The following is a 57,123-nucleotide window of genomic DNA, read 5'->3' as shown; positions in this document are numbered from 1 at the left end:
GCATCGACCGGCCGCTGGTGCGCAAATCGGATTTCTCGACCTGGACCGGTCATCTGGTGAAGATGGAAACATCGGTCGTTGTCGCGGATCGCAAGCGCTTCAAGGGCAAGATCGCCGAAGCCGGTGAGAACGATGTGCTGATCGAGCGCGACAAGGCGGCCTACGGTGAGGAGCCGACAGTGCGCGTGCCCTACGACGCCATTGCCGAAGCCCGGCTGATCCTGACCGACGACCTCATCCGTGATGCATTGTCGAAGGACAATAGGGCGCGCAAGGAAGCCAAGAAACGCCGCGGCGAACCGGACGACGACGTACCGGAGGGTACGGAACCGGGCGCTACGGAAGAACACGAACAGGAAAGTTGATTGAGCTGCCAGGCCCCAGGGGCCGGCAAACAGGCTCGGGAGAAAAAACATGGTTGTAAGCGCCAACAGACTTGAACTGCTGCAGATTGCCGACGCGGTCGCGCGTGAAAAGTCGATCGACAAGTCGATCGTCATCGCCGCCATGGCTGATGCGATCCAGAAGGCGGCACGCTCGCGTTATGGCCAGGAGACCAACATCCGCGCCGACATCAACCCCAACACCGGTGAGATGAAGCTGCAGCGGCTGATGGAAGTGGTCGAGAAGGTCGACGACTACGCCACGCAGATCGCCATTTCCTCGGCGCGCGAGCGCAATCCCGATGCCCAGCTCGGCGACTTCATCGCCGAACAGCTGCCGCCGATGGATTTCGGCCGCATCGCCGCCCAGTCGGCCAAGCAGGTCATCGTGCAGAAGGTGCGCGAGGCCGAGCGCGACCGCCAGTATGACGAATACAAGGACCGCATCGGCGAGATCGTCAACGGAACCGTCAAGCGCGTCGAATACGGCAATGTCATCGTCGATCTCGGTCGTGGCGAAGCAATCATCCGCCGCGACGAGCTGATCCCGCGCGAAAACTACAAATATGGCGATCGCGTCCGCGCCTATGTCTACGACGTGCGCCGTGAGCAGCGCGGCCCGCAGATCTTCCTGTCGCGCACCCATCCGCAGTTCATGGCCAAGCTCTTCACCATGGAAGTGCCGGAGATCTATGATGGCATCATCGAGATCAAGTCGGTCGCCCGCGACCCCGGTTCGCGCGCCAAGATCGCCGTCATCTCGCGCGACAGCTCGATCGATCCGGTCGGCGCCTGCGTCGGCATGCGCGGCAGCCGCGTCCAGGCGGTCGTCGCCGAATTGCAGGGCGAGAAGATCGACATCATTCCGTGGTCGCCCTCGGCCGCATCCTTCATCGTCAATGCGCTGCAGCCGGCGGAAGTCGCCAAGGTCGTGCTCGACGAGGACGCCGAGCGCATCGAAGTGGTGGTGCCGGACGACCAGCTCTCGCTGGCCATCGGCCGCCGCGGCCAGAATGTGCGCCTCGCTTCGCAGCTCACCGGCTGGGATATCGACATCCTGACCGAGGCCGAGGAATCCGAGCGCCGCCAGAAGGAATTCGTCGAGCGCTCGGCGCTGTTCATGGAAGCTCTCGACGTCGACGAGATGGTCGGCCAGGTGCTCGCCTCCGAAGGCTTCACCAGCGTCGAGGAAGTCGCCTACGTCGATGCCGGCGAAATCGCCTCGATCGACGGCTTCGATGAGGATACCGCCTCGGAGATCCAGACCCGGGCCCGCGAATATCTGGAGAAGATCGAAGCCGAGCACGACGAAAAGCGCAAGGCGCTGGGCGTCAAGGACGAGCTGCGCGAAATCCCCGGCATCACCACCGCCATGATGGTGACGCTCGGCGAGGACGGCGTGAAGACGATCGAGGATTTCGCCGGCTATGCCGCCGACGACCTCACCGGCTGGAAGGAACGCAAGGACGGCGAGACCAAGGTGTATCCGGGCGTGCTGGCCGATCATGGCGTTTCGCGCGCCGATGCCGAGCAGATGGTGCTCGCGGCCCGTCTCAAGGCCGGCTGGATTTCCGAAGACGAGCTTGCAGCCGAAGAAGCGCCGGCTGACGAAGCCGTTGGTGCGTGAGGTGAAACCGCATCGCACAGAAACCGCCCTTGGACGAGATGAACGATCGCACCTGCATCGTCACCCGCAAGCAGGCCGAACCGGATGAACTGATCCGGTTCGTCGTCGGCCCGGATTCGGCCGTCGTTCCGGATCTCAAGAGAAATCTGCCCGGCCGTGGTTGCTGGGTGAGCGCCGACCGCCTACATATCGACAAGGCGGCGGCCAAGAACCTTTTTAGCCGCGCCTTTAAGGCACAGGTGGTCGTGCCGCCCGATCTCGGCGGCATGGTCGATGGGCTGCTTTCCAGATCCGCCCTTGGCATGCTGGGTCTCGCTCGCAAGGCAGGGGCGATCGCGCTGGGCGCCACCAAGGTGGAGAGCGCGGTGCGCGGCGGATTGGCGCTTTTCGTGCTCCACGCGACCGAAGCCTCGGACGATGGCGTGCGCAAGATCAGCCAGGCGCGGCGGGCGACCGTCCATATTGGCGGCCCCTCCATCCTTGCCTACAAACTTTTCTCCGAGGCCGAGTTGAGCTTGGCATTGGGGGGTACAAATGTGATACATGCTGCCGTCCTCGCGGGAGACGCGGGTAAGGCGGTCCAGAAGCGCATGGTTGCGCTCGACCGATATCGGGGCGGTACCCCGGACGATCTGGCAATGCTTGCGGCCGTTGCTGACGAAGATGAGGCCGCAGAGGATATGGAATGAGCGATACGAAATCGGGCGACGACAAGACGTTGAGTGTTACGCCGAAGAAGACCTTGACGCTGAAGCGCCCCGGCATGGAACAGGGCACCGTGCGCCAGAACTTCTCGCACGGCCGCACCAAGTCGGTCGTGGTCGAGACCAAGAAGCGCAAATTCTCGCTGCCCGGCGACAAGCCGGAGCCGGCGGTGGCGGCACCCGTGTTCACCCCGAAGCCGGCGGTCGCGGCGGCTCCCGTCGTGCAGGAGGCACCCAAGGCGCCGCCTCCACCTCCGCCGGCACCGGTCGAGCGCAGCGGCATGGTGTTGAACGAACTGTCGCGCAGCGAAATGGAAGCGCGCCGCAGGGCGCTCGAAGGCTCCAAAGCGCGCGAGGTCGAGGACCGCCAGCGCGCCGTCGAGGAAGCCAAGCGCCGCGCCGAGGATGAGGAGCGCCGCAAGCGCGAGCGCGAGGAATCCGCACGCCGCCAGGCCGAGGAAGAAGCGCGGTTGCAGGCCGAGGCCGAATCCCGCCGCCGCGCCGAGGAAGAGGCGCGTCGCCGCGCGCCGCAGGCCGCCGAACTGGCGACCGCCGACGAGGAAGAAGAGGTCAAGCCGAAGCGGACTGGCGCCGGTGCGCCGGTGCGCCGTCTGGTGACGCCCGAAGTGGCGCGTCCGGCCAAGCCGACCAAGGGCGAGGAAGACCGCCGTCGCGGCAAGCTGACTTTGAACTCCGCGCTTTCCGACGAGGATGCGCGGGCCCGTTCGCTGTCGTCGATGCGCCGCCGCCAGGAAAAGTTCAAGCGCGCGATGCACAATGAGCCGCGCGAGAAGGTTATGCGCGAAGTGATCCTGCCCGAAACCATCACTATCCAGGAACTGGCGCAGCGCATGTCCGAGCGCGCCGTCGATGTGGTCAAGTTCTTCATGAAGCAGGGCCAGATCCTGAAGCCGGGCGACGTCATCGACGCCGACACGGCGGAACTGGTCGCCACCGAATTCGGCCACACGGTCCGCCGCGTCGCCGAGTCCGACATCGAGGAAGGCCTGTTCAACATCGCCGACCGTCCGGAAGACCTGGTGTCGCGGCCGCCTGTCGTGACCATCATGGGGCATGTCGACCACGGCAAGACCTCGCTGCTCGACGCGATCCGCAACGCCAATGTCGTCTCCGGCGAGGCCGGCGGCATCACCCAGCATATCGGCGCCTATCAGGTCGAGAAGAACGGTCAGAAGATCACCTTCATCGACACGCCCGGCCACGCCGCCTTCACGGCCATGCGCGCCCGCGGCGCCCAGGCCACCGACATTGCCATCCTGGTGGTGGCGGCCGACGACAGCGTGATGCCGCAGACGATCGAATCGATCAGCCATGCCAAGGCGGCCGGCGTTCCGATCATCGTGGCGATCAACAAGATCGACAAGCATGACGCCGATCCGCAGAAAGTGCGCTCCGAGCTGTTGCGCCACGAAGTGTTCGTGGAATCGATGGGCGGCGAGGTGCTGGACGTCGAAGTGTCGGCGACCAAGGGCACCAATCTCGACAAGCTGCTCGAAGCGATCCTGCTGCAGGCCGAAATCCTCGACCTCAAGGCCAATCCGGACCGCACCGCCGAGGGCGTCGTCATCGAGGCGCAGCTCGACAAGGGCCGTGGCCCCGTCGCCACCGTGCTGGTGCAGACCGGCACGCTGATGCCGGGCGACATCCTTGTCGCCGGCAATGAATGGGGCCGGGTGCGCGCGCTGGTCGACGATCGTGGCGAACACGTCAAGGAAGCGCCGCCGGCGATGCCGGTCGAGGTGCTCGGCCTCCAGGGCACGCCGCAGGCCGGCGACCGCTTCGCCGTGGTCAACAACGAGGCCCGCGCCCGCGAGATCACCGAGTACCGCCAGCGTCTGGCCCGCGAGAAGGCGGTTGCCCGTCATGCCGGCCAGCGCGGTTCGCTCGAACAGATGATGTCGCAGCTGCAGACGAGCGGACTGAAGGAGTTCCCGCTGGTCATCAAGGGTGACGTGCAGGGTTCGATCGAGGCGATCAACGCAGCGCTCGACAAGCTCGGCACCGACGAGGTGCGTGCGCGCATCGTCCATGCCGGCGCCGGCGCCATCACCGAAAGCGACGTGTCACTGGCGGAGACGTCGGGCGCGGCGATCATCGGCTTCAACGTCCGCGCCAATGTGCAGGCACGCGCCGCTGCCGCGGCCGCTGGCATAGAGATCCGCTACTACTCGATCATCTACAACCTCGTGGATGACGTGAAGGCGGCTCTGTCGGGTATGCTCTCGCCGGAGCGTCGCGAGACCTTCATCGGCAATGCGCAGATACTCGAGATATTCGACATCACCAAGGTCGGCAAGATCGCCGGCTGCCGTGTCACCGAAGGCAAGGTCGAGCGTGGCGCGGGCGTGCGCCTGATCCGCGACAACGTCGTCATCCACGAAGGCACGCTGAAGACGCTGAAGCGCTTCAAGGACGAGGTTTCGGAAGTCCCGGGCGGCCAGGAATGCGGCATGGCCTTCCAGAACTACGAGGACATGCGCGTCGGCGACATCATCGAGTGCTTCCGCGTCGAGATGGTAACCCGCACGCTCTGAGTTCGTGTGACGTCCGTCATGCCAGGCGGTGGCCGAGAGGCCGCCGCCTGGCAAACATTTGAGACATGAGGCACGGTCCTATCCCGCGCCCCACGCTTTCAGGATCGAGAAAAAATGCCCCGTTCGACCACATCAGGCCCATCCCAGCGCATGCTGCGCGTCGGCGAGCAGGTGCGCCATGCGCTGTCCGAAACCTTGCAGCGCGGCGAGATCATCGATCCGCTGGTCGAGAATGCCGTGGTTTCGGTGTCGGAAGTGCGCATGTCGCCCGACCTCAAGATCGCAACCGCCTTCATCTCGCCGCTCGGCGCCACGGACGCCGGCGCCGTGGTCGAGGCACTCAACAAGCATGCCAAGTTCGTCCGCGGCCGCGTCTCCGGCGCGCTGCGGCAGATGAAGTACATGCCCGAGTTTCGCTTCCGGCTCGACACCTCCTTCGACAATTTCGCCAGGATCAACGATCTCCTGAAATCGCCGGAAGTGGCGCGCGATCTGGATGCGGACGACGACAAGGACAGTGAATAATGGCGCGCCGCGGCAAGAAGAAGGGCCGGCCGATCTCGGGCTGGGTGGTGCTGGACAAGCCGGTCGGCATGGGCTCGACCGAGGCCGTCTCCAAGATCAAGTGGCTGTTTCAGGCGGAGAAGGCCGGCCACGCCGGCACGCTCGATCCGCTCGCTTCCGGCATGCTGCCGATCGCGCTCGGTGAAGCCACCAAGACCGTGCCCTACGTCCAGGACGGCGCCAAGATCTACCGCTTCACCGTCGCCTGGGGGCAGGAGCGCTCGACCGACGACCTCGAAGGTCCGGTGACGCGGGACTCCGATCGGCGCCCCGTGGAGGCCGAAGTGCAGGCGCTGCTGTCGAAATACACCGGCGTCATCATGCAGACGCCGCCGCAATTCTCGGCCATCAAGATCGCGGGCGAACGCGCCTATGATCTCGCCCGCGACGGCGAGACGGTCGACATTCCCGCGCGCGAGATCGAAATCGGCCGCCTCGACATCGTCGAGCACGGGGCCGATCACACGGTTTTCGAGGTCGAATGCGGCAAGGGTACCTATGTGCGCTCGCTGGCCCGCGACATGGGCCGCGATCTCGGCTGCTTCGGCCATATTTCTGAACTGCGCCGGATCGAGGTCGAGCCGTTCACCGCCGAGGATTTCGTCACCGTCGCCGAACTGGAGGCGGCGCGCTTCGGCGAGCAGGGTCATGGCACGCAGCAACCGTCCCCCGATTCGATAGAAGCGCCGATCGATTTTGCCGCGATCGACGCGCTGCTTGTCGACACCTCGGCGGCACTCGACTGCCTGCCGCAGATAGCCATCAGCGACGATGCGGCGACGAAGATCCGCCTCGGCAATCCCGTCATCATCCGCGGCCGCGACGCGCCGGTGGAGGCCGAGGAAGCCTGCGCGACCGCGCGCGGCAAGCTGGTGGCCATCGGCGCCATCGAGCAGGGCATGTTCAAGCCCAAACGGGTCTTTGCCGGGTGAGGGCCCTCGTCTAATCTCTATGCGATATCTATCCGAGGGGCCGCATGGCAAAGGTTGAGGCGATCAAGACGCGGGCGCCGCTCAGGGCCAGGCGGCCGCCGGTCGGTGCATCGCCCGGAACGCTGATCGCCGATCCCGCGGCGCGACGCTCGGAACTGCGGCTCACCCTGATCTCGCCGCAAAAGTCCAAAACGATCGACAATGCCAGCATCGACGACGTCAATGCCAATTGCGAAAAGTGGCCGGTCATCTGGCTGGACTGCACCGGCCTGGCCAATATCGAGCTGATCAAGGAGATCGGCCGCATCTTCAGCCTGCATCCGCTGGCGCTGGAGGACGTCGTCAACACGGGCCAGCGGCCGAAGGTGGATTTCTACGAAGACCATGCTTTCGTGGTCGTGCGGATGATCGACGACGTCGCCTCGCACCGCTACGAGCAGATCGCCGTTTTCCTTGGCAAGAATTTCGTCGTCACCTTCCAGGAGCGCGAAGGCGATCCGTTCGATCCGGTGCGCAAGCGCATCGAAAGCTCGGCGCCGAACCGGCTGCGCGCCCGTGGCGCCGACTATCTCGCCTATGCGCTGATCGACGCCATCGTCGATAGCTACTTTCCGCCGATCGAGGCGGCCGGCGAACTCGTCGACAGCATCGAGGACCAGATGCTGCACGCACCGCACAAGCATCAGATGCAGCAGCTTCATGGATTGCGGCACGACGCCAATGTGCTGAAGGGGGTGCTGTGGCCGGTGCGCGATGCGCTGGCGACGCTGATCCGCAACGACGTGTCCTATGTGAAGGCCGAAACCAAGGTCTTCCTGAACGATACGCTCGACCACGCGCTGCGGCTGATCGAGCTGGTCGAGAACCAGCGCGACATGCTGACCGGCCTGATCGAGATGCATCTGTCGCTGAGCCAGGCACGCACCAACGACGTCATTTCCTATCTGACGATCGTCTCGGTCATCTTCATGCCGCTCACGTTTCTGGTCGGCGTCTGGGGCATGAATTTCGATCCGGAGACGTCGCCTTGGAACATGCCTGAGCTGAAGGCCTATTACGGCTATCCCTTGTCGCTGCTGTTCATGGCCGTGGTCGCGGTTGGGCTGATTGCCTTCTTCAAATGGAAAAAATGGCTTTGACAGGGATAACTTGCCGTTTTGGCGTGAAAAGCCGGCTTCGTGAATTGGGCTGGTGTTTTCTTGGGAATTGCACTATATGCGCCGCAGCTTAGCGCTATGACGCTCTGCTTGCACCGGCCCCTGCTGGACGACATCCCGGCTGAGGGCGACCCGTTTCCTCGAACAGATAAGGAAAAACACGATGTCGATTACTGCCGAGCGCAAACAGGAATTGATGACTGAATTCGCAACCGCCAAGGGCGACACCGGGTCTCCGGAAGTTCAGGTAGCCATCCTTTCCGAGCGCATCAAGAACCTGACCGACCATTTCAAGGACCACAAGAAGGATAACCATTCCCGCCGTGGTCTGCTCGCTCTCGTCTCCCAGCGCCGAAGCCTGCTTGATTATCTCAAGCGCAAGGACGACACGCGCTACCAGACGCTGATCGAGAAGCTCGGCCTGCGCCGTTGACGAATTGACCGGCGGGCCTCACAAGGGCCCGCCGGTCGCGCATTTGAGCACCGGACCAATCCGATCTCGAATGCAGGTATTGGAGCGCCGCGCACCCATCCGGATGCCGGACGGACGCTCCAACAAGTTGAGTTTGCGCGTGACGCATTCCACAAGCCGCTGCTTGTGGGGTCATGCGCAGGGCCAGTCGGATCGATTGGCCAAATCCGGTTTCGAGCGTGCAGAGGGCCCCCTCGAAGCCACCCCATGGACGGTCATGGGGCAGGATTGCAGGACGCTCGCGCGGCCATCCGGCCGACATGGATCGAGCTTCCCGTTGTCTTGCCCGTGGCTGCCCGAGAAAGGAAGCCAGGGGAAAGGGCACCCGCGCACGCTGAAACGGCGCGGCCCTTTCCTCATATGAAGGACAAGACATGTTCAATCACCACAAAGTGGAAATCGAATGGGGCGGTCGCCCGCTCATCCTCGAAACCGGCAAGATCGCGCGCCAGGCCGACGGCGCCGTGCTCGCCACCTACGGCGAGACCAAGGTTCTCGCCACGGTCGTTTCGATGAAGGAGCCCAAGCCGGGCCTCGACTTCTTTCCGCTGACCGTCAACTACCAGGAAAAGACCTACGCCGCCGGCAAGATCCCGGGCGGCTATTTCAAGCGTGAAGGCCGTCCGAGCGAAAAGGAAACGCTGGTTTCGCGCCTCATCGACCGCCCAATCCGCCCACTCTTTGCCGACGGCTACAAGAACGACACGCAGATCGTAGTCACCGTCGTCCAGCATGATCTCGAGAACGATCCGGACATCCTGTCGATCGTCGCCACCTCGGCGGCCCTGACCCTGTCGGGCGTGCCCTTCATGGGCCCGATCGGCGGCGCCCGCGTCGGCTACATCAACGGCGAATACGTGCTCAACCCGCATGTCGACGAGATGCAGGAATCCAAGCTCGACCTGATCGTCGCCGGCACCGCCGACGCCGTGCTGATGGTCGAGTCCGAAGCCAAGGAGCTCGGCGAAGACCTGATGCTCGGCGCGGTCATGTTCGGCCATCGCGGTTTCCAGCCGGTGATCGACGCGATCATCAAGCTGGCCGAGGTCGCCGCCAAGGACCCGCGCGACTTCACCGCGCCGGACTATTCCGCTCTCGAAGCCGAGATGCTGAAGATCGTCGGCGACGAGCTTCGCGACGCGTACAAGATCACCGACAAGCAGAAGCGCTATGCCGCCGTGGACGCCGTCAAGGCCAAGGTCAAGGCGGCCTTCGCTCCGGCCGAAGGCGAAGAGCCGAAATATTCCTCCGAGCAGATCGGCAGTGTGTTCAAGGAGCTCCAAGCCAAGGTCGTGCGCTGGAACATTCTCGACACTGGTTCGCGCATTGACGGCCGTGACCTGAAGACCGTGCGCAAGATCGTATCCGAGGTCGGCGTCCTGCCTCGCACCCACGGTTCGGCGCTGTTCACCCGCGGCGAGACCCAGGCGCTGGTCGTCGCCACGCTGGGCACCGGCGAGGACGAGCAGTATGTCGATTCGCTGACCGGCATGTACAAGGAGAAGTTCCTCCTCCACTACAACTTCCCTCCCTATTCCGTCGGCGAGACCGGCCGCATGGGCTCGCCCGGCCGCCGAGAGATCGGCCACGGCAAGCTCGCCTGGCGCGCCATCCGCCCGATGCTGCCGACATCAGACCAGTTCCCCTACACGCTGCGCGTGGTCTCGGAGATCACCGAGTCCAACGGCTCGTCGTCGATGGCAACCGTCTGCGGCACCTCGCTGGCGCTGATGGACGCCGGCGTGCCGCTGGCCAAGCCGGTCGCCGGTATCGCCATGGGCCTGATCAAGGAAGGTGAGCGCTTCGCCGTGCTCTCCGACATCCTGGGCGACGAGGATCACCTCGGCGACATGGATTTCAAGGTCGCCGGCACCGCCAACGGCATCACCTCCTTGCAGATGGACATCAAGATCGAGGGCATCACCGAGGAGATCATGAAGATCGCTCTCGACCAGGCCAAGGACGGTCGCCAGCATATTCTCGGCGAAATGGGCCACGCGCTGTCCGGCGCGCGCGCCGAGCTCGGCGAGTTCGCACCGCGCATCGAGGTCATGCACATCCCGACCGACAAGATCCGCGACGTGATCGGTTCCGGTGGCAAGGTCATCCGCGAGATCGTCGAGAAGACCGGCGCCAAGATCAACATCGAGGATGACGGCACGGTCAAGATCGCTTCGGCGAACGCCAAGGAGATCGAGGCGGCGAAGAAGTGGATCCACACCATCGTCGCCGAGCCGGAAGTCGGCGAAATCTACGAAGGCACGGTCGTCAAGACCGCCGACTTCGGCGCTTTCGTCAACTTCTTCGGCCCGCGTGACGGCCTCGTCCACATCTCGCAGCTTGCCAACGACCGGGTCGCCAAGACTTCGGACGTCGTCAAGGAAGGCGACAAGGTGTGGGTCAAGCTGATGGGCTTCGATGAGCGCGGCAAGGTCCGCCTGTCGATGAAGGTCGTCGACCAGACCACCGGCAAGGAAATCGTTCGCGACAAGAAGGCTGAGAGCGAAGAAAACGCCGCCTGAACGGCCTGACCGAAAAATCAAAGCGGGCGCGGCTCATGTCGCGCCCGCTTTCGTTTATGGAGCAAAGGCATGTCTGCCGAACCGCTGAAGACACTTTTCCATCCATTCGAGGCCGAGGCGGTCGCTTTACCAGGCAAGGGCGAACGGGTGCTTTTTCTAGGGGCCGAATCCGGCTTGCGGACACCGCAGGACTTCGACGCCGAGCTGCACGTGGTGCAAGGCTTTCGGCCGCATTTTCGCGCGCTGCAAGCCGCGGGCTTCACTGTCACCCCGCAAACGCAAGGCGATGGCTTTGACGCCGCGCTGGTGCTCGCGGGCCGCCATCGCGGCCAGAACGAGCTGCGCATCGCGGATGCGCTGGAGCGCGTCACCGAGGGCGGATTGATCGTCATTGCCGGCGGCAAGGATGATGGCATCGCCAGCCTGCGCAAGCGCATGGACGAGCTTGTGCCGCTCGAAGGCCATCTGCCCAAATATCACGGCATCGCCTTCTGGCTTCGCCGGCCGGCCGGGACGGAGACGGCAGCAGCGCTGCGTGCCGCCAATCCCGCCGGGCTGGTCGACGGCCGCTTCAGCACGGCGCCCGGCATGTTTTCCTTCGATCGTGCCGATGCCGGTTCGAAGTTGCTGGCGGACCATCTTCCGGCCGACCTGCGCGGCCATGTCGCCGATTTCTGCGCCGGCTGGGGCTATCTGGCGGCGGAGATGGAAGCGCGTTCGCCCGGCATCTCGGCACTTGATCTCTATGAGGCGGATTTCGCTTCTCTCGAAGCCGCCAAAGCCAATCTTGCCACGGCCAGCCAGTCGGTTGCGAAAGGTTTCTTCTGGACGGACCTGCAGGGGGAGCCGGTCGAGCGTCGCTACGACGCGGTCATCATGAACCCGCCTTTTCATCGCAGCCGCGCGGCCGAACCGGAGATCGGCGCCGGCCTGATCCGGGCAGCGGCAAAGGCGCTGAAGCCGGGAGCACGACTGTACATGGTGGCGAACCGCCAGCTGCCCTACGAGCCGGTACTGGCCGCCGCCTTCTCCAGCCATGCCGAGCTCGCCCGTGACGGCATGTTCAAGGTTCTTTCCGCGCGTCGCTGACACGCAACGGCGTGACACTCAGTGCAGATTGGCGACGCGCCTCGAATCCTCGATGACATGTCCCTCGCCGGCCATGACCGCAAGCGGCGCCGGCCGACCGAACAGATAACCTTGCACCACCTCGCAACCGGCTGCCCTGAGCAGTGTCGCCTGGTCCTCTGTCTCGACACCCTCGGCAATGATACTGACGCCGAGTGCTCGCGAGAGGCCGACAATGGTCGATACGACGGCGCCGGAGCTCGAATCCGTATCGATGCGGCTGACGAAGGAGCGGTCGATCTTCAGCTTGCCGAATGAAAAATCGATCAGGTAGCTGAGATTGGAATAGCCGGTGCCGAAATCGTCGACGGCAACCGAGATGCCCATATCGGCAAGCTCTTTCAGGATGGCGGCGGCGCGGTCGCGGTCCTGCATCATGGCCGTCTCGGTGACTTCCAGCTCCAGCCGCGAGGGCTTGATGCCGGTGGTCCGCATCGTGTCGCGCACGAGGCCGATGAAGTCCTTGGTCATGAACTGGACCGGCGAGATGTTGACAGCGACGAAGCAGTCGTCGGGTAAATGGCGGGCGTCGCTGCATGCCTTGCGCAGAACCCATTCGCCGATCGGATTGATCATGCCGGTTTCCTCGGCGATCTGGATGAACTCCAGAGGTGGGATCATGCCGCGTTCTGGATGGTTCCAGCGGATCAGCGCTTCATAGCCGACGATGCGGCCGCTCGGCAGGTCCAGCTGCGGCTGATAGTGAAGGTCGAAATCACCGCGCTCGAATGCGATGTGCAGCTCGGATTCGACCCATTGGCGATGATCGGCGACCCGACCCATCTCGGTATCGAAGACCGACCAGTTGCCGACTCCCCTGGCGCGCGCATTTTGCAGCGCCAGGTTGGAGCGGCGCAGGATGAGGACCGGGTCGACGCCGTCCTTGGGCATCGCCACGATGCCCACCGACAGGCTCACCGATTGCTGGTGGCTGCTGAGCTCATAGGGCTCCATCATCTCGTCGATGAGCCTCTCCACCATAGCTTCCATCGTTCCCTGAATCTGATGATCGGGAAGCAGCACCGCGAACTCGCCGGCGCCGATGCGCCCGATCTGCACGCGCTCGGGCACGCAGGCCTGCAGCCGCTTGGTGAAGGCGCGGATCAGTTCGTCGCCCTGGCTGTAGCCGATCGCGTCGTTGATCTGCTTGAACCGGTCGATGTCGATGTCGATGAGGAACATCGGGGCCCCGGTGCGGCTCGTCGCGCAGGCTGCCTCGGCGATCTTGCCGACCATCGCCGGACGCGCCAGCAATCCGGTCAGCTTGTCGAACTGGGTTTCGTTGAAGACGAAATCGGCCGATTCATCGACGCCGGCGAAGAAAGACATCGCGGCTCCCGCCGCCGCCAATGCGCAAAGGGCAGCCATGATCGCCACCATCACGTCCGCCGGCATGCCGGCAAAGCCGTCGCCAAGCGCGTGCTTCAGCCCCCAGATGCCGAGAATGAAACTGCCAATGCCCGAACTGGCTATGGTGATCAGCCGGAACACCGGTGTGCGGTTCGGGTTGCTGACGGCAGGCATTGAAAGTCCCCAAATTGCGGGACTCTATAGCCGATAGGCCCTTAAAATGAGTTTCCGCGAATGCATCCAATTTTATTGGAAGGGAATTATTTCTTCGCAGGAGAAAAGACTATTTCGCGTAATGGCCTATTCGCTCGCGCGATCCGTCTGCTTCAGCTCCTCGAGCGTCGGCATGGAAACGATATGATAGCCGGAATCGACATAGTGGATTTCGCCGGTGACGCCGGAAGCGAGGTCGGACAGGAGATAGAGTGCCGAGCCGCCGACCTCGTCGATGGTCACGGTGCGGCGCAGCGGAGAATTGCGCTGCTGGTAAGAGAACATGTGGCGCGCATCGGAAATCCCGGCGCCGGCAAGCGTTCGCACCGGTCCGGCCGATATGCCGTTCACCCTGATGCCGCGCGGGCCGTAATCGTTGGCGAGATAGCGCACGCTGGCCTCGAGGCCGGCCTTGGCGACGCCCATGACGTTATAGTTCGGCATGACGCGCACCGAACCGGCATAGGTCAGGGTGATCATCGATCCGCCATCCTGCATCAGGGCCGCGGCGTGGCGCGCGACCTCGGTGAAGGAATAGCAGGAGATGACCATGGTGCGGATGAAATTGTCGCGGCTGGTGTCGGCGTAGAGGCCCTTGAGCTCATTCTTGTCCGAAAAGCCGATGGCATGGACCACGAAGTCGAGCCCGCCCCAGGCCTTGCCCAAGGTCTCGAAGGTGGCGCGGACCGAGGCGCTGTCCTCGACATCGCAGGGAACCACCAGCGCCGCGCCGAGCTTGTCGGCGAGCGGCTTGACCCGGCGGCCGAAGGCGTCACCCTGGTAGGTGAAGGCAAGTTCGGCCCCATGTTCGGACAGTTTCCGGGCGATGCCCCAGGCGATCGAATGATCGTTGGCGACGCCCATGACAAGCCCGCGCTTGCCCTTCATCAATCCGTCCATGATCGCCAATCCTCGTGGAAAAAACGTGGCCTTATGCGGAATAGCGCTGGAAAACCAGCGTTGCGTTGGTGCCACCAAAGCCGAAGGAATTGGACAAAACGGTGTCGATCCTGGCGTTGTCGATGCGCTTTCGCACCACCGGCATACCCTCGAATTCGGGGTCGAGAGTCTCGATATGGGCGCTTTCGCCGATGAAACCGCCTTGCATCATCAGGATCGAATAGATGGATTCCTGCACGCCGGCCGCGCCCAGCGAATGGCCCGTCAGCGATTTGGTCGAGGTGATGAAGGGCATCTTCTCCCCGAACACCTCGCGGATCGCGCCCATTTCGCGGGAATCCCCCACCGGCGTCGAGGTGCCATGGGTGTTGATGTAGTCGACCGGGGTGGTGACGGTCGCCAGCGCCTGCCGCATGCAGCGGACCGCGCCTTCGCCCGAGGGCGCAACCATGTCGAAGCCGTCCGAGGTGGCGCCGTAGCCGACGATCTCTGCATAGATCTTGGCGCCGCGCGCCTTGGCATGCTCCAGTTCCTCGAGCACCAGCACGCCGGCGCCGCCGGCGATGACGAAGCCGTCGCGATCGACGTCATAGGCGCGGGACGCGGCAGATGCCCTGTCATTGTACTTCGACGACATGGCGCCCATGGCGTCGAACAGGTCCGACATCGTCCAGTCGAGATCTTCGTGGCCGCCGGCGAACACCATGTCCTGCTTGCCCCACTGGATCAGTTCGTAGCCATTGCCGATGCAATGCGCCGAGGTCGAACAGGCCGACGAGATCGAATAGTTGACTCCGTGGATCTTGAACCAGGTGGCCAGCGTCGCCGACGCGGTCGACGACATCGCCTTCGGCACCGCGAATGGGCCGATGCGCTTGGGGCTGCCGTTCTTGAGCGTGGTTTCGGCCGCCTCGACGATGGTGCGGGTGGAAGGCCCGCCCGAGCCCATGACGATGCCGGTGCGCTCATTGGTGATGTCGCTCTCGCCAAGGCCGGCATCGGCGATCGCCTGGTCCATGGCGACATGGTTCCAGGCCGCTCCCTGGCTCAGGAAGCGCATTGCGCGGCGATCGATCATGGCGCTGGGATCGAGCGTCGGTGCGCCCCAGACCTGACAGCGGAAGCCGTGCTCGGCGAAGGAGTCGGAGAAGCTGATGCCGGATTTGGCGTCATGCAGCGAGGCTTGCACCTCGTTGGCATTGTTGCCGATCGACGACACGATGCCGAGGCCTGTGACTACGACACGTCTCATTCGCAACTCCTTCCAGGAATGCTGGCCACGAAGTCGGCCAGGGCGACGGTCAAGCGACCGCCGACTGCTTGGACAGACCGACTTTCAGGTCCGTTGCCGCGTATATGGGTTCGCCGTCCGCCTTTAGCCAACCATCGGCGATGCCCAGCACCAGCCGGCCACGCATCACACGTTTGAATTCCACGCCATACTCGACCTTTTTAACCGAGGGCGTGACCATTCCCTTGAACTTGACCTCGCCGGTCGACAGCGCCATGCCTTTGCCGGGTTCGCCCAGCCAGCCGAGATAGAAACCCGTCAGCTGCCACAGGGCATCGAGGCCCAGGCATCCAGGCATGATGGGATTGCCGATGAAATGGCAGGCAAAGAACCACAGGTCCGGCTTGATGTCGAATTCGGCGCGGATGAAGCCCTTGTCGAAAGCCCCGCCCGTTTCGCTGATCTCGGTGATGCGGTCAAACATCAGCATCGGCGGGTAAGGCAACTGGGCATTGCCCGGTCCGAACAGCTCGCCGCGGGCGCAGGCCAGCAATTCTTCGTAGTCGTAGCTGGATTTCGAACCCGCCATCAATCTCGTTCCCATATGTCCCGGGCGCTGGCGCGCCCTTGTCGTTGGTGTCCTAACACAATCTGTTTCAGGCCGGAAACCGGCGTTTGCGCTTAACCCGCCAGTCTTGCCGGGTCAATGCGCGCTATTGATCGCATCCGGACGACAGAATATATGTCGAAAGGGGTCCGGTTTCGGCAGACATCCATTTTTTTGCCATTCTGGACGTGTCTTGAGGCGGAACTGTGAGCTTGGACGACCAGATGGACCGGGGCTGCCGGAAGGAAAATGTCGCTGTGGACAAGCGGGTTCGTGAAGCCGGCCTGAGGCCGACACGGCAGCGCATTGCGCTTGCCGACCTGCTTTTCGCCAAGGGCGACCGCCATCTGTCGGCCGAGGAACTGCACGAGGAGGCCGTCGCCGCCGGCGTGCCGGTATCGCTGGCCACCGTCTACAACGCCCTTCACCAATTCACCCAGGCGGGACTCCTGCGCATTCTGGCTGTCGAGGGCGCCAAAACCTATTTCGACACCAACACCTCCGATCATCACCATTTCTATATCGAAGGCGAAAACCGGATTTTCGACATCGCCAATGGTCCGGTCACCGTCACCAACCTACCGGAACCACCCGAGGGGATGGAGATCGCCAATGTCGACATCGTGGTGAGACTGCGCCCCAAACGCGCCGAATGACCGACGGTCAGGCACGTATGCACGGCCGGGAATGAAACCCCTCGATCTGGCTGTCCGGCTGGAATGGGCCGCTGTCGCGGTGTCCGCTATCGTCTTTTATGCACTCGCCGGTGCGTCCTGGCGGTTGTTCGCCTTGTTGATCCTGGCGCCTGATCTGTCCATGTTCGGCTATCTCGCCGGGCCGCGCGTCGGCGCCGCCTGCTACAATGCTTTCCACATCTTGGTCCCACCGGTGTTTTTGGTGCTTGCCGGCAGCCTGTTCGGCAATGCAGCCGCTCTAGCGGTTGCATTGATCTGGATCGCCCACATCGCTATCGATCGCGCGCTGGGTTACGGCTTGAAGCTGTCGAGCAGCTTTCAGGATACCCATCTCGGCCGCATCGGCCGCTAAACGGTCCGGCCTGCGGTTCAAACGAGTCGCGGCAAGGCCAAAAATCAGTCCTTGACCCGTTCGCCGGGATAGGCGCCCCAGACGACGGATTGGGCGAGCCAGCCGGTGTGGCCATCGAGCGTCATTTCGCACCACTGGCCGTCGCAGGATTTGATCGTGCCCATGACGCCCGGCTCGACGATCGCCACCACGCTGGCGTCCTTTTCGGGGCTCCTGAGGAGATTGATCTGGGCGCCCTTGCCGCGCTGCCACGGCGCCACGATCGCCGTGCGCCGGCCCGAAAGCAGCGACTGGTTGATCCAACCTTCCGAACCGTCGGCGTCGCGCACGCGGCGCCATGTGTCGAACTCCTGGATGATCTCCATCGGCAGGCCGGCCTTCAGATACATCCAGTCGACCGAGTAGTTGGCGCCCGGCCCGACACGCGAATTGACGCGGCCGGATTTCAGGCTGACGAATCGTGGCAGCGGCAGGCCGCTCGGCCCGAGCGTGACGACGCTCTGGGCGGGAGCCGCTGCACCTTGCGCGCACAGTTGGGGTGAATAGAGCAGAGCGCCGAGAAATGCTGCGCTGAGGGTCAGGCGAAGCGACGCGAAACCAGACACTTTCGTTCCTTTCGGCGCTGGCCTGCCGGCCCCGGCGCCCCTTTTTCTTTGTCTTCGGCGGCACCGCTTGGTACATGGGTAAATCGGCTACCGCGACCGGCTTCCAGTTTCGCCGGTCTTGGTTAAAGAGGTCTCAACGAGGGAAGCAATGGCAGGCAAAAAGAAGCCTCTCGTGGTCATCACGCGAAAACTGCCCGACCCTGTCGAGACCCGCATGCGCGAGCTGTTCGACGCAAGGCTGAATGTCGAGGACAGGCCGATGACGCAGCCGGAACTGGTCGCGGCGGTCAAGGAGGCCGACGTGCTGGTGCCGACGGTGACCGACCGCATCGACGCGGCATTGATCGCCCAGGCCGGCGAAAACCTCAAGCTGATCGCCAATTTCGGCAATGGCGTCGACAAGATCGACGTGGCGGCCGCGGCCAAGAAAGGCATCACCGTAACCAACACGCCCAACGTGCTGACCGAGGATACGGCCGACATGACGATGGCGCTGATGCTGGCGGTGCCGCGCCGGCTGGCGGAGGGCGCCAATGTACTCACCGGCGACAAGAAATGGGCCGGCTGGTCGCCGACATGGATGCTTGGCCGGCGCATCTGGGGCAAACGGCTCGGCATTGTCGGCATGGGGCGTATCGGCACCGCCGTTGCCAGGCGTGCCAAGGCTTTCGGCCTCTCCATCCACTATCACAACCGCCATCGCGTGCTGCAGGCGGTCGAGGACGGGCTGGAGGCGACCTATTGGGAAAGCCTCGATCAGATGCTGGCCCGCATGGACATCATCTCGGTCAACTGCCCCTCGACGCCGGCGACCTTCCATCTGCTTTCGGCGCGGCGGCTGGCGCTGCTCCAGCCCACCGCCTATATCGTCAACACCGCGCGCGGTGACATCATCGACGAGGAGGCGCTGGTCAAGCTGATTCAGGATGGCAGGATCGCCGGCGCCGGACTCGACGTCTACGAGCACGAGCCCGCATTGAACGGAAAACTGCTCAAGCTCGCGACCAAGGGCAAGGTCGTGCTTTTGCCGCATATGGGGTCGGCGACGCTCGAGGGCCGCATCGACATGGGCGAGAAGGTGATCATCAACATCCGCGCCTTCGTCGACGGCCACCGCCCGCCGGATCGCGTGCTGCCGCTCAGGACCTGAGCGGCTTCGCAACATAATGTAAGTGGAAACTTACGAAACGGTCTTGCGCATGGTGACCGAAGTCGGTCGCGCATAACCTTCATGCGCCGTTCTCACGGTCTCGCGAAAACCGAGCCGGGCAAAGGCTGCCTGGTTCCCAGCCAGCTCGATTCGCGTCTGCAGCTCGATTGCGGCCTTGCCGCGGCTGCGGGCAAAATCCTGGACGGCTTGCATCAACAACCTGCCGATGCCCTGGCCCTGACAGTCCGGCGTGACGGCGAGCTTGCCGACATAGAGGTGGTCGGTTCGTTCCAGGGCGAAGATGCAGCCGACGATCCTGTTGCCGCTGAGCGCCAGCATGCCGGTCTCGCGGCGGGCTTTGTCGCGCAAGGTTTCCGCGGTGAGCAGGTGCGCCGAGGACGGCGGGTCGATGATGCCGTCCATGAAGGCGAAAGCGCGCAGGATCAGGGCGAGCACTTCGTTCCAGCGGTCGAAATCGGACGGAACCCGGGTGATGACGATATCGGCAGTGCGCTTCAACGTCAGTTTCGTCTCTTGTAGCGGATGGTCTCGAAACGCGCGGCCAGCGCGTCGTAGAGCAGCAGTCGTCCGATCAGCGGCTCGCCAATGCCGGTGATCAGCTTGATGGCTTCCATCGCCTGCAACGTGCCAATCACCCCAGTCAGCACGCCAAGCACCCCGGCCTCGGCACAGGACGGCACCAGACCCGGCGGTGGGGCCTCCGGGAAGAGGTCGCGGTAGCCGGGGTTGGAGGTGCCGTCCCTATCGGCTTGGAACGGCATCAGCACGGTCACGGAGCCATCGAAACGGCCCACGGCGGCGTGCACCAGCGGCTTTCCCTCCGCCGCGCAGGCATCGGCCACGACATAGCGCGTCTCGAAATTGTCGGACCCGTCGACGACCACGTCGTAACGGGCGACGAGGGCTTGGGCATTGTCCGCGGTCAGGCGCAATGTGTGGATTTCGACAGCGGTGTTGGGATTGATGCGGGCGATTGCCGCCTTGGCGCTGTGGGTTTTCAGCATGCCGACAGTGTCCGTGCCGTGAATCACCTGCCGCTGCAGGTTGGAGAGCGAAACCGTGTCGTCGTCGATCACGCCGAGCGTGCCGACGCCGGCTGCGGCAAGATATTCAAGCACTGGTGCGCCCAATCCGCCGGCGCCGATGACCAGCACCCGCGCGCGCTTCAGGCGCTGCTGGCCGGCGCCGCCAATTTCGGGCAGCACGATGTGGCGGGCATAGCGTTCGAGTTCTTCGTCGGTGAGGGCGGTGGCGATCATGGCTCGACCATATAGCGGGAGAAAAACCTTGTCAGGTGCTCACACAGCCATCGGCGCGACCGTGCCGTGATCCACGATCAGGAACTGCGCCCGGCCCGCCAGGCTGGAAAACAGCGCAGCATCGGTTCCCGTCATGAAAGCCTGGCAGTTCAATTCCTCCAGGATCGAGAACAGCGCCGCACGCCGGCCACCATCGAGATGTGCCGCGATCTCGTCGAGCAGCAGGATTGGCGTCAAGCCGGACATCTCGCCGGTCAATCTGGCATGCGACAGGACAATGCCGACAAGCAAGGCTTTCTGTTCGCCGGTCGAACACAGCGCCGCCGGCATCGCCTTGGGTCGGTGCCGGACCACGAGATCGGAGCGGTGCGGGCCCTCGAGCGTGCGCCCGGCGGCGAGGTCGCGGTCGCGGCCCCCGGCGAGCGTGCGGCGGAACCGCTCCTCGACGTCGACAGCCGGCATGGTGGCGATCTCGGCTTCCAGATCGCCCGACAGGCCGATATCGGCCTGCGGAAACGGGCCGCTGTCGGGCAGCCTGTCGATCATGGCGGCCAGAAGGCGCACCATTTCGGCGCGCGCCGCGGCGATCGCCACGCCCGTCTCGGCCATCTGCATCTCGATCGCCTCGAACCAGCTCAAATCCCGCGAACCTTCCGTCAGCAACCGGTTCCGGCCGCGCATCGCCTTTTCATAGTCGAGGGCGCGCTGTCCGTGGCCTGGATCGATCGCCAGCACCAGCCGGTCGAGAAAGCGCCGGCGGTCCGCGGCCGGTCCGGTGAACAGAGCATCCATGGCCGGCGTCAGCCACACGACGCGCAGCCATTCCAGCATGTCCTCGGCGGATCGCGCCGTGGCGCCGTTGATGCGCACCCGTCTGCCGCCCTCGCCAAGACTGTCGCCACCCGAAATGCCCGTCCCTATCTCGACTTGGCCGTCAGGTCCGTCGAGCCGTGCGTGCAGCGCAAAGCCGCCGTCACCGCCCTCACGCGCGACGTCCGCGTAAGGCGCGCGGCGCAGGCCGCGGCCCGGCGTCAACAGGGAAATCGCTTCCAGCAGATTGGTTTTGCCAGCGCCATTGTCACCGGAAAACACCACCGCGCCCGGCTCAAGCTCGACCGACAGCGCCGCATAGTTGCGGAAATTGGTAAGTGTAAGCTTACTTATATGGGTTTGTGCCGGCAACCGCTACTGCTCTACACCCGCATCGGCATCAGCACATAAAGCGCGGTTTCATCGGCCATGTCGTGGATCAGCGTTGGCGAACCGGCGTCGGCCAACATGAACCGGGCCTCTGAACCGGTCAATTGTGCGGCAACGTCGAGCAGGTACTTGGCGTTGAAGCCGATCTCGATCGGGTCGGCTGAATAGTCGGCGGCCAACTCCTCGGTGGCGCTGCCCGAATCCGGATTGTTGACCGCAAGCGTCACCTGGCCCTCACTGATCGAAAGCTTCACCGCGCGCCCGCGTTCGGAGGAGATGGTCGAGACGCGGTCGACGGCGGCCGCGAAGCTCTGGCGGTCGATGATCAGCTTCTTGTCGTTGCCGGTGGGAATGACCCGCTGATAATCGGGGAAGGTGCCGTCGATCAGCTTGGAAGTCAGGATGACGCTGCCGATGGTGAAGCGGATCTTGGTGTCCGACAGTTCGGTGGTGACCGCCACGTCGGGATCATCGACCAGCTTCTGCAATTCGCTGACCGTCTTGCGCGGTATGATGATGCCCGGCATGCCTTCGGAACCCGCCGGCGCATCGATCTCGGCGCGCGCCAGGCGATGGCCGTCGGTCGCCACCGAGCGCAGCTTCAGCTTGCCGCCGACCTCATGTGTGTGAAGATAGATGCCGTTGAGATAATAGCGCGTCTCCTCGGTGGAGATGGCGAACTGGGTCTTCTCGATCAGCCCCTTGAGCGCGACCGAGTCGAGCCGGAAGATATGCGAGAAGGATCCGGCCGAAAGCTCGGGGAAGTCCGATTGCGGCAGGCATTGCAGGCGGAAGCTCGAGCGGCCGGAGGTCACCGTCATGGCGTTGCCGTCCTCGTCCGTCTTCAGCATCACCTCGGCACCGTCGGAAAGCTTGCGCACGATGTCGTAGAGCAGATGCGCCGGAACCGTCGTCGCGCCACCCCGCTCGACCTTGGCCGGCGTCGCTTCCGTCACCTCCAGGTCGAGGTCGGTGGCCTTCATTTCCAGGCTGGCGCCTTCGGCGCTGAGCAGCACGTTGGACAGGATCGGTATGGTGTTGCGCCGTTCGACCACGCGGTGGACGTGGTTGAGCGACTTCAGGAGATTTGACCGTTCCAGGATAACACGCATGACGAACCAGGCTCGCTTGAATGAATGAGCGGGTCTCCGGCTGGCGGCGTCCCGCGAAAGGTCTGAACAGGCTTCAGAATCTGCGTAAACTGACAGGAAAAAACCAGCAAACGCAAGCCCGCGCGACCGGTTCGGGCCGGCTACGCGGGCTTTCTGGGGATAAAGGCGGCGAAGCACGCCGCCAGGCGTTTTCGAACGGCTCAGGCCTGGTCGTTGATCAACCGTCTCAACAGTTCCAGTTCCTGCGCCAGCGTGTTGTCGCCGCCGGAAAGATCCTCGATCTTGCGCACTGCGTGCAGCACCGTTGTGTGGTCGCGGCCGCCGAAGCGCCGCCCGATCTCGGGCAGCGAGCGCGGCGTCATCACCTTGGACAGATACATGGCGACCTGCCTCGGCTTGACGATGGTGCGCGTGCGCCTGTTGGACAGCAACTCGGTCTTCGACACATTGTAGTGCCGCGCGACGATGCGCTGAATATCCTCGATACGGACCCGCTTCGGCTCGCCGGTGCGGTAGATATGGCCGAGGATCTCGTCGATGCGATCGATGGTGATCTGCGGCTCGAACGACTGGCGGAACAGGAGTTGATTGAAGGCGCCTTCCAGTTCGCGGCCGCTGCCGGTCACCGTGCGGGCGACGTGATTGAGGATCTCGTCGGAGATGTCGAGGGAAGCGTCGTCGTGCCTGGCGGTGGCGAGGCGCAGCTTGAGCATGCCCAGGCGCATGGCGAAATCGGGGGCCGACATTTCGAGCGCGACGCCGCCATTGAGGCGCGAGCGGACCCGCGGTTCGAGGGATTCCAGTTCCGACGGGGGCCGGTCGGCGGCGACGACGACCTGCTTGGCGCTGTCGAGCAGCATGTTGATCAGATGGCAGAATTCGTGCTGGATCGACTTGCCCTGCAGGAATTGCATGTCGTCGATGATGAGCAGGTCGATATCGCGAAGCTGTTCCTTGAGCGTCAAGGCATTGTTGTCGCGGATCGCGGTGGCGAAGCGCCACATGAAATATTCCGCCGTCAGGTAGACGACGCGCGATTTCGGGTTCTGCTTCAGCGATTCCGCGGCGATAGCCTGCAACAAATGGGTCTTGCCGAGGCCGACCGTCGCATGAAGGAAGAGCGGGTTGAAGCGCACCGCGCTCGACTGCGATTCCGCCACGGCCTTGGCCGCGGCGAAGGCCACCCGGTTCGACGGCCCTTCGATGAAAGAGGCGAACGTGTAACGCGGATCGAGCGGCGATCCTAGCACATTGTGGCGGAACTCGCTCTCGGCCGGCATGCCCGGGCGCGGCGCCGGAGCCCGCTCCAGCCTGCCGGGGCTTACGGTGCCGGCGGCCAGCGCCGTCTGCGTTTGTCGCGTCATCTTGCGCGCCGGCGCCAATTCCGGTTCGGCATGGCTGCGCCCCTGGCGGGTGGCTGTGCGCACGATGATCTCGATCTTGAGGATCTCGGGATCCTCGTGCTTCCAAAGCTCGCAGATAAGGTCGAGATAATGGCCGTTGATCCACGAGCGCAGGAAGGCAGTGGGCACCGAAATGCGAACGATGCCCTTTGAAGCCTCCGCGACCTTCATGCGCCCGAACCAGCTCGAATAGACTTCGGTTCCCAACCGCGCCTTCAACTGGGCCTTGACCCGGTCGAACTTCTGTTCCGCGTCGCTGGAAGCCGCCATCTCATCAGCTCCGATCAGATTTCCTGAAAATGGGATGTCATTGGTAAGCTCCCTTTCGACGCCGCTCTGCATGATCGAGTTCCTTGTCTCTGTACCTGTTTTTCCGCCGGGGATGCGCCTCCTGCATCCGTGTTCCAGCGACTGCGCTTTGCTGCGACGCCCGCTGCCGCCGCCGGCAGATGAACGTCGCCCATTATCCAGGGAACCGGTGCCGGCCCATGGAAGCCAGTCCGTGTTGGGTATGTCAGAACAATGCAACACCGTCCGGCGAAAATCGCCGGCGCTGTCGACCTGCCATGTATAGTTACGCCAGTCCCCTACCGTATCGAAAAAGAGCAAACCAAACCTGTCCGCGGACTTGATCCGCGCCACAAACCCCGCCAATTTAAGCTGGCCCATTCAGGCTGGGTCAGGGCCACCCGGCCCATCCCTTTCGATGGACCGACATTACCGAAATCGCTGTGGATAGGGCAAGGCCACGTCTAACGGATTTTTAAGGAATCTGGTTAGGTCCGGCGCGCCGAAGCGCCATGCGGCAGCACTATAGTTTGACAAAGCCATTGTGATTCAAACCCTTTTCCGGCGAATATGAAAAAGCCGGGCTGGCGCGAAATTTTGTGAAATAAATCGCTTGACAGCCAGTTGTTCTCCTGGCGCTTCGCCGCGCTGTGGACAACGTGTGGATGACTATCTGTAACTAGCTGGGAAATATTGATTATTTCTGCGGAGGGAGAATTTTTTAGCCGACACTTTTCAAGTATCTGGACCATCAGCCGACACGCATATGCCGGCAAAGCATTTCGGACCGCAAACTCCGCTTTCGACGCCGTTTCCGAGTATTCTTTTTAAGTGCTTGCCGGCAAACGAAAAAACCCGGCACTATCGGCCGGGTTCTCAGAAGATCAGTCCGGAAAGGGACGTCAGGCCGACAGCACCTTGAGGCGCTGGGCCAGCCGCGAAACCTTGCGGGCCGCGGTGTTCTTGTGGATCACGCCCTTTGTCGCGGCGCGCATCAATTCCGGCTCAGCGGCCTTGAAAGCCGCCTGCGCGGCGGCCTTGTCGCCGGAGGCGAGCGCCTCCTCGACCTGGCGCACATAAGTGCGGACGCGCGAGCGGCGGTTTTTGTTGATCGCCGCGCGGCGGACGATCTTGCGCGTTGCCTTTTTGGCCGAGGATGTATTGGCCATGATGCCTCTCTTCTGATCTGGTCGGCGCATGCGGCATGCCGCAGGGCACAAAAAACAAACGGGCAGCCACAGGGCCGCCTCGGTTGGTGCGGCTTATAGTTCAGCTTTCCCGGCGCGTCAACGCTGGCTGGCGTTCTTTTTGGCTGTCGTCGCGCCGGAGCATTTTTTTAGCCACGCCGAAGCACTTGGCCCCCGGAGGTGCGCTGTCAGCGATTGGTGAAATTCGGCTTGCGCTTCTCGGCGAAGGCCGCCATGCCTTCCTTCTGGTCGTCGAGCGCAAACAGCGAATGGAACAGTCGACGTTCGAACCGCAGCCCCTCAGCGAGCGTCGTTTCATAGGTTCGGTTGACGGCTTCCTTTGCCATCATCACCGACGGCAGCGAAAAATCGGCGATCTTGGCCGCCGCCTTGACGGCCTCCTCGACAAGCTCGCCGGCAGGCACGACGCGCGAGACCAGGCCGGAACGCTCGGCCTCCGCGGCATCCATCATCCGCCCGGTCAGGCACATGTCCATCGCCTTCGACTTGCCGACGAACCGGGTCAGGCGTTGTGAGCCGCCCATGCCGGGAATGACGCCGAGCGTGATTTCGGGCTGGCCGAATTTTGCCGTGTCGGCGGCGATGATGAAGTCGCACATCATCGCCAGTTCGCAGCCGCCGCCCAGCGCATAGCCGGCCACCGCCGCGATGATCGGCTTGCGCGCCCGGGTCAACTCTTCCCAGCCGACGAAAAAGTCCTTGATGTAGGCATCGACGTAGGAAATCGACTGCATTTCCTTGATGTCGGCGCCTGCGGCGAAGGCCTTCTCGGAACCGGTGACGACCATCGCGCCGATGCCGTCATCTGCCCCGAACACGTTTACCGCGGCCACCAATTCCGCCATGACCTGGGAATTCAGCGCATTGAGCGCCTTCGGCCGGTTCAAGGTGATCAGCCCGACCTTGCCCCTGGTTTCAACGACGATCGTTTCATAGGCCATGGCTTCGGCTCCTCTTCCAGGCAATTGAAGATCGATCTAGCTCACCGCTGACAGGTCCGGCAATAGAAGGTCGAGCGGCCGCTCTGCGTGATGCGCTCGATATGGCCGCCGCAGCCAGGCTTGGAGCAGGATTCGCCCTCCCGGTCATACACCGCGAAGGAGTGCTGGAAATAGCCCAGCGAACCGTCGGTCTGCATGTAGTCGCGCAGCGACGATCCGCCGGCCGCAATGGCATCTGCGATGACCGAGCGGACCGCCACGGCAAGCCCCCGGCTTTGCTCACCCGCTTTCTTGCCGGCTTTGGCTATCGTGCCCGCCTCGCGCAGCGGCGACAGCCCGGCGCGCCATAGCGCCTCCGAGACATAGATGTTGCCGAGCCCGGCTATCAATCTCTGGTCGAGAAGAGCGGCCTTCAGCGGCGATTTCCGGCCCTTCAGCAGTGAGGCCAGCAGCACTCCGTCAAGCGCATTGCCGGTGGGTTCGACGCCGAGCCCCGCCAGCATCGGATGGGTGTCCGGCGGCCCTTCGCAAAACAGCATGAAGCCGAAGCGACGCGGATCGTTGAAAACCACGCGCGAGCGGGTGCCGTCCCGAGAGGCGACGTCGAAGATGACATGGTCGTGCGTCGAACTCTTCGACCGCTCGTGATGGAACACGCCGGGCATTTCGGCAGCGTCGGCCGTCTCGATGCGAAACGAGCCCGACATGCCGAGATGGCAGATCAGGGCGGGACCGCCTTCGAGATCCATCGTCAGATATTTGGCTCGGCGTCCGAGCGCCGTGATCGTCTTGCCGGTCAGCCGCTCGGCGAATTTTTCGGGGAATGGAAAACGCAGGTCCGGCCGGCGTGCCTCGGCGCGGATGATGCGGGCACCCTCCAGAACCGGCTCCAGCCCGCGCCGGACCGTCTCGACCTCGGGCAATTCAGGCATGGCCGCCCATATCCGGGTAAAAGGAAGTGCCGTAGCGGCCGTGCGCCAACCCGAGATGTTCGGCCACGGTTTCACCAATGTCGCAGAATGTCGTTCTCAGCCCGATGTCGCCGCCCGTCAGACCTGGTCCGATGCCGATCACCGGAATGCGTTCGCGTGTGTGGTCGGTGCCGCGCCAGGTCGGGTCGTTGCCATGGTCGGCCGTCAGGATCAGCAGATCGCCCTGTCGCAATCTCGCGAATGCTTCCGGCAGTCGCCGGTCGAAGGCCTCGAGCGCGGCGGCATAACCTGCAACATCGCGGCGATGGCCGAACTCGGTGTCGAAATCGACGAAATTGGCGAAGACGAGATCGCCGTCGCGGGCCGCATCCATTGCATCAAGCGCCTGGTCGAACATGGCCATGTTGCCCGCGGCCTTGCGCACTTCCGAAATCCCCCGATGGGCAAAGATGTCGCCGATCTTGCCGACGGCGATGACGCGGCTGCCACGCGCCGTCAGCCGGTCGAGCAATGTCGGCTCGGGTGGCGGCACGGCGTAGTCGTGTCGATTGTAGGTCCGCTCGAAAGTGGCTGCCGTCTCGCCGACGAACGGTCGCGCGATCACCCTTCCGATCCTCAACGGATCAACCAGGCGACGCACCACCTTGCAGAATTCGTAGAGCCGCTCCAGGCCGAAATGGACCTCGTGCGCGGCGACTTGCAGGACTGAGTCCACGGAGGTGTAGCAGATTGGCTTGCCCGTGCGGACGTGCTCCTCGCCGAACCGTTCGATGATCTCGGTACCAGGCGCATGGCAGTTGCCGAGAATGCCCGGCACCTTGCCTTCGCGGATGATGGCCTCGGTCAGTTCGGAGGGAAAGGCCGGGACCGTGTCGGGAAAGTAGCCCCAGTCGAAACGTACCGGCAGGCCTGCTATCTCCCAATGGCCGGATGGCGTGTCCTTGCCGCTCGAAACCTCCTGGGCGGCACCGTGGAAGGCATTGGCGACGAGATCCGTCCCGAAAGAGGCAAAGCCCAGCCCCGTCGCGGTCTCGGCAGCCTTGCCAAGTCCGAGCGACGCCATGTTGGGAACAAACAACGGTCCCTGGCGAAGTCCTTCACGATCGGCGCGGCCTTCCGCACAGGCCTCGGTGATATGGGCGAAGGTGTTGGCACCGGCATCGCCGTAGCGTTCGGCGTCGGCGGCGCCGCCTATGCCGAAGGAATCCAGGACGAAGAGGAAAGCACGCGCCATGAGAACATTGTTGCCGGTTTGAGCATCCAGACATAGGGTTCCACGGCGGCATTGGCAATTCGGAAACCAAACGGCAACCGCTCGGCGCGATAGTCCGGAACCAATTCACTGACGGATCGCAGGACCGGGTCTCCCATGAAAGCTGCCCTGAAGGCATGCGCCGCTCTCATGATCGCGCAAGGCGCGGTCTGGTCCGGCTCGGCGCGCGCCGACTGGCGTGACGATATCGGCACGTTTCGCATCGGCATCGTCGCCGAACCCGGCGCAGCCAACACCGTTCCAGGCCTGGCGCGGTTGACCGAGGCCTTTACCAACGCGCTGGGCATGAAGGTGGAGTTCGTCGTTGCCCGCGACTATGCCGCGCTGATCGATGCGCAGGCCAATGCCCGCATCGAATATGCCGTCTACTCGGCGACCGCCTACGCAACGGCGTCAAGACGCTGCGAGTGCGTCGAACCGCTCGTGGCTCCGGTCGATTCCGATGGCGCGGTCGGCATCCGCGCCGTGCTGCTGACGAAGGAAGGCAAGGTGCCCAGCCTGGCGGCGATGGAAACCCACCGGATCGCCATGCCGCCGGCGGACAGCATTGGTTCTCTTTTGCCATTGGCCGGACTGGCCGCCGAGCACGTCAAGATCGCAGAGGATGCATCGTTTCTGGTTCGCGCCGATTCCGCCTCGGCCGCGGAAGGAATGCTGGTCGATGGCCAGGCCGATGCCTTGTTCGGCTGGGCGACGGCGGCGGCCGACGGCGAGCCAAGACTATCGGGCACGCAGGCAAGGCTCGAAGCCGCCGGGCTTTCGGCGACCGCCCTTCAAGTCGTATGGACGTCGGGTTTGCTGAGATACGGTCCTCACGCGGTGCGTAGCGATCTCGACCCGGAAGCCAAGCGCCGGTTGGCGGTTTTCCTGACCAATCTCAAATCGACGACGCCCGACATCTACGACCTGCTGGAATCGAGGCATTCCGGCGGTTTCGCCACCGTGGTTCCCAAGGATTACGAGATGGCGCACGCCATCGTGCGTCTGGTGTCGGACGGTGGCGTGCGGCGATAGGGTCGTCAGCAGTCGCCGCAGGGGATCGTCAGGCTTCTGCGCGGACGCAGATAATAGGTCTCGCCCATCGATATGTTGTTGAAGACCGTCGTCAATCCGGCCGTCTGTGAGCTGTCTGCGGACCAGGTGATGATCGGTTTGTAACCAAGTTTGCTTTCGACACGAATGAGAAAGGTGCCTGCGACCCTGAGCGTTGCCGGAACCGTAGTGGTTGCGGGCAGGGCGGTGCCGATACTGTAAGCACCATTGACCACCTTGCGCGACCACACCACGTTCACCCTGGGCGGCGTGTCGGTTGTGACCTGTATTGCCGTGATGGTGATATCCGGCTTCGAGCGATTGTACGGCTGCAAGGTGGAGGTGCCGATCTTCATGATGGCATCCAGATCCGCCTTGACGATGGTCGGCTGCTGCGTGACCAGATCCGCGACCATGCTGCCGATGCGGCTGACCTTCTTGCTGGTCTCGATGGCCTGCGAAGCCTCCATGGTGATGAAATACATGATCAGCAGGATTGGCACGATGAGAGCGAACTCGACCGCCGCGATGCCACGGCGATCGCGTATGAAACCGACCCACTTCCCCCAGCGTCCTGCAATTTCTGGATGTGCCCCCGCACGCATCATGCCCGTCCCTTTTTCTTGGCTTTGCTTTCGCCGCGAACTCAGTTGTCGAATGGCTCGTTCTGCCAGGTCACCGATGCAAAATGCAGTGTCTTGTTACCGCCCATCGACTGAGCCAGAAGATCGGTCATGACGGGCCATTTGTAGAAGACCCGCAGCATGTTCTTCGATTCTGCCAGGCCCGGCGTGGTCGCGAAGGGCTGCGAGTTGGCGCCTTGCATCAAGATGATCTCGCCATTCTCGATCTTGAAGCTGGCCGTGGCCGCGTCGGCGAACGTGGTATATGCGCGAAGGTCCACGTCCAGCTGATTTGGGCAATCCTGCGAGACGATGATCTTCAGTTTGTCGCAGATCATGGTCTTCAACTTGTCCCCGGCGACGTCGGCCGGTCTCAACTGCCCGGTGCGCAATTTGCGCGCGATGTCGTCGGTGATGTTGGCCATAACTTCCTGGCCGGCAAATGAGATGCAGCTTTCCAGGATGGCGAAGACAAGAACCGCGAACGGCAATGCGAGCAGCGCGAATTCCAGTGCCGTACTGCCGCGGCGGTCGCCGGCGAAGCGTGCGAAAAGCCGTGCCCGTCTTGCCTTGCGGTCGCTTGTCGAGACGAATTCGATGCTCATGCTCTGATCCTGCCCATCCCCAGACGGTCTCGGCAGGTGTACTAGTGCAAACCAGTTGAAGTCCGGTTTGAATGATCGTTAAAGTCGCCGCGGGCGCCTTAACCACCCGCTAACCTGGACCGCGTGCCTACCGGCTGACGCTCATCTCGGCTTCTGAGGATTTTTCGGCTTCGCTCTTGTAGGAGCTTTCGCAATAGGGCGTGCAGGACATGGTCTGAACTTCAGCGCGCCGGTAGATGCGCACCGACGAGGCCGCCTGCCGCACGACGGTGATCTGTTCATCGATGATCGGGCTGCCATCCTGGTCGAGGACGACGAGGTTGGTGACGCCGAAGCCCTTGCCAGTCAGCACGATCGTCGAGGCGTCCTGCACGGACGCGTCGGCGATTGCCGGGTTGCCGACCACGATCGTGTCGGCGGGGCGCGACAGTTTGACGATCTTGGCCTGGTTCATGGTGACCTCGATGCCGGTGTCGGCCCTGGCGGGCATGACAAAGCTCACGGCGGCAAGAAGCACGGCAATCAGGATCGACGATTTCGGCTCGGCCATTGACGCGCTCCAGGCGGGCGGACTGTTCAACGGAACATGAACGAGATTGGTGAACCAACGGTTAAGCAGGCCCGGGCGCCATATGCCGCGATCGTCATACGCGCCGCGGAGCTGTTTCTTTTGCGGCTGCTTGCCTGGGAATTGCGCCTCGGCCGGCGCTTAGCCCATAGTTAACCACGCAATATGTTCCAACCGGGAAAGGAATCGGTAAGGCTGTTTATTAAGTCGATCGAAAGAGCTTCTCCCTAGATTGGCAGCATCCGATCAACCATCACAGAAGTTGACGGAAGTGCTGTAACACGTGGAGTAGGAGCTCTCGAATGTCTAATCTCATTGCACGTTTCGTAAAGGACGAATCCGGCGCGACCGCTATCGAATATGGTCTGATCGCCGCCCTCATCGCGCTCGCCATCATCGTCGGCGCCGGCGCGCTTGGCAACGCCATCAACGCCAAGTTCGAAGCTATCGGAACGTCCCTGAACAACGTCCCGACGCCCTGAACGACGTCAAGTATATTGAGCGCTCGGATTGCGTTCTGGACAAGGGCCGCCACCTGGCGGCCCTTGTTCTATTCAATGTCTTTTTGCCCTGGGCCTCATCAATCGTTAATCGAACATGCTTAGATTGAGTGCGGCTTAATCCGATAATAGGCATAGCGCCGATGCTTGAAGCCCTGATCTTCGTCGTCTTCCCGTTCTGCATGCTGTTCGCCGCGATCTCCGACATGCTGTCGATGACGATCGCCAATCGCGTGCCGGTGCTGCTCGTCGTCGTCTTCGCGCTGGTTGCGCCGCTGACCGGCATGGAATGGGCGGCCTATGGCTGGCATTTCGCCGCCGGCGCGCTGGTTCTTGCCGCAACGTTCGGCCTCTTTGCAATGGGCGGCATGGGCGGCGGTGATGCCAAGCTGCTGGCCGCGACCGCCGTGTGGATGGGACTCAACATCCAGCTCGTCGAGTATCTCGTGGTCTCGACCTTCATAGGCGGCTTGCTGACGCTTGCCATTCTCGTCTACCGGAAGTCGCCGCTTGCGGTTTTTACCGGCCGCAATCCGTTCCTGCGTCACTTCGCGGACGAGACGACCGGGGTTCCCTACGGCATCGCGCTCGGTTTGGGCGGATTGCTGACCTACCCGGATTCGCCCCTGATGGTCTGGGCGCTGGCCAGGCTGGCGGCCTGACCTTACCGATCATTCCTTGGCTGTGTTGCGGCTGGCTCCGCGGAGCGGGGCTGGCTGTTTGTCCGTGGCTGCGCAATACAGCTAATTTATGTAAACCTTAAATTAATCACGATCGTAAGCATTACATTAACCTTGTTTTGACGATTGCCGCTGCAAAGTCCGGCCTGGCTAGGTGGTTTGCCAAGGCGAGGGTTCGGACAGATGCCAGCATCCCGATTGATTATTCTGAGCGTGGCGGTCGCCGCGGCGGGTGGTGCTGGCTATGTCGCGAAGAACATGGTCGCCGCGCCGCCACCGCAGATCGTCGAGTCCGGTCCAGCGGCTCCCGCCGTGGCATTGCAGGACGTGCTTGTCCTGTCGGGTGATGTCACCATGGGCAGCCAGCTCGAGAACAACATTGCCTGGCAATCCTGGCCGGTCGACGGCATCAACGCCAATTTCATCACCAAGGCCACTGCTCCCGACGCCCTGGAGAAACTGAAGGGGTCCATAGCCCGTGTGCCGATGTACGCGGGCGAGCCGGTGCGGCGTTCCAAGCTGATCGGCGAGGGGCAAAGCTTCATGTCGTCGATCCTGCCCTCCGGCATGCGGGCGGTCGCCACGACGATATCGGCCGACACCTCTGCCGGCGGCTTCATCCTTCCGAATGATTTCGTCGACGTCATTATGACCCGCCGGGCCGATGCCAACAGCGGCGGCTCCGGCTTCAACACCGAAACCATCCTCAAGAACATCCGCGTCCTGGCGATCGACCAGACCATCCAGGAGGACGAGGAAGGCAAGAAGACCAGGGTGGGCCAGACCGCCACGCTGGAACTGACGCCCAAGCAGGCGGAGATCATCACCGTCGCCCAGCAGATGGCGGATCGCCTGACGCTCGCGCTGCGCGCGATCACGGACACCCAGGAAAAGAATTTGGATGAGGCCGACTATCTCGTTTCCGGCAATGGCCGCAAGGGAACGGTCAGGCTGATCAAGTCGGGCGAAGTTTCCGAAGTGGGGGCAAGGAAATGAGGCTAAGCGGTAAACTGCCGGCGATCATGGCAGCGGCTTTCGGCCTGCTGCTCATTGGGACAAACGTGCAGAGCGTTGTCGAGGCCAAGAGTGCACAGGTTTCGGCTTCGGCGGCCACCCAGCGCGTCAAGCTCGGCCTCAACAAGTCGGTGGTCATCGACCTGCCGAGTGATGCCTACGACATTCTTGTCGCCAATCCGACCGTCGCCGATGCGGTGACCCGCACCGCGAGGCGCATCTACCTGTTCGGCAAGGCGGTTGGCGAGACCAACATCTTTGTGTTCGGGCCGAATGGCGAACAGATCGTCAGCCTCGATCTGGCCGTCGAACGCGACGTCGCAGGCCTGGAGGATTATATCAAGCGCTTCATCCCGACATCGTCCATCAAGGTCGAACTGCTGAACGACAACGTCGTCCTGACGGGAACCGTCGACACGCCGCTGGACGCCAAACGCGCCGTCGACCTGGCGACGATCTTCGTCTCGGGCGGTGAAGCGACGACGGGACAATATTCGCAGACCGCGGCCGGCGGCTCGGCCCAGAGTGGTGTCGACATCAACAATCCGGACCAGGAACGCCGCGTCTCGAAAATCGTCAATCTTTTGCAGATCATCGGCGACGACCAGGTCACGCTCAAGGTGACGGTCGCCGAAGTCAGCCGCTCCGTGATGAAGCAGCTTGGCGTCAACATGGTGGGCAGCGGCGGTAGCAACGGCATCAGCTATGACGCGATGAGCACCCCGGCATACGGGCTTGGGAAACCGCTCTCGCAATTCTCGGGAGCTTCGGTCGGCACCTCGGCGCTTCAGGCGTATCTAAACGCAATGGAGCAAGGTGGCGTCATGAAGACGCTGGCGGAGCCGACCCTCACCGCCGTGTCGGGTGAGAAGGCAACATTCAGGGTCGGTGGCGAGTTCAATCTCATCACCAGCCGTACGAACAATGTTTCGGACGAGAACAAGACAGGGCAGGTCACATACACCAACGACAAACTTGAATACGGCATCGGCCTGGAGTTCCAACCGGTTGTGCTGTCGGCCGGTCGGATCAGCCTCAAGGTCCGGACGTCCGTGTCGGAGCCTACTGCCGAAGGCGCCACCACGCTGGAAGCTGCAGGCAGGTTGCCCGGAACCACGCTGTTGTCTATCCGCAAGAGACTTGCCGACACGACCGTCGAATTGCCGTCAGGTGGTTCGATGATGATCGCCGGCCTCGTCCGCGATGACGTCAGGCAGGCTGTCGCCGGCCTGCCCGGGCTGACAAAGATCCCGGTGCTCGGCACACTGTTCCGAAGCAGAGACTTCGTGCGCAACGAGACCGAACTGGTGATCATCATCACGCCCTATCTGGTGAAACCGGTGGCACGAAACGACCTCGCCAAACCTGACGACAATTTCAACGCCGCCAGCGATGGCGCCGGTATGTTCCTGGGCCGAGTCAATCGTGTCTACGGCACAATGCAGACGGACAAGCCCAGCGGCCGTTATCACGGCGTCGTCGGCTTCATCTACAAGTGAACGGGGAAGCGGACATGTCTCAGTCAGCATTGCAGGCAAGGACCATCGCCATGACCACGCGCTCCGGCCGTTCGCGAATTCTCCGGCGCGCCATTCCTGCCCTGGCGGTGGCGGTGGCGGCATTGCTGGCCGGCTGCGCCCAGCGCGACAGTGTCACCGTCGGCGCCATTCCAGACGACTACCGCACCAACCATCCGATCGTGATCGCCGAGAAGAACCAAAAGATAGATCTACCTGTCGGTGCAGGTGACCGCGGCATGACCGGCTCGCAGCGCGATACGCTCCTGGGTTTCCTCGACGGCTATGACAAGAGTGCTGCCCCGACGCTGACGATCCAGGTTCCGAGCGGCTCGGCCAACGAGATCGCCGCCGCCGCCGCTGCGCGCGATTTCGCCCGGCTCGCGATTGCCGCGGGCGTCAAGCGCAACCGGATCGTGGTCGTCTCCTATCAGGCTGCCTCGAGCGAGACATCCGCCCCGATCCGGGTCGCCTATATCGCCGTGAAGGCCCAGACCGACAAATGCGGACGATGGCCAGATGACCTGCTGGAGACGTCTGAGAACAAACACTATGCCGATTTCGGCTGCTCCTATCAAAACAATCTCGCCGCCCAGATGGCCAATCCGGCCGACCTGATCGGGCCGCGCAAGCAGACCACCATCGACGCGGAAAATCGTGGCGCGGTGATCGATGTCTACCGCAGCAGGGGTATTTCGGACGAGTTCCTCGGCAATTCTGAAGTGACGTACTGAGCCGCGCCCTAAGGAAAAGAGAAGTCACGGAAAGATGACCATGAGCAACCTTGCCTATGACACCCCCGTGGACGGCGGTGAGACCTCGCCGCAGGACATCGCCGCGATGCAGGCGCTGCGGCCGGTTCCCCGCATCTCGATCCAGGCATTCTGCGAGACCGAGGGTGTCGCCAATCCAGTCGAGCGCGCCGGCGAGGACCGCCGCATGACCAAGGCCCATCTCAAGGTCCATATGGGCGGCGTCCCCACGGCCATCGAATTCTACCAGTCGGCGCCGACGCCGAACCTGATCCTGCTGGAGTCGCGCAGCGAACCCAAACAGCTGCTGGAACAGCTCGCGCAGCTCTCGGAATATTGCGACCCGTCTTCCAAAGTGGTCGTGATCGGCCACTACAACGATGTCGGCCTCTATCGCGAGCTCATCCGCTCCGGCATTTCCGAATATGTCATCGCGCCGGTGTCGATGGCCGACATCGTCAGCGTCATATCGTCGATCTTTGTCGATCCGGAAGCCGAGCCGCTCGGCCGCTCGATCGCCTTCGTCGGCGCCAAGGGTGGCGTCGGCTCTTCCACCATCGCCCATAACGTGGCTTGGGCGATGTCCTCCCTGTTCAAATCCGAGGTGGTCGTCGCAGACCTCGACCTCGCTTTCGGCACCGCCAACATCAATTTCGACCAGGATCCCGCGCAAGGCATCGCCGAAGCGGTGTTTTCGCCCGAGCGCATCGATGAAGTCTATCTCGACCGGCTGCTGACCCAGTGCGCCGAACACCTTTCGCTGCTCGCCGCGCCCTCGACGCTCGAACGCGTCTATGATTTCGATCCCGACGCCTTTACGCAGCTTGTCGACACCGCGCAGCGCACCGTGCCGCTCCTGGTGCTCGACGTTCCCCATGTCTGGACGGGTTGGACCAAGAACACCCTGATCAAGGCCGATGAAATCGTCATCACGGCGACGCCGGAACTGGCCAATTTGCGCAATACCAAGAATTTGGTCGACATGCTCAAACGGCTTCGTCCCAACGACTCGCCGCCCAAACTCATCATCAATCAGGCCGGCGTGCCCAAACGTCCGGAGATTTCCCCGTCCGATTTCGCCGAGCCGCTCGGCCTGGCCGCGATGGCGATCATCGGCTTTGACCCGCTGCTGTTCGGCAATGCCGCCAACAACGGACGTATGCTTGGTGAAATGGACGCCAAGAACCCGGTTGTCGCCACGATCAACGAAATTGCCCATGTGCTGACCGGTCGCAGCGAAATCCGGGTGAAGAAAAAAGCGGGTCTCGGAAATCTGCTCGGCAAGCTTTCGCGCAACAAGAAATGATGCTTCTTCAGTGGAATCGGTAATGGATCATGTTTGGTAAGAGAGGCAGCGACGACGGCAACCGGTTCAAGCCGGAATTCCGCCAGCCGGCACCGGCGCCGACCGCGCCAGCCGTCGCGGATTCGGCCGATACGGCGGTTCTTGCGAGGCCGGCGGCCGCACCTGCGTCGAGCGCTCCTGTTGCACCGCCGGCCCGCCGCGCGGTCGAGGCGCCGCCGATAGCTCCGGAGCCGAAGCGGGCGGCGCGCGAAAAGAGCGAAACCTATTACGACACCAAGAGCCAGGTCTTCGCCGCCCTGATCGACACGATCGACCTGTCGCAACTCGCCAAGCTCGATCCCGAAAGCGCGCGCGAGGAAATCCGCGACATCGTCAACGACATCATCGCGATCAAGAATTTCGCGATGTCGATCGCCGAACAGGAAGAACTGCTCGAGGATATCTGCAACGACGTGCTTGGCTATGGGCCGCTCGAGCCATTGCTCGCCCGCGACGACATCGCCGACATCATGGTCAACGGCTCCAAGAACGTCTACATCGAAGTCAACGGCAAGGTCGAACAGACCGGCATTCGTTTTCGTGACAACCAGCAGCTTCTCAACATCTGCCAGCGCATCGTCAGCCAGGTCGGCCGCCGCGTCGATGAATCCAGCCCGATCTGCGATGCGCGTCTTCCCGACGGCTCCCGCGTCAACGTCATCGCGCCGCCGCTCGCCATCGACGGCACCGCGCTCACCATCCGCAAATTCAAGAAGGACAAGCTGACGCTCGATCAGCTGGTGAAGTTCGGCGCCATCTCGCCGCAAGGAGCCGAGGTTCTCAAGATCATCGGCCGTGTTCGCTGCAACATCGTCATCTCCGGCGGCACCGGCTCGGGCAAGACGACGCTGCTCAACTGCCTGACCAACTACATCGATCGCGAGGAACGCGTCATCACCTGCGAGGACTCGGCCGAACTGCAACTACAGCAGCCGCATGTTGTCCGTCTGGAAACCCGCCCGCCCAACCTCGAAGGCGAAGGCGAGGTGACGATGCGGGATCTGGTCAAGAACTGCCTGCGCATGCGGCCCGAGCGCATCATCGTCGGCGAAGTGCGCGGACCCGAAGTGTTCGACCTTCTGCAGGCGATGAACACCGGCCATGACGGCTCGATGGGAACGATCCACTCGAACAGCCCGCGCGAATGCCTGAATCGTATCGAATCCATGATCGCAATGGGCGGTTTTTCGCTGCCGCAGAAGACCGTGCGCGAAATCGTCGTCGGCTCCATCGACGTGATTATCCAGGCGGCACGCCTGCGCGACGGGTCGCGCCGCATCACTCACATCACCGAGGTGATCGGAATGGAAGGCGACGTCATCATCACGCAGGACATCGTCCTCTACAACATCAAGGGCGAGGACGCGAATGGGCGGCTGCTGGGAGAGCATGTATCGACCGGCATCGGTCGCCCCCATTTCTGGGACCGCGCCCGTTACTATGGCGAGGAGCAGCGCCTCGCAATAGCGCTTGAGGCGATGGAGAAACGCGCTGACTGACGCTGCTGCAGGCGTAAGGGTTCTGGTCGATGTTTGGAATTGACGGCACCGTATTGGCGTTTGTCGTGCTCGCCGGCTTCAGCGCCGGCGCGGTCGCCTATGCATTCCTGTTCACCCGGATCAGCAACGAAAAGCAGGCCGGCAAGCGGCTGGAAACGATCAAGACCGCGGAGACGGATCGCTCCGTCGTCAAGGCCTCGCGCGATCGCGTGGCGGAGGCGGCCAAAAGACGCAAGTCGGTCCAGGATTCCTTGAAGGAACTCGACGAGAAGCAGAAATCCAAGGACAGCGCGGTCAAGAAACCGCCGCTGAAAGCCCAACTGCGCCAAGCCGGCCTGAAGGTTTCCATCGAACGCTTCTACATCTATTCCGCCATTTGCGGCCTAGCCCTGACGATCATCGCCTTTGTGGTGGGGGCGCCGCTTTTTGTTTTGCCTGGCGTGCTGCTGGCCGGTGCGCTCGGCCTGCCGCGCTGGTTCGTCTCATTTCGCCGCGCGCGGCGGGTCAAGGCATTCCTCAACGAATTTCCCAACGCGCTCGACATCATCGTGCGCGCGGTCAAATCCGGCCTGCCGCTGAACGATGCGGTGCGCCTGATCGCCAATGAATCCCCCGAGCCCGTCAAGGCCGAGTTTCGCCGCATCGTCGATTCGCAGCAGATGGGCCTGTCGATCCCGGATGCCACCTTGCGTATGCCCGAGACCATGCCATGCACCGAGGCGAGCTTTTTCGGCATCGTCATTCAGATCCAGTCGCAGGCCGGCGGCAATCTCTCCGAGGCGCTGGGCAATCTTTCGCGCGTGCTTCGCGACCGCAAGAAGATGAAGGCCAAGGTCCAGGCGCTGTCGATGGAAGCCAAGGCGTCCGCCGCCATCATCGGCGCGCTGCCTTTCATCGTCGCATTTCTCGTCTATCTCTCCAGCCCCAACTACCTGATGCCGCTGTTCACCACGAGCATCGGTAACCTGATCCTGGGGGTTTCGGCCGTCTGGATGTCGATCGGCATCTTCGTGATGCGCAAGATGATGAACTTCGAAGTCTAGGGCCGCGGCATGACCGAACAAGTCGTCAAATCACTGACGGATCCCGGCCTCCTGATCGCGCTGCTGGTCGGCATTGCCGTGTTCGCGACGGTCTTCACCTTGCTGCCGGCATTTGGCGGAAACCAGCTCAAGGCGCGCATGAAGTCGGTCGCGCTGGAACGCGACGAATTGCGCGCCAAGCAGCGCGCGCGGCTTGCAAGCGAGGCGGATCGCCGCCGCAAGGGCCTGCGCGAAGAACAGTCGATCGGCATGCGCAACATCGTCGACAGGCTCGACCTGCGGCGCGCCCTCGCGGACGAGGGTACCTTGCAGAAGCTCAAGGTTGCCGGTTTCCGTGGACAGAACCCGCTGACGCGGTTTCTCTTCTTCCGCCTCGTGCTTCCGTTTGTCGGCTTCGCACTGGGCGTGATCTACATATTCGTGCTCGGAGGACTGCCGCAGCAGCCATTGTTCATCCGGCTGTTCGTCTGCGTCCTCGTTGCCTATGGCGGCTTCTACGCACCGGTCGTCTATGTCAACAACCGCGCCACCAAGCGCAAGCAATCGATCCAGATGGCATGGCCGGACGCGCTTGACCTGATGCTGATCTGCGTCGAGTCGGGCATGTCGGTGGAAGCGGCATTGCGCAAGGTCGCCGACGAGATCGGCGCCCAATCCGTGGCCCTTGCGGAAGAATTCATCCTGACGAACGCCGAGCTCTCCTATCTGCAGGAGCGCAAGCAGGCCTATGAGAATCTCGCCAGCCGCACCGGCCTGGAATCCGTCAAGTCGGTGTCGCAGGCACTCGTCCAGGCCGAGCGTTACGGCACCCCTGTGGCGCATGCGTTGCGCGTGCTCGCGGGTGAAAGCCGGGACCAACGCATGAACGCTGCCGAGAAGAAGGCCGCCGCCTTGCCGCCCAAGCTCACCGTGCCGATGATCCTGTTTTTCCTGCCGGTGCTGTTCGCCATCATCCTCGGCCCTGCCGGCATCCAGGTCAGCCAGCGCGGCATCTTCGGCCAGGCGCACGAAACCAGCAGCCAGTAGGTGAATCTGACCGATCCAAAGAAAAACCGCGCGGCTGACGCAGCGCGGTTCTCTTATGCAGGGGTTCGGTGGCCGCGTGCCGCTCAGTTGGTTGCGGCTTTCGCCTTGTCCTGGTCCTTGAGCTGGCTCCAGGCATTTTGCTGAGCCAGCATCTGCCTGAGATAAGCGACATTGGCCTGCGCCTGTTCAGGTGACAGCTCCTGCGAGGCGATCTTCTCGGCTTCGTCGAAGCGGCCCTGCAGGCCGACGACCAGCGCCAGGTTCTGGCGCACGCGGCTGTCGGCATTCGGCTGCTCTGCGGCCGAGCGCATATAGGTTTCGGCGGTGCGCAGGTCGCCTCCCAGCACATAGGACATGCCAAGGTTGGAAAGCACCGAAGGTTCGTTCGGCTTGAGCTCCAGCGCCTTGCGGTAGAGCTGGCGCGCGTCGTCCTTCTGGCCGAGCTGGTCGAGAATGGCCGCTTCCGCCGACACCAGCCTCCAGTCGGGATATTCCGGCGTCTGCGCCCGGCGCACGGCATCAAGCGCCGCCTCGAACTGGCCGTTGGCGGCCAGCGCCTTGCCGTAGGCGGCAAGCACGTCGCGATCCTTGGGATAGGCGATCGCCAGCTTGCGCATCACGGCAAGCGACTGGTCGGCATCGCCATCCATCTGCAGCGCCGCAGCGAAGTTGGTCGCTATCCGCTTATCGTTGGGATTCCTGGAATAGGACTGGCCAAGCGCTGCCGTCGCATTGTGCAGTTCTCCCGCCGACATCGTCTCCAGCGGCTTGCCGCTGGTGCGTCCGATCGAGCCTGTGCTGATCTTGTCGGTTCCGCAGCCGGCAACGCCTGCGGAAAGGGCGAGCATGAAGGCCGTGGTGATGAGCCGCTTTCCGCTGGCGTTCATCGTGCGGTTCGTCGACATCGGCACCCTGGGCCTCCATTCGTGCGCGTGGCCATTGCGTGGCCATCTTCCCTCTCGAAGAAATATTCTGTTAACCCTAACGGACAGTTAAGAAGCGCCGAATCGACGGACGTCGGCAGGAGAACATCGAATGTCAGTGGAACTGGTCGAGAACAAGCTGAACAACCCGCTTCCTGTCCATCTAGTGGCTAAGGACGGTCTGGAGACGGCCGGTCTGGCGTCATCAGCCGTGGCGTGGGCCAGGGCCAACGGCTTCTCCGGCGAAGCGGGCAGGACGCTCATCGTGCCTGCGGAAAACGGCGCGCTCGGCGGTGCCTTGTTCGGCATTGGCGACGGCGAGGGCGCGCTGGCCGTCGGCGCGCTGGCGAAAAGCCTGGCGGAGGGCGACTGGCATTTCACCTCCGCGCCGGCCGAGCCGGAGCTGGCGGCGATCGCGCTGGCCCTCGGCGGCTATGTCTTTACCCGCTATGGCAAGAAACCGGGCAAGGCGCTGCGCTTCGAATTGCCGGCCGGCGTAGAGGCAAAACGCGTTCGCCGCATCGTCGAAGGCGTCTTCCTGACGCGCGATCTTGTCAACACGCCGACCAGCGACATGGGGCCGGACGAACTGGAGAAGGCGGTTCGAGCCCTGGCCGAAATTCACAAGGCCGAGGTGTCGGTCATCAAGGGCGACGATCTCATCAAGCAGAATTTCCCGATGATCCATGCCGTCGGCCGGGCTTCGTCCAGCGCACCGCGTCTTATCGGCATGGGCTGGGGGCCAAGGAGCGCGCCGAAAGTGACGCTGGTCGGCAAGGGCGTCTGTTTCGACACTGGCGGCCTCGATATCAAGCCGTCGTCCGGCATGCTGTTGATGAAGAAGGACATGGGGGGCGCCGCCAATGTGCTGGGTCTGGCCTCGATGATCATGGCCTCCGGATTGAACGTGCGGCTGCGCGTGCTGATCCCGGCCGTCGAGAATTCGATCGCCGGCAACGCCTTCAGGCCTGGCGACGTGTTGGCGAGCCGCAAGGGCATGTCAGTCGAGATTGGCAACACCGATGCCGAGGGAAGACTGGTTCTGGGTGATGCGCTGGCGCTGGCCGACGAGGAGGAGCCGCAATTGCTTGTCGACATGGCGACGCTCACCGGGGCTGCTCGTGTCGCGCTAGGTCCGGACCTGCCGCCCTTCTACACCAGCGACGAGGCACTAGCCTCGGAACTGACGACAGCCTCGCTGGCGGTCGAGGATCCGCTGTGGCGCATGCCGCTGTGGCGGCCCTATGATGCGAAGCTATCGTCGAAGATCGCCGACATCAACAATGTCACCACGGATGGGTTCGCCGGTTCGATCACCGCGGCGCTGTTCCTCAAGCGTTTTGTCGAGAAGACGGCAAGCTGGGCGCATTTCGACATCTTCGCCTGGAACCCCGCCGATCGTCCGCACGGACCTGCCGGCGGCGAGGCGCAAGGCATCCGGGCACTGGAGCACGTCATCTCGAAGCGTTTTGGCTGATGTGGCGGCGACTTTCAGGGCCGGCAGATTGCCGAAACTGAAACGGAACCGAAACAATTTGCCGTCATTCTCGTGCGATGTCGATTTCGATGCGCCCGAGCCAGGCCTTGCGATTGTGGCAGCAAGTGATGCTGTCGCAGGTGCGCGACGACGCGCCCGACCTCACCATGCGCCAGACGGCTATCCTGTTCACCATCTATCTCGATCCGCCGCCGCACACGGTGCGCGGGCTGGCGGCCCGTCTCAACGTCACCAAGCCGGTCATCACCAGGGCGCTCGACACGATGGGCGCGCTCAAACTGGTGTCGCGCCATCGTGACGAGCTCGACAAGCGCAACGTGCTGATCAAGCGCACGGTCGAGGGCGCCCTCTTTGTCGAGCGCTTCGGCGATGGTATCATCGCCAAGGCACAAGAGCTGCCCATCTGACGACCAGCCGCTTCAATGGATGACTGATTTGACCGCCAGGGATGCCCGCCTCCACGCCTTTCGGCCCGATCTTGCCGATGCGAGATTGAAAGGAGAGGTCGCTGCCGACCGCTTTGTCGCCGGCCGGCCGGCGCGGATTTCGATCCCAGTTGCCGATATCCGCAAGGCTCCGCGTCCAGACGCTGGTGTCAACACGCAAGCGCTATTCGGCGATGACGTGCTCGTTTTCGAGGACAGAGAGGGCTGGGCCTGGATCCAGGCCGAACGGGACGGTTATGTCGGCTATGTCGCCGACGCCATGTTGGGCGGGCGGGATCATGCGCTCACCCATATCGTCTCCGTGCCCCGAACTTTCCTCTATCCCGGCCCGGATCTGCGCCTTCCGATCGCGGGACAGCTGTCGATGGGGTCCACCGTCACGGTGACCGGGTCCGCCGAAACGCGCGGCACCCACTATGCCGTCCTGCCCTCCGGTGAGGCAATCATAGCGGGTCACCTGCGGCCGCTCAGTAATGTGGCCGCCGACTATGTTTCGGTGGCCGAGACGTTCCTTGGCACCCCTTATCTCTGGGGCGGTGTCTCCGGCTTCGGCATCGATTGCTCCGGCCTCGTGCAACTGGCGATGCGCATGGCCGGCGCCGATGTCCTGCGCGATTCCGGCATGCAGGCGCAGAGCATCGGCGAGCCGCTCGATCCGGGCCCCGATTATTCCGGCCTGCGCCGCGGCGATCTCGTTTTCTGGAAAGGCCATGTCGCCATCATGACCGATGCCGAGACCATGATCCACGCCAACGGCCACACCATGCTGGTATCGCGCGAAGGTCTGAAGGAAGCCGTCGCCCGCATCGGCTATCTCTACGGCGGGCCGACGGAGTTCCGGCGGCCATAGCGCCGATCCTCCCTTCTTCCGGGGGAGAGAAAAACTGCTCGATCACCTTTTGTTCCGATTGTTCTTGGCGTTCGCACGCCGTCGCGCTACCTCTGACGCGTGACAGAGAAGCCGCGCCTTGCCGTCCAGAATGCCGCCGTTGTCCTGCCCGAGCCATTCCTGAGATGGTTTGGCGAGAAAGGCTGGTCGCCGCGCGCCCACCAGATCGAATTGCTGGCGAGGGCTCAAGCAGGGCAGTCGGTGCTGCTGATTGCACCGACCGGCGCCGGCAAGACGCTGGCCGGGTTCCTGCCTTCGCTGACCGAACTGGCCGTCAGGGCCAGGCGAAAACCGGGACAGGCCCGCCGCGGCATCCACACGCTCTACATCTCGCCGCTGAAGGCGCTGGCTGTCGACATCGAGCGCAACCTCGGCAAACCGGTGGAAGAGATCGGGCTCTCCCTCACCATCGAGACCCGCACCGGCGACACGCCGGCGCACAAGCGCCAGCGGCAGAAGCTGGTGCCGCCCGACATCCTGCTCACCACGCCCGAGCAGCTTGCGCTGCTGATCGCGGCACCCGATGCCAGGCGTTTCTTCGAAGACCTGCGCTATGTCGTGCTCGACGAGTTGCATTCGCTGGTGATTTCGAAGCGGGGTCATCTCCTGGCGCTTGGTCTGGCGCGCCTGCGCCAGTTCATGCCCGAGCTTCAGACCGTTGGACTGTCCGCCACTGTGGCCGAACCGGACGAATTGCGCCGCTGGCTGGTCGGCCAGAATCCGCCCAAAAATACGGCAAGTCCCGAAATGGCCGAACTGATCGTCGTTACCGGCGGCGCAAAGCCCGAAATATCCATCTTGGATTCGGAGGAGCGCGTGCCCTGGGCCGGGCATTCGGCCCGCTACGCGACGCCCGAGATCTACCGCGAGATCAAGCGCCACAAGACGACCCTGCTGTTCGTCAATACGCGCAGCCAAGCGGAGTTGCTGTTCCAGGAACTGTGGCGCGTCAACGAAGATACCTTGCCGATCGCCTTGCATCATGGGTCGCTCGATGTCGCGCAGCGGCGGCGGGTCGAGAAGGCGATGGGCCACAATGCGCTGCGCGCCATCGTCGCCACCTCGACGCTCGACCTCGGCATCGACTGGGGCGACGTCGACCTCGTCGTGCATGTCGGCGCACCCAAGGGAGCGAGCCGGCTGGCGCAGCGCATCGGCCGCGCCAACCACCGCATGGACGAACCATCCAAAGCCGTCCTCATCCCGGCCAACCGCTTCGAGGTGCTCGAATGCCGGGCAGCGCTGGATGCCAACTACCTCGGCGCGCAGGATACGCCTCCACTGGTCGATGGCGGGCTCGACGTGCTGGCGCAACATGTCCTTGGCTGTGCTTGCGGCGCACCTTTCCGCGCGGACGATCTTTACGAGGAGGTGCGGTCGGCGGCCCCGTATGCCGGGCTGGATCGGCCGACATTCGACCGCGTCGTCGATTTCGTCGCCACGGGTGGCTACGCCTTGAAGAGCTATGAGCGATACGCCCGCATCCGCCTCAACAAGGAGGGATTGTGGCGGGTATCCAATCCGCGCGTGGCCCAGCAATACAGGCTGAACGTCGGCACTATCATCGAGGTGCCGGCGCTCAACGTGCGTTATGTCCAGGCCGGCAGCAAGGGTTCCGTGTCGCGCGGCGGCAGGGTTTTAGGCAAGATCGAGGAGGCTTTCCTCGAGACGCTGACGCATGGCGACACCTTCATGTTCGCCGGCAAAGTTCTTCGCTTCGAAGGCATTCGCGAGAATGAGTGCTTCGTCTCGAACGCGCCCGGCAGCGATGCGAAGGTGCCTTACTATGGCGGCGGCAAGTTCCCGCTTTCGACCTATCTCGCCGAACAGGTCCGCGCCATGCTGGACGATCCGCAGCGGTGGAAGAAACTGCCCGAGCAGGTGGCCGACTGGCTGCGCTTCCAGGCCGACAAATCGGTGCTGCCCAAACGCGATGACCTGCTGATCGAGACCTTTCCGCGCGGCAACCGCCACTATCTGGTCGCCTACCCCTTCGAGGGCAGGCTGGCCCACCAGACGCTCGGCATGCTGCTTACCCGCCGTCTGGACAGGACGGGCGCCAGGCCGCTTGGCTTCGTCGCCACCGACTATGCCTTGGCCATTTGGTCGCTGGGCGACATGGGGGCGATGTTCAAAGCCGGAAAACCCTCGCTCGGCGCGCTTTTCGATGAGGACATGCTTGGCGACGATCTCGAGGCCTGGCTGGCAGACAGCTGGCTTCTCAAACGCACTTTTCGCAATTGCGCGCTGATTTCAGGGCTGATCGAAAAGCGTCATCCCGGCAAGGAGAAGAGTGGCCGTCAGGTGACTGTCTCGACAGACCTTATTTATGACGTCCTGCGCAGCCATGAGCCGGATCACATATTGCTCCAGGCGACGCGCGCGGACGCGGCGGCGGGCCTGCTCGATGTCAGCAGACTTGCGGACATGCTCTCGCGCATTCAAGGTCGAATCATGCATAAGAACCTCGAACAGATATCGCCGCTCGCCGTGCCGATCATGCTCGAGATCGGCAAGATGCCGGTGCACGGCGAAGCCGATGAAACGCTGCTGATGGATGCGGCCACGCTGGTTGAGGAAGCCATGGGGCCGGAGATGGCTGAGGAATGAATTTTTCGCTGGCGCGCGCATCGTTGATCGCCGACGCCGATCTGGTCGGCATCGCCGGCGAACGTGCGGTCTGCGATCCGCGCGGCGTGCTCTACTTTCCCGAGCTCAAGCTTCTGGCCGTTTCCGATCTGCATCTGGAAAAAGGCTCATCGCTGGCAAGGCGCGGCATGCTGCTCCCGCCCTATGACACCGGCGCGACCTTGCTGCGATTGCAGGCCGTCATCTCGGACTACCAGCCGGCAATCGTCATCAGCCTGGGCGATTCCTTCCATGATGGCGGCGGCGCCGAGCGCATGCATCGAAGTTTCCGCGAACGGCTGGAGGCGCTGATGGCGGGCCGCGACTGGTTCTGGGTGGCCGGCAACCATGACCCGGAGGCGCCGGCCGACCTGCCGGGCGATACGGTGCGCGAACTCGCCATCGGCTCGTTGCTGTTCCGGCACGAGCCGTCGAAGCTGCGCGTCGAGGGCGAGATATCGGGCCATCTCCATCCCTGCGCCCGCATCGTCCAGCAGGGCCGTTCAGTGCGGCGGCGCTGCTTCGCCGGCGATGGCGGCCGCATGATCATGCCCGCCTTCGGCGCCTATACCGGCTCACTCAACGTGCTCGACCGCGCCTATGCCGGCCTGTTCCGCCTGGAATCGCTGATGGCCTATATGCTCGGCACGGACCGCATCTTTGCGATTTCAGGCTCGATGCTGCGACCCGGCTGAAGCCGCTATTTCCCGTAGTAGAGAGTGACCGTGTGCTTCGCTTCGGCGAAGAACAGCCAACGTTCGACCAGCATGCCGACAAACTGTGCGACCGCGGCGAACACCGATGCGAGCGCCGCGAAAGGTGACGGCAAGGCGAAGGCCGTAATCAGCAGCAAGGCGGGTAGCGCGAAACCCAGGAGCTGGATGATCCGCCGCAGCTTTGCGCTGTGCTTGCGCGCGATGCGAAAACCCATTTCCTTGAGCAAATAATTTTCCTCGGTATGCGGCCATTCCAGCGATCTAACCGTCCCCCCGGCAAGCCCGGTTGCGGTGTTGGCGTTGGTGGGGATTTCCAATTGGTCGTTGTACCGCCAGGTCGCAAGCTTCCAGGCCCAACCGAGCAGGGTCAGCAGTACGCAGGCTGCCAGAAGCATTTTGGAACCGACGGCAAAGCCTTGGCATAGCGCGGCCAGAAGCACACTGCCGCTCATAGCCGAGAAAATGAGATAGCCGGGCAAGGTGTAAGGGCTGTGCCACTGAGCGATGGGTTTCAGCGAGGCATAGATCATGCCGGTCATGCAGACGGTGATGACGGCGCCGATCGTTGCCAGAAGTCCGGCGGCGGCGACCCAGCCATCGGTGCGGCCAAGAATGACCCAGCCAATGCCGAACAGTCCGGCCGGGACGAAGGTGGCGACCGAGGCGACGCCTTCGCGCGACAGCCAGGAACTGCGCCATTGCGAGAACGCACGCCAGGCGCGTTCGGGGCGGCCGAGATGTCCGGTCGAGGACAACAGGCCGGCGGTGATCAGCCCGAGCGCCAGTCCCATGCCGATGAAGCCCAGCCAGAAATCGGGTGCGATGACGCCAAGTGGCGCCAGCACGCCGAGCAGCGCCAGCAGGCCGTAGCCGGCGCCGGCGGCGGTGGTGAAGAAGACGACCGAGAAGGCTGGATGCATGGGGTTTAGTTCGAGAGCATGCGGTCGACCCAGCCGAGGAACCCACCCTCGGCCCTCACCGGCTCCAGGGTTGGCGCAGAAATCTTTGCGGCGCGTTCGGTATGCGCGCGCGGCGGCAGGTATTTGTTGGTCGGGCGGTAGCCGAGTTCCGGCATCAGGTCGACGCCGCCACGCTCCTCAACCAGTTGCGACACCGCCGAGGCGGGGTCGCCGAGATCGCCGAAATGCCGTGCGCTGGTCGGACAGGCCGCGACGCAGGCCGGCACGCGGTCCTCCTCGGCCAGATTGTCATTGTAGATGCGGTCGACGCAGAGCGTGCATTTCTTCATCACGCCGACATCGGTGTCGAATTCGCGCGCGCCATAGGGGCAGGCCCAACTGCATAGCTTGCAGCCGATGCACTTGTCCTCATCGACCAGCACGATGCCGTCCGAGGCTCGTTTGTAGGAGGCGCCGGTCGGACACACAGTGACGCAGGCCGGCGTCTCGCAATGCAGGCACGAGCGCGGGAAGTTCACCGTGCGGCCGCCCATCGCGGTGGTGTGCTCGTAGCTGTGCACGCGATTGAACCAGACGCCGTCGACATGGCCGCCATAGGGGTCGATGTCGGTCAGCGGCGCCATGTGGCCGCCGGTGTTCCATTCCTTGCAGGCGGTGACGCAGGCCTGACAACCGACGCAGGTGTCGAGGTCTATGACCAGGCCTAGTTTTTTGCCCGTGTGGGCGGGGACGCAGGTCATTTGGCGGCTTCCCTGTTCATGCGGAATTCGGCGCCAAAGCGAAGTGTGTCCGGCGATGGCTGGAATTGCGGCGGCTGGTGGAAACGCTCGAATTGCGGCTCGGTGAAACCGGCTTCCTCCGCCGCGCATTTGACGATGCGCACCTTGAGATCGAACCATGCCGCCTGGCCGGTCACCGGATCGGAATTCGAATACCGCCTGCCGTTGGTGTCTGCCGTGGTCTGGTCGCCGATGATGTGGTTGAGCAGGAAGCCGCGATTGCTCTCGGCGGCATCGTCCTTCAGCCCCCAGCTGCCGCGCCTTTTGCCGATGGCGTTCCAGGTCCAGACCGTGCTTTCGTTCACGCCCTCGACCAGCTTGATCTGTCCCTTGACCTTGCCATTGATGCTTTCGATCCACACCCAGTCGTCGTCGGCAAGGCCGAGACCTGCGGCGGTCCTCTCATGCACGAACAGCCGGTTTTGGCTGGTGATCTGCCTCAGCCACGCATTCTGCGAACCCCAGGAATGGTACATGTGCATCGGCCGCTGCGTCAGCGCATGCAACGGATATTTCTGCTGGTCGACGGCCGCTTCCTCGAACGGCACGTACCAGAAGGGTAGCGGGTCCATGTAGGTCTCGATGCGCTGGCGTTCGCTCTCGGGCGGCACGGCCCGACCATGGCCGCGCGCGGCAAGACGAAAGCGCTGCAAGGGTTCGGAATAGAGCTGGAAGACGACTGGTTCGGCCTTCGGGATGAAGCCCATCTGCACCGCGAAATCGAGATAGGACCGGTTGGCCATCTTGTAGTAGCGCTGGTCCTCAGCGAAATCGTGGTGCCAGAAGCCGCCATTGTCGATGTAGCGCTGCAACTGGTCCGGGTTTGGCTCGCCCTTGCCGGTCGAATTGCCGTCCTTGCCGCGCCAGCCGGCAAGCGGGCCGATACCGGGCGTGCGCTCGTGATTGACGATGTAGTCGGCATAGTCGGCATATTTGGCCGCCCCGTCTTCTCTGACGAAACCCGGCAGGCCGAGGCGCGCGCCGAGCTCGATCAGCACCGATTGGAACGGGCGCACGTCCCGGTCCGGCTCGACCACGGGATGGCGTATAGCATCGCCCGGTCCGTCGGCATGGCTGATCGGCCGGTCGAGCAGGCTGATGCAGTCGTGCCGTTCGAGATAGGTTGTGTCGGGCAGCACGAGGTCAGCGAACGGCACGGTCTCGGAATAATAGGCGTCGGAATAGATGATGAAAGGGATCTTGTAATTGCCCGCCTCGTCGAGGTCGGTCAGCATACGAATCGTCTCGACGGTGTTCATCGAGGAATTCCAGGCCATGTTCGACATGTACATCATCAGCGTGTCGATCTTGTATGGATCGCCGGCCCAGGCGTTGCGGATGACGGTGTGCATCAAGCCGTGCGCAGCGAGCGGCGCCTCCCAGGAATAGGCCTTGTCTATGCGGATCGGCACCCCTGCCTCATCGACCAGAAGGTCGTCAGGCCCGCAGACGAAGCCGAGCGGAATGCCGTCCAGTGGCGTCATCGGCCGGACGTTCTTGCCGGCAGGCTTCGGTCCTGGCGGCGCGCAACGCGGATAAGGCGGTTTGAAGCGGAAGCCGCCCGGGACGTCCACCGTTCCGAGCAGCACCTGCAGCAGATGAATGGCTCGGCAAGAATGAAAACCGTTGGAATGGGCTGAGATGCCGCGCATCGCGTGCATCGACACGGGCCGTCCCCTAATCGTCTCGTGGCGGCGGCCGGCCCAGTCGGTCCACGCCACCGGCAGTTCGATCGTCTGCTCAAAGGCGACATGTGCGAGCTCGGCGGCGATCCTGCGGATCGTGCCGGCGGCAATGCCGCAGCGCTCCGCGACCGCATCGGGCGAATAGCTCTCATCGAGGTATCGATCGGCGATCAGCTGGAACGCCGGAACGCAGCGACGGCCGTCGATGGTGAAGCTGCCGGTCAGTGCCGGTTTGGCGCTGGCGTCGGTGGCGCGGACAGGCACCTTCGCCACTCTGTCCCAGGCGAGCAGGTTGCCGGCGCCATCGCGGACAAACAGCCCGTCATCGGCCGCACCCGGATCCTGGATGACGAGCACATGGGCGTTGGTGTAGCGCAGGAGATAGTCGAGATCCACGCGGCCTGCCTTCAAGAGCTCGTGGATGAGGGCAAACACGAATAGGCCGTCGGTGCCCGGCCGGATGCCGATCCAGTCGTCGGCGATGGCGTTGTAGCCAGTGCGGCATGGATTGATCGACACCACCTTGGCGCCGCGCGCCTTCAGCTTGCCGAGGCCGATCTTGATCGGGTTGGAATCATGGTCCTCGGCGACGCCGAAAAGCATGAAATACCGGGTATTGTCCCAGTCGGGTTCGCCGAACTCCCAGAACGAGCCGCCGATCGTATAAAGCCCGCCTGCGGCCATGTTCACCGAACAGAAACCGCCATGCGCGGCGAAGTTCGGCGTGCCGAACTGGCTTGCCCACCAGCCGGTCAGGGATTGCGATTGGTCGCGGCCGGTAAAGAAGGCGAGTTTCTTCGGGTCGCTGCGGCGGATGGACGAAAGCCGCTCCGCGGCGATCGTCAGCGCTTCTTCCCACTCGATCTCGCGGAATTCTCCCGAGCCGCGCGAGCCGGTGCGTAGCAGCGGCTTTTTCAGCCGGGCAGGGCTGTAATGCTGCATGATGCCGGAGCTGCCCTTACCGCAGATCACGCCGCGATTGACCGGATGATCCTTGTTGCCGTTGATGTAGCGGACCTTGCCGTCCTTGATGTGCACGTCGATGCCGCAGCGGCAGGCGCACATATAGCATGTGGTCTTGGCGATGCGGTCGGAGACGGCGGGCGAGGTGTCGACGCCATCGTTCTCGTCGGGTGCGTTCGTGTCGGCGAGCGGGCGTTGGGACGGGGCGGAATTCGCGCCGCGCAGAGATCCTTGGGTCATGATCCCCGAGCGCTTCTGCGGTTCGCGGCTTTAGCCCTGGTTTTCGGCCCGGGACCGCGCATGTAATGCTCTTCCGGATGATAGCGATCGCCGGCCAGCCGCCGCCGCAGGCCGCGGGTCCAGTGCGCGAACAGGGACTTGAACCGCCCGATCATTTCATTCTCTGTCAATCGGTAGCGAATTTTTTCTAACTTCGATTGAAAACTTAGAATAAAGCTATCAACCCGTCTAATCAGTTGTTCTTGTAAATTCGATCGATATTGGTTCTTAATGCCTTATGACACTTGACCAGTTGCGGATATTTGTCGCCGTCGCCGAGCGCGGCCACATGACCAAGGCGGCGGAGCTGCTGGGCATCTCCCAATCGGCCGCGTCGGCCGCCATCCGCGCGCTTGAGGAGCAGCATGGCGTCCATCTGTTCAACCGCGTCGGCCGCAGCATCGAGCTTGCCCAGACCGGTCACCGGTTCCTGCCAGAAGCCAAGGCCGTACTGGAACGAGCCGCCGCCGCACGCAATGTGCTGGAACATGTCTCGCAGACGGTTGCCGGCAGCCTCTCCATCGCCGCCAGCCTGACGATCGCCAGCTATTGGCTGCCGCGCCGGCTGGCGTCCTTCCACGAAGCCTATCCTGCGGTCAGGCTGAGCGTCAGCATAGGCAACACCAGGCAGGTCGAAGCCAGCGTGCTGGATGGAACCGCCGATCTCGGCTTGGTCGAGGGGCGCACCGAGTCCGACATATTGCGCCGCGCCAAGGTCGATATCGACCGGTTGATGCTGGTGGTTGCCGGTTCTCATCCCGAGATCGCCGAAATCGCGCCGGGCCGCCCCGACATAAAAGGGCTGCGCTGGATCATCCGCGAGGGCGGTTCCGGCACGCGGGAGGTGCTGGAGGATCTGGCGCGCCGCGAAGGGATTTCGCTTGACGACCTGCAGATATTTCTGGTGCTGCCGAGCAACGAGGCGGTTCGCCAGGCGGTCGAGGCCGGTGCAGGCGCCACCATCATTTCGGAGCTCGTCGTTGGGCGCGCCGTCGCCGAAGGCAGCCTGCGGTCTGTGCCGCTAGAACTGCCGAAACGCGACTTCGCCATGATCACACATCGCGACCGCCAGGCAAGCCTGGCCCAGATGGCGCTCAAGGCGCATTTGGGGGCCGACGAGAAGGCGTCCGCGCGTTCGTGAATTGTCCGGGTGGTCAGCCGAACTTTCGCTGCGCGTCCAGCGCAAGGCCAAGCCCGACCGAGCCGAACATGTCGCCCTCGATGACCGAAGCCTGAGGCACCAGCGACAGAATTTTTTGTCTCGCCAGCGGGATCGCGGTGGATCCTCCGGTCAGGAACACGGCGGTGATGTCGGACGGCCTGACCCCGGCGTCGCCGATGGTCTGGCCGACCGTGGCGGCAACGCGCTCGATGTCCCTGGCGATCGTGGCGTTCAGCGCCTTTCGGGTGATCTCGGCGGCGAACTGGACTTCCGGCAGCCTCACCTCGACATCGGCCGAGACCTTGTCGGTCAGCTCGATCTTGGCCCTTTCGACAAGAGCGGCCAGCGCGTGCCCGTACCGGTGCTCGACGATATGGATGAAGCGGTCAACGAGATCGGCGCGCTCGGCCTCGTAGCGGATCTGGCGCAGATGCGTCATCGCCTTGGCCGTGTAGACCAGGTTGATGCGTTGCCATGTGGCAAGATCGATGAAGTAGCTGGCCGGCAGGTTGCGCTTGCCGTCTTTGGTCGGGCTGAGATAGCCGAGTTCCGGCATCACATGCGCGATGCTGAGCAATCGGTCGAAGTCGGTGCCGCCGATATGGATGCCGCGGCTGGCCAGGATATCGTCCTTGCGGTCAAGCGAGCGGGCACGCTGCGGCGAGACCCTTACGATCGAGAAGTCCGACGTGCCGCCTCCCATGTCGATGATCAGCGCCAGTTCCTCGCGCGTCACCTTCTGCTCGTAGTCGAGGGCCGCCGCGATCGGTTCGAACTGGAAGGCGATATGCTTGAAGCCTTGGGCGCGGGCGGCTCCTTCGAGCTCGCTTTGTGCCCTGGCATCGGCCTCGGCGTCGTCGTCGACGAACTGCACCGGCCGGCCGAGTACCACGCTCTCGACGGCGCCGCCGGCATCGTCCTCCAGTCTTTTTCGCAGATGGCCGAGGAACAGGCCGACGATCTCCATGAAGCCGATCGATCGCGCCTTGATGCGCGTCTTTTCCTGCGCGAGCGCGCTGCCGAGCACGCTCTTCAGCGAGCGCATCAGCCGACCTTCGACGCTGTCGGTGTAATTGGCGATTGCGTGGCGGCCGAAACAGGTACGGTTGTCCTCGAAGTTGAAGAACACGGCGCTTGGCAGCGTGACCTCGCCGCCTTCCAGCGCGACGAGGTGCGGCTGGCCGCTCCTGACCACGCCCACGGTGGAGTTGGAAGTGCCAAAATCGATGCCGGCGAATGCTGGTCGCATCGCAGCCTCCTGTCATCTCTGCTAAAGCAGCGGTTCGGCGCCGTCTGTGAAGCGTGCGCTCTCTGTCGTCCGGGGTGATCGGACCGCTCTGCCGAATTGAATTGTGCGTGTTGCCCGGTAGACCGGGAGGTGGCGGTCTATAGCATGATCCGGGAAAGGAAAACCCCTTTGTAGCCGCTTTAGTCCTTGCGGAAGATCAACCTTCCGAGCCAGCCCGTCACCATGGCCAGCGATATGGCGAAGACGCCGTAGAGGAAGGAATAGTCGTGGGCGACACGGAAGATCGACTGTTCGAAACCGGATTTGCGGATCTCGAGCTGGGCCGAGCTCTCCTTGATGAACAGGCCGCTCTTGAACAGGAACGCGCGCGCCTTGTGGGTGCCGACCGGAACGTTCGGCGCCAGCCGCACCGTGGCGCGGAACAGGTTCTGTGACAGGAACTGCACGCCGCCGACATTCTCGCTGTAGAGACCGGTCGCGGCCTTGCGTTCGCGCAACGCCGCGGTGAATTCCTCGATCGTGGCCGGGCTGTCGCCGGCATCGGCCGGCTGCATGTAGAGATTGGAGGCGCCGAGCGACAATTGCCTGTAGCTGTTCGGCTCGGTGATGTCCTGCAACGGCCGCGTCGTCGCCACCGAATAGGACACCGGCACGTTTTCGAAGGTCTCGGATTCCAGGTTGACCCAGACGCCGAGCACCCGGTCCTTGCGGCGCACCACCACCGGCTTGGGTGGACCTTCGAGCACGACGATGATGTCGTAGCGGCCTTGGCGCGCCACCAGCGGATCAGGATTTTCCAGCGAGCCGAAAATGGTCAGGTCGGCCCCGGAAAAGCCGGCGGTGATCGAGACTTTGTCGGTGGAAAGGCCGATCTGGATGCTTTCGGTCGGCGGCGTCTGCGCCTTCGCGGGTGCGGCGGCGATCAATGACAGAAGAGCGGCGGTTGCGAGCGCTTTCAGGCCATTCATCAGTTGAAGCCCGCGCCGGACAGCGAATAAAGATTGGGCGGCGTGACGAAGAGGTCGATGGCAAGCCTTATCGCCACCGCCAGCACCAGCATCGCCAGCAGCGCTCTCAACTGCTCGCCGCGCAGCCGCTGGCCGGCCTTGGCGCCATATTGCGCGCCGGCGACACCACCGGCCATCAAAAGAAAGGCCAGCATCACGTCGACCGTCTGATTGGTGGTGGCGTGGACCAGAGTGGTGTAGGCCGAGGTAAAGATGATCTGGAACAGCGAGGTGCCGATGACGACGTTGGTCGGCACTTTCAGGAGATAGATCAGAGCCGGCACCATGATGAAGCCGCCGCCGACACCCATGATAGACGACAGGAAGCCGATGGCCGCGCCCAGCCCAAGCACTGGGATGACGCTGACAAACAGCTTCGAGGCCCTGAATCGCATCTTCAGCGGCAGGCGGTGGATCCAGTTGTGCTGGCCGGATTTCTTCAGCACCGGTGCCGCGCCGCTGCGCGTGGCGCGCAGCGCATTGATGCTTTCGACCAGCATCAGCCCGCCGACGGTGCCCAGAAGCACGACATAGAGCAGCGAGATGAACAGGTCGAGCTGTCCCAGCCTGCGCAGGAAAGCGAAGACGTAGATGCCGCCGGTGGAGCCGACGATGCCGCCGGCAAGCAGCACCCCGCCGAGCTTGAAGTCGAGCGTGCCGCGCTTCATATGCGACAGCGCGCCGGAGAAGGATGAGGCGATGACCTGGTTGGCGCCGGTCGCCACCGCGATTGCCGGTGGGATGTTGTAGAAGATCAGGAGCGGCGTGATGAGAAAACCGCCGCCGACGCCGAACATGCCCGACAGAAAGCCCACCGCAGCGCCCATGGCCAGCAGCACGAAGACGTTGACGGAAATTTCCGCAATCGGGAGATAGATGCCCACCCGTCGGTCTCGATCAGTTTGCCAGTCGGCGAATACCGCCGTTGCGGATAGTATCGCACCGAAAAGCCAATTTTTCCTTGCGCCGAAGCGGGGGGGGGGGTTGACCC

At 63.2% G+C, this 57,123-nt stretch carries 53 protein-coding genes (1 of these 53 only partly in view); 29 read left to right on the top strand and 24 right to left on the bottom strand.

Features of this window, described 5'->3' with window-relative positions; translation table 11 throughout:
• From rimP to LB545_RS15760, 10 genes are all read left to right on the top strand, one after another.
• Positions 1–365: the 3' portion of a ribosome maturation factor RimP gene (gene rimP / locus LB545_RS15805; RefSeq protein ID WP_140557592.1), read on the top strand. 283 nt of this gene lie to the left of the window's left edge; the window shows 365 of its 648 coding nt (coding positions 284–648); its start codon lies beyond the left edge, outside the window; it ends in the stop codon at positions 363–365.
• A gap of 49 nt (positions 366–414) precedes the next feature.
• Complete coding sequence (gene nusA, locus LB545_RS15800) at positions 415–2,010, top strand: transcription termination factor NusA (RefSeq protein WP_140496790.1); 1,596 nt, start codon at positions 415–417, stop codon at positions 2,008–2,010.
• A gap of 38 nt (positions 2,011–2,048) precedes the next feature.
• Positions 2,049–2,699, top strand: coding sequence for an RNA-binding protein (locus tag LB545_RS15795; protein ID WP_140497289.1), 651 nt, complete (start codon positions 2,049–2,051; stop codon positions 2,697–2,699).
• Entirely contained in the window at positions 2,696–5,269 is a 2,574-nt protein-coding gene (infB, locus tag LB545_RS15790; protein ID WP_140513170.1) for a translation initiation factor IF-2, read from the top strand. The genes LB545_RS15795 and infB overlap by 4 nt, the downstream gene beginning before the upstream one ends.
• 114 nt (positions 5,270–5,383) lie before the next feature.
• Positions 5,384–5,794, top strand: a complete 411-nt coding sequence (rbfA, locus tag LB545_RS15785) for a 30S ribosome-binding factor RbfA (protein ID WP_140759455.1) — start codon at positions 5,384–5,386, stop codon at positions 5,792–5,794.
• Positions 5,794–6,765 (top strand): tRNA pseudouridine(55) synthase TruB, encoded by a 972-nt coding sequence (truB, locus tag LB545_RS15780; protein ID WP_140897492.1) that lies wholly within the window; start codon positions 5,794–5,796, stop codon positions 6,763–6,765. The genes rbfA and truB overlap by 1 nt, the downstream gene beginning before the upstream one ends.
• A 44-nt stretch (positions 6,766–6,809) precedes the next feature.
• Positions 6,810–7,904 (top strand): magnesium/cobalt transporter CorA, encoded by a 1,095-nt coding sequence (gene corA, locus LB545_RS15775; protein WP_140513174.1) that lies wholly within the window; start codon positions 6,810–6,812, stop codon positions 7,902–7,904.
• Between the two features lie 139 nt (positions 7,905–8,043).
• The gene (rpsO, locus tag LB545_RS15770) at positions 8,044–8,355 is read left to right on the top strand and encodes a 30S ribosomal protein S15 (RefSeq protein ID WP_281405124.1); all 312 of its coding nucleotides are present in this window, start codon (positions 8,044–8,046) and stop codon (positions 8,353–8,355) included.
• A gap of 413 nt (positions 8,356–8,768) precedes the next feature.
• On the top strand, positions 8,769–10,916 hold the full coding sequence (gene pnp / locus LB545_RS15765; RefSeq protein WP_140624825.1) for a polyribonucleotide nucleotidyltransferase: 2,148 nt from the start codon (positions 8,769–8,771) through the stop codon (positions 10,914–10,916).
• A 69-nt stretch (positions 10,917–10,985) separates the two neighbouring features.
• On the top strand, positions 10,986–12,005 hold the full coding sequence (locus tag LB545_RS15760; protein WP_224705419.1) for a class I SAM-dependent methyltransferase: 1,020 nt from the start codon (positions 10,986–10,988) through the stop codon (positions 12,003–12,005).
• Positions 12,006–12,023: 18 nt separating this feature from the next.
• Here LB545_RS15760 and LB545_RS15755 read toward each other — a convergent pair whose 3' ends face one another.
• From LB545_RS15755 to fabA, 4 genes are all read right to left on the bottom strand, one after another.
• A complete protein-coding gene (locus tag LB545_RS15755) occupies positions 12,024–13,568 on the bottom strand; it encodes a putative bifunctional diguanylate cyclase/phosphodiesterase (RefSeq protein WP_140513180.1) in 1,545 nt (514 codons plus the stop codon).
• Positions 13,569–13,694: 126 nt separating this feature from the next.
• The gene (fabI, locus tag LB545_RS15750; protein WP_140496772.1) at positions 13,695–14,507 is read right to left on the bottom strand and encodes an enoyl-ACP reductase FabI; all 813 of its coding nucleotides are present in this window, start codon (positions 14,505–14,507) and stop codon (positions 13,695–13,697) included.
• A 31-nt stretch (positions 14,508–14,538) separates the two neighbouring features.
• Positions 14,539–15,759: a beta-ketoacyl-ACP synthase I gene (fabB, locus tag LB545_RS15745; RefSeq protein ID WP_140496770.1), complete on the bottom strand. Its 1,221-nt coding sequence runs from the start codon at positions 15,757–15,759 to the stop codon at positions 14,539–14,541.
• A 49-nt stretch (positions 15,760–15,808) separates the two neighbouring features.
• Positions 15,809–16,327, bottom strand: coding sequence for a 3-hydroxyacyl-[acyl-carrier-protein] dehydratase FabA (gene fabA, locus LB545_RS15740; RefSeq protein ID WP_140496768.1), 519 nt, complete (start codon positions 16,325–16,327; stop codon positions 15,809–15,811).
• Positions 16,328–16,569: 242 nt separating this feature from the next.
• On the opposite strand from fabA, the gene irrA reads away from it, so the two are divergent.
• Both irrA and LB545_RS15730 read left to right on the top strand, forming a co-directional pair.
• Positions 16,570–17,001: an iron response transcriptional regulator IrrA gene (gene irrA, locus LB545_RS15735; protein ID WP_181165297.1), complete on the top strand. Its 432-nt coding sequence runs from the start codon at positions 16,570–16,572 to the stop codon at positions 16,999–17,001.
• Between the two features lie 31 nt (positions 17,002–17,032).
• Positions 17,033–17,392: a DUF4260 domain-containing protein gene (locus tag LB545_RS15730; RefSeq protein ID WP_140496764.1), complete on the top strand. Its 360-nt coding sequence runs from the start codon at positions 17,033–17,035 to the stop codon at positions 17,390–17,392.
• A gap of 44 nt (positions 17,393–17,436) precedes the next feature.
• On the opposite strand, the gene LB545_RS15725 is transcribed toward LB545_RS15730, so the two are convergent.
• On the bottom strand, positions 17,437–17,997 hold the full coding sequence (locus LB545_RS15725; RefSeq protein WP_140496762.1) for an SH3 domain-containing protein: 561 nt from the start codon (positions 17,995–17,997) through the stop codon (positions 17,437–17,439).
• A gap of 148 nt (positions 17,998–18,145) precedes the next feature.
• Between LB545_RS15725 and LB545_RS15720 the strand changes: the two genes are divergently transcribed.
• Complete coding sequence (locus LB545_RS15720; protein WP_140496760.1) at positions 18,146–19,147, top strand: 2-hydroxyacid dehydrogenase; 1,002 nt, start codon at positions 18,146–18,148, stop codon at positions 19,145–19,147.
• Between the two features lie 30 nt (positions 19,148–19,177).
• On the opposite strand, the gene LB545_RS15715 is transcribed toward LB545_RS15720, so the two are convergent.
• The 9 genes from LB545_RS15715 to LB545_RS15675 all read right to left on the bottom strand — a co-directional run bounded on the left by LB545_RS15715 (position 19,178) and on the right by LB545_RS15675 (position 28,745).
• Positions 19,178–19,666 (bottom strand): GNAT family N-acetyltransferase, encoded by a 489-nt coding sequence (locus tag LB545_RS15715; protein WP_140557600.1) that lies wholly within the window; start codon positions 19,664–19,666, stop codon positions 19,178–19,180.
• Positions 19,667–19,668: 2 nt separating this feature from the next.
• A complete protein-coding gene (locus LB545_RS15710) occupies positions 19,669–20,427 on the bottom strand; it encodes a molybdopterin-synthase adenylyltransferase MoeB (protein ID WP_140560889.1) in 759 nt (252 codons plus the stop codon).
• A 39-nt stretch (positions 20,428–20,466) separates the two neighbouring features.
• Positions 20,467–21,609 (bottom strand): DNA replication/repair protein RecF, encoded by a 1,143-nt coding sequence (recF, locus tag LB545_RS15705; protein WP_140896334.1) that lies wholly within the window; start codon positions 21,607–21,609, stop codon positions 20,467–20,469.
• A gap of 11 nt (positions 21,610–21,620) precedes the next feature.
• Entirely contained in the window at positions 21,621–22,739 is a 1,119-nt protein-coding gene (gene dnaN, locus LB545_RS15700) for a DNA polymerase III subunit beta (protein ID WP_140496751.1), read from the bottom strand.
• A gap of 200 nt (positions 22,740–22,939) precedes the next feature.
• Entirely contained in the window at positions 22,940–24,484 is a 1,545-nt protein-coding gene (dnaA, locus tag LB545_RS15695; protein WP_140496749.1) for a chromosomal replication initiator protein DnaA, read from the bottom strand.
• An 848-nt stretch (positions 24,485–25,332) separates the two neighbouring features.
• The gene (rpsT, locus tag LB545_RS15690) at positions 25,333–25,599 is read right to left on the bottom strand and encodes a 30S ribosomal protein S20 (protein ID WP_140496747.1); all 267 of its coding nucleotides are present in this window, start codon (positions 25,597–25,599) and stop codon (positions 25,333–25,335) included.
• A gap of 206 nt (positions 25,600–25,805) precedes the next feature.
• Positions 25,806–26,579: an enoyl-CoA hydratase gene (locus LB545_RS15685; RefSeq protein ID WP_140560886.1), complete on the bottom strand. Its 774-nt coding sequence runs from the start codon at positions 26,577–26,579 to the stop codon at positions 25,806–25,808.
• A 41-nt stretch (positions 26,580–26,620) separates the two neighbouring features.
• A complete protein-coding gene (mutM, locus tag LB545_RS15680) occupies positions 26,621–27,511 on the bottom strand; it encodes a bifunctional DNA-formamidopyrimidine glycosylase/DNA-(apurinic or apyrimidinic site) lyase (RefSeq protein ID WP_140560885.1) in 891 nt (296 codons plus the stop codon).
• Positions 27,504–28,745, bottom strand: coding sequence for a phosphopentomutase (locus LB545_RS15675; RefSeq protein WP_140560884.1), 1,242 nt, complete (start codon positions 28,743–28,745; stop codon positions 27,504–27,506). The genes mutM and LB545_RS15675 overlap by 8 nt, the downstream gene beginning before the upstream one ends.
• Before the next feature lie 135 nt (positions 28,746–28,880).
• Here LB545_RS15675 and LB545_RS15670 point away from each other — a divergent pair, with 135 nt between their 5' ends.
• A complete protein-coding gene (locus tag LB545_RS15670) occupies positions 28,881–29,798 on the top strand; it encodes a phosphate/phosphite/phosphonate ABC transporter substrate-binding protein (RefSeq protein ID WP_140560883.1) in 918 nt (305 codons plus the stop codon).
• Positions 29,799–29,803: 5 nt separating this feature from the next.
• Here LB545_RS15670 and LB545_RS15665 read toward each other — a convergent pair whose 3' ends face one another.
• The 3 genes from LB545_RS15665 to LB545_RS15655 form a co-directional block, all read right to left on the bottom strand.
• Positions 29,804–30,424 (bottom strand): TadE/TadG family type IV pilus assembly protein, encoded by a 621-nt coding sequence (locus LB545_RS15665; RefSeq protein WP_140523898.1) that lies wholly within the window; start codon positions 30,422–30,424, stop codon positions 29,804–29,806.
• Positions 30,425–30,462: 38 nt separating this feature from the next.
• On the bottom strand, positions 30,463–31,044 hold the full coding sequence (locus LB545_RS15660; RefSeq protein ID WP_140513202.1) for a TadE/TadG family type IV pilus assembly protein: 582 nt from the start codon (positions 31,042–31,044) through the stop codon (positions 30,463–30,465).
• 127 nt (positions 31,045–31,171) lie between these two features.
• Complete coding sequence (locus tag LB545_RS15655) at positions 31,172–31,594, bottom strand: pilus assembly protein N-terminal domain-containing protein (RefSeq protein WP_140496732.1); 423 nt, start codon at positions 31,592–31,594, stop codon at positions 31,172–31,174.
• A gap of 320 nt (positions 31,595–31,914) precedes the next feature.
• Here LB545_RS15655 and LB545_RS15650 point away from each other — a divergent pair, with 320 nt between their 5' ends.
• The 9 genes from LB545_RS15650 to LB545_RS15610 all read left to right on the top strand — a co-directional run bounded on the left by LB545_RS15650 (position 31,915) and on the right by LB545_RS15610 (position 40,988).
• Positions 31,915–32,094, top strand: coding sequence for a Flp family type IVb pilin (locus LB545_RS15650; protein WP_140496730.1), 180 nt, complete (start codon positions 31,915–31,917; stop codon positions 32,092–32,094).
• A 161-nt stretch (positions 32,095–32,255) separates the two neighbouring features.
• Complete coding sequence (locus LB545_RS15645) at positions 32,256–32,774, top strand: prepilin peptidase (RefSeq protein WP_140513204.1); 519 nt, start codon at positions 32,256–32,258, stop codon at positions 32,772–32,774.
• Positions 32,775–32,975: 201 nt separating this feature from the next.
• Positions 32,976–33,788 (top strand): Flp pilus assembly protein CpaB, encoded by an 813-nt coding sequence (gene cpaB, locus LB545_RS15640; RefSeq protein WP_140523901.1) that lies wholly within the window; start codon positions 32,976–32,978, stop codon positions 33,786–33,788.
• Positions 33,785–35,305: a type II and III secretion system protein family protein gene (locus LB545_RS15635; RefSeq protein WP_224705417.1), complete on the top strand. Its 1,521-nt coding sequence runs from the start codon at positions 33,785–33,787 to the stop codon at positions 35,303–35,305. The genes cpaB and LB545_RS15635 overlap by 4 nt, the downstream gene beginning before the upstream one ends.
• A gap of 14 nt (positions 35,306–35,319) precedes the next feature.
• Positions 35,320–36,057: a CpaD family pilus assembly protein gene (locus LB545_RS15630; RefSeq protein ID WP_140674036.1), complete on the top strand. Its 738-nt coding sequence runs from the start codon at positions 35,320–35,322 to the stop codon at positions 36,055–36,057.
• 40 nt (positions 36,058–36,097) lie between these two features.
• Positions 36,098–37,381, top strand: coding sequence for an AAA family ATPase (locus LB545_RS15625; RefSeq protein ID WP_404926147.1), 1,284 nt, complete (start codon positions 36,098–36,100; stop codon positions 37,379–37,381).
• Positions 37,382–37,410: 29 nt separating this feature from the next.
• Positions 37,411–38,919 (top strand): CpaF family protein, encoded by a 1,509-nt coding sequence (locus LB545_RS15620; protein WP_140496710.1) that lies wholly within the window; start codon positions 37,411–37,413, stop codon positions 38,917–38,919.
• A gap of 29 nt (positions 38,920–38,948) precedes the next feature.
• Positions 38,949–39,962, top strand: a complete 1,014-nt coding sequence (locus LB545_RS15615; protein WP_140496708.1) for a type II secretion system F family protein — start codon at positions 38,949–38,951, stop codon at positions 39,960–39,962.
• Positions 39,963–39,971: 9 nt separating this feature from the next.
• Positions 39,972–40,988 carry a type II secretion system F family protein gene (locus LB545_RS15610; protein ID WP_140496706.1) on the top strand — a complete coding sequence of 339 codons (1,017 nt, stop codon included), beginning with the start codon at positions 39,972–39,974 and terminating at the stop codon, positions 40,986–40,988.
• Between the two features lie 83 nt (positions 40,989–41,071).
• Here the strand turns inward: LB545_RS15610 and LB545_RS15605 are convergent, their stop codons facing one another.
• Positions 41,072–41,893: a tetratricopeptide repeat protein gene (locus tag LB545_RS15605; protein WP_140560881.1), complete on the bottom strand. Its 822-nt coding sequence runs from the start codon at positions 41,891–41,893 to the stop codon at positions 41,072–41,074.
• Between the two features lie 130 nt (positions 41,894–42,023).
• Here LB545_RS15605 and LB545_RS15600 point away from each other — a divergent pair, with 130 nt between their 5' ends.
• The 5 genes from LB545_RS15600 (at position 42,024) to pdeM (ending at position 48,067) form a co-directional block, all read left to right on the top strand.
• The gene (locus tag LB545_RS15600; protein WP_224705416.1) at positions 42,024–43,388 is read left to right on the top strand and encodes a leucyl aminopeptidase family protein; all 1,365 of its coding nucleotides are present in this window, start codon (positions 42,024–42,026) and stop codon (positions 43,386–43,388) included.
• A gap of 77 nt (positions 43,389–43,465) precedes the next feature.
• Positions 43,466–43,816: a MarR family winged helix-turn-helix transcriptional regulator gene (locus LB545_RS15595; RefSeq protein WP_140513216.1), complete on the top strand. Its 351-nt coding sequence runs from the start codon at positions 43,466–43,468 to the stop codon at positions 43,814–43,816.
• Positions 43,817–43,835: 19 nt separating this feature from the next.
• The gene (locus LB545_RS15590) at positions 43,836–44,705 is read left to right on the top strand and encodes an NlpC/P60 family protein (RefSeq protein ID WP_224705415.1); all 870 of its coding nucleotides are present in this window, start codon (positions 43,836–43,838) and stop codon (positions 44,703–44,705) included.
• Positions 44,706–44,804: 99 nt separating this feature from the next.
• Positions 44,805–47,354 (top strand): ligase-associated DNA damage response DEXH box helicase, encoded by a 2,550-nt coding sequence (locus tag LB545_RS15585; RefSeq protein WP_224705410.1) that lies wholly within the window; start codon positions 44,805–44,807, stop codon positions 47,352–47,354.
• Positions 47,351–48,067 carry a ligase-associated DNA damage response endonuclease PdeM gene (gene pdeM / locus LB545_RS15580; protein ID WP_140496693.1) on the top strand — a complete coding sequence of 239 codons (717 nt, stop codon included), beginning with the start codon at positions 47,351–47,353 and terminating at the stop codon, positions 48,065–48,067. Before LB545_RS15585 ends, pdeM begins: the two co-directional genes overlap by 4 nt.
• Before the next feature lie 5 nt (positions 48,068–48,072).
• Here pdeM and LB545_RS15575 read toward each other — a convergent pair whose 3' ends face one another.
• Genes LB545_RS15575 through LB545_RS15565 form a run of 3 tightly spaced genes read right to left on the bottom strand, consistent with a single transcriptional unit; the run spans position 48,073 to position 52,675 of the window.
• The gene (locus LB545_RS15575; protein WP_224705408.1) at positions 48,073–49,008 is read right to left on the bottom strand and encodes a dimethyl sulfoxide reductase anchor subunit family protein; all 936 of its coding nucleotides are present in this window, start codon (positions 49,006–49,008) and stop codon (positions 48,073–48,075) included.
• A 5-nt stretch (positions 49,009–49,013) separates the two neighbouring features.
• Positions 49,014–49,748: a 4Fe-4S dicluster domain-containing protein gene (locus LB545_RS15570; protein ID WP_140496689.1), complete on the bottom strand. Its 735-nt coding sequence runs from the start codon at positions 49,746–49,748 to the stop codon at positions 49,014–49,016.
• Positions 49,745–52,675 (bottom strand): molybdopterin oxidoreductase family protein, encoded by a 2,931-nt coding sequence (locus LB545_RS15565; protein ID WP_224705407.1) that lies wholly within the window; start codon positions 52,673–52,675, stop codon positions 49,745–49,747. Before LB545_RS15565 ends, LB545_RS15570 begins: the two co-directional genes overlap by 4 nt.
• Before the next feature lie 277 nt (positions 52,676–52,952).
• On the opposite strand from LB545_RS15565, the gene LB545_RS15560 reads away from it, so the two are divergent.
• Positions 52,953–53,855 carry a LysR family transcriptional regulator gene (locus tag LB545_RS15560; RefSeq protein WP_224705406.1) on the top strand — a complete coding sequence of 301 codons (903 nt, stop codon included), beginning with the start codon at positions 52,953–52,955 and terminating at the stop codon, positions 53,853–53,855.
• 13 nt (positions 53,856–53,868) lie between these two features.
• On the opposite strand, the gene LB545_RS15555 is transcribed toward LB545_RS15560, so the two are convergent.
• From LB545_RS15555 to LB545_RS15545, 3 genes are all read right to left on the bottom strand, one after another.
• Positions 53,869–55,125 (bottom strand): Hsp70 family protein, encoded by a 1,257-nt coding sequence (locus LB545_RS15555; RefSeq protein ID WP_224705405.1) that lies wholly within the window; start codon positions 55,123–55,125, stop codon positions 53,869–53,871.
• A gap of 179 nt (positions 55,126–55,304) precedes the next feature.
• Entirely contained in the window at positions 55,305–56,093 is a 789-nt protein-coding gene (locus LB545_RS15550) for a TIGR02186 family protein (protein WP_140496681.1), read from the bottom strand.
• A complete protein-coding gene (locus LB545_RS15545) occupies positions 56,093–57,016 on the bottom strand; it encodes a sulfite exporter TauE/SafE family protein (protein WP_140496679.1) in 924 nt (307 codons plus the stop codon). Before LB545_RS15545 ends, LB545_RS15550 begins: the two co-directional genes overlap by 1 nt.
• Positions 57,017–57,123: the final 107 nt, after the last annotated feature.

Origin of the sequence: Mesorhizobium sp. BR1-1-6 (assembly GCF_020165355.1) — a bacterium.
Lineage (GTDB): Bacteria > Pseudomonadota > Alphaproteobacteria > Rhizobiales > Rhizobiaceae > Mesorhizobium.
The sequence above is the reverse complement of the archived record's forward strand: the minus strand, read 5'-3'. Positions and strand labels throughout refer to the sequence as shown.

Coding starts and splice junctions, on each gene's coding strand:
- LB545_RS15755 (WP_140513180.1), bottom strand. CDS start 13,568: ATGCCTGCCGTCAGCAACCCGAACCGCACACCGGTGTTCCGGCTGATC.
- rpsT (WP_140496747.1), bottom strand. CDS start 25,599: ATGGCCAATACATCCTCGGCCAAAAAGGCAACGCGCAAGATCGTCCGC.
- LB545_RS15645 (WP_140513204.1), top strand. CDS start 32,256: ATGCTTGAAGCCCTGATCTTCGTCGTCTTCCCGTTCTGCATGCTGTTC.
- LB545_RS15620 (WP_140496710.1), top strand. CDS start 37,411: ATGTTTGGTAAGAGAGGCAGCGACGACGGCAACCGGTTCAAGCCGGAA.
- LB545_RS15660 (WP_140513202.1), bottom strand. CDS start 31,044: ATGAGCATCGAATTCGTCTCGACAAGCGACCGCAAGGCAAGACGGGCA.
- mutM (WP_140560885.1), bottom strand. CDS start 27,511: ATGCCTGAATTGCCCGAGGTCGAGACGGTCCGGCGCGGGCTGGAGCCG.
- LB545_RS15665 (WP_140523898.1), bottom strand. CDS start 30,424: ATGATGCGTGCGGGGGCACATCCAGAAATTGCAGGACGCTGGGGGAAG.
- fabA (WP_140496768.1), bottom strand. CDS start 16,327: ATGGCGGGTTCGAAATCCAGCTACGACTACGAAGAATTGCTGGCCTGC.
- dnaA (WP_140496749.1), bottom strand. CDS start 24,484: ATGCAGAGCGGCGTCGAAAGGGAGCTTACCAATGACATCCCATTTTCA.
- infB (WP_140513170.1), top strand. CDS start 2,696: ATGAGCGATACGAAATCGGGCGACGACAAGACGTTGAGTGTTACGCCG.
- LB545_RS15675 (WP_140560884.1), bottom strand. CDS start 28,745: ATGGCGCGTGCTTTCCTCTTCGTCCTGGATTCCTTCGGCATAGGCGGC.
- LB545_RS15710 (WP_140560889.1), bottom strand. CDS start 20,427: ATGATCGCCACCGCCCTCACCGACGAAGAACTCGAACGCTATGCCCGC.
- LB545_RS15600 (WP_224705416.1), top strand. CDS start 42,024: ATGTCAGTGGAACTGGTCGAGAACAAGCTGAACAACCCGCTTCCTGTC.
- cpaB (WP_140523901.1), top strand. CDS start 32,976: ATGCCAGCATCCCGATTGATTATTCTGAGCGTGGCGGTCGCCGCGGCG.
- LB545_RS15630 (WP_140674036.1), top strand. CDS start 35,320: ATGTCTCAGTCAGCATTGCAGGCAAGGACCATCGCCATGACCACGCGC.
- LB545_RS15635 (WP_224705417.1), top strand. CDS start 33,785: ATGAGGCTAAGCGGTAAACTGCCGGCGATCATGGCAGCGGCTTTCGGC.
- nusA (WP_140496790.1), top strand. CDS start 415: ATGGTTGTAAGCGCCAACAGACTTGAACTGCTGCAGATTGCCGACGCG.
- LB545_RS15650 (WP_140496730.1), top strand. CDS start 31,915: ATGTCTAATCTCATTGCACGTTTCGTAAAGGACGAATCCGGCGCGACC.
- pdeM (WP_140496693.1), top strand. CDS start 47,351: ATGAATTTTTCGCTGGCGCGCGCATCGTTGATCGCCGACGCCGATCTG.
- truB (WP_140897492.1), top strand. CDS start 5,794: ATGGCGCGCCGCGGCAAGAAGAAGGGCCGGCCGATCTCGGGCTGGGTG.
- LB545_RS15565 (WP_224705407.1), bottom strand. CDS start 52,675: ATGACCCAAGGATCTCTGCGCGGCGCGAATTCCGCCCCGTCCCAACGC.
- fabI (WP_140496772.1), bottom strand. CDS start 14,507: ATGGACGGATTGATGAAGGGCAAGCGCGGGCTTGTCATGGGCGTCGCC.
- LB545_RS15625 (WP_404926147.1), top strand. CDS start 36,098: ATGAGCAACCTTGCCTATGACACCCCCGTGGACGGCGGTGAGACCTCG.
- dnaN (WP_140496751.1), bottom strand. CDS start 22,739: ATGCGTGTTATCCTGGAACGGTCAAATCTCCTGAAGTCGCTCAACCAC.
- rbfA (WP_140759455.1), top strand. CDS start 5,384: ATGCCCCGTTCGACCACATCAGGCCCATCCCAGCGCATGCTGCGCGTC.
- LB545_RS15610 (WP_140496706.1), top strand. CDS start 39,972: ATGACCGAACAAGTCGTCAAATCACTGACGGATCCCGGCCTCCTGATC.
- LB545_RS15605 (WP_140560881.1), bottom strand. CDS start 41,893: ATGTCGACGAACCGCACGATGAACGCCAGCGGAAAGCGGCTCATCACC.
- LB545_RS15655 (WP_140496732.1), bottom strand. CDS start 31,594: ATGGCCGAGCCGAAATCGTCGATCCTGATTGCCGTGCTTCTTGCCGCC.
- LB545_RS15595 (WP_140513216.1), top strand. CDS start 43,466: ATGTCGATTTCGATGCGCCCGAGCCAGGCCTTGCGATTGTGGCAGCAA.
- LB545_RS15555 (WP_224705405.1), bottom strand. CDS start 55,125: ATGCGACCAGCATTCGCCGGCATCGATTTTGGCACTTCCAACTCCACC.
- LB545_RS15720 (WP_140496760.1), top strand. CDS start 18,146: ATGGCAGGCAAAAAGAAGCCTCTCGTGGTCATCACGCGAAAACTGCCC.
- irrA (WP_181165297.1), top strand. CDS start 16,570: ATGGACCGGGGCTGCCGGAAGGAAAATGTCGCTGTGGACAAGCGGGTT.
- LB545_RS15570 (WP_140496689.1), bottom strand. CDS start 49,748: ATGACCTGCGTCCCCGCCCACACGGGCAAAAAACTAGGCCTGGTCATA.
- LB545_RS15550 (WP_140496681.1), bottom strand. CDS start 56,093: ATGAATGGCCTGAAAGCGCTCGCAACCGCCGCTCTTCTGTCATTGATC.
- LB545_RS15730 (WP_140496764.1), top strand. CDS start 17,033: ATGAAACCCCTCGATCTGGCTGTCCGGCTGGAATGGGCCGCTGTCGCG.
- LB545_RS15615 (WP_140496708.1), top strand. CDS start 38,949: ATGTTTGGAATTGACGGCACCGTATTGGCGTTTGTCGTGCTCGCCGGC.
- corA (WP_140513174.1), top strand. CDS start 6,810: ATGGCAAAGGTTGAGGCGATCAAGACGCGGGCGCCGCTCAGGGCCAGG.
- LB545_RS15560 (WP_224705406.1), top strand. CDS start 52,953: ATGACACTTGACCAGTTGCGGATATTTGTCGCCGTCGCCGAGCGCGGC.
- LB545_RS15760 (WP_224705419.1), top strand. CDS start 10,986: ATGTCTGCCGAACCGCTGAAGACACTTTTCCATCCATTCGAGGCCGAG.
- LB545_RS15590 (WP_224705415.1), top strand. CDS start 43,836: ATGACTGATTTGACCGCCAGGGATGCCCGCCTCCACGCCTTTCGGCCC.
- fabB (WP_140496770.1), bottom strand. CDS start 15,759: ATGAGACGTGTCGTAGTCACAGGCCTCGGCATCGTGTCGTCGATCGGC.
- LB545_RS15685 (WP_140560886.1), bottom strand. CDS start 26,579: ATGGCCTATGAAACGATCGTCGTTGAAACCAGGGGCAAGGTCGGGCTG.
- LB545_RS15670 (WP_140560883.1), top strand. CDS start 28,881: ATGAAAGCTGCCCTGAAGGCATGCGCCGCTCTCATGATCGCGCAAGGC.
- LB545_RS15575 (WP_224705408.1), bottom strand. CDS start 49,008: ATGCATCCAGCCTTCTCGGTCGTCTTCTTCACCACCGCCGCCGGCGCC.
- pnp (WP_140624825.1), top strand. CDS start 8,769: ATGTTCAATCACCACAAAGTGGAAATCGAATGGGGCGGTCGCCCGCTC.
- LB545_RS15795 (WP_140497289.1), top strand. CDS start 2,049: ATGAACGATCGCACCTGCATCGTCACCCGCAAGCAGGCCGAACCGGAT.